The 55958-nt window shown below is 60.0% G+C and carries 54 protein-coding genes (2 of these 54 cut by a window edge); 31 read left to right on the plus strand and 23 right to left on the minus strand.

Translation table 11 applies throughout. The annotated features are described in order from the left end of the window. The 4 genes from L1P05_RS07030 to ruvB all read left to right on the plus strand — a co-directional run. A protein-coding gene (locus L1P05_RS07030) for a YebC/PmpR family DNA-binding transcriptional regulator (RefSeq protein ID WP_015461351.1) crosses the window boundary here: on the plus strand, nucleotides 1–449 show its 3' portion. Its footprint begins 298 nt before the window's first position; the window shows 449 of its 747 coding nt (coding positions 299–747); its start codon lies off the left edge, out of view; its stop codon occupies nucleotides 447–449. Next, nucleotides 446–967 carry a crossover junction endodeoxyribonuclease RuvC gene (ruvC, locus tag L1P05_RS07035; protein WP_012848291.1) on the plus strand — a complete coding sequence of 174 codons (522 nt, stop codon included), beginning with the start codon at nucleotides 446–448 and terminating at the stop codon, nucleotides 965–967. Before L1P05_RS07030 ends, ruvC begins: the two co-directional genes overlap by 4 nt. A gap of 136 nt (nucleotides 968–1103) precedes the next feature. Then, a complete protein-coding gene (ruvA, locus tag L1P05_RS07040; protein ID WP_012848292.1) occupies nucleotides 1104–1712 on the plus strand; it encodes a Holliday junction branch migration protein RuvA in 609 nt (202 codons plus the stop codon). A 19-nt stretch (nucleotides 1713–1731) separates the two neighbouring features. Next, nucleotides 1732–2736 carry a Holliday junction branch migration DNA helicase RuvB gene (gene ruvB, locus L1P05_RS07045; RefSeq protein WP_012848293.1) on the plus strand — a complete coding sequence of 335 codons (1005 nt, stop codon included), beginning with the start codon at nucleotides 1732–1734 and terminating at the stop codon, nucleotides 2734–2736. A gap of 66 nt (nucleotides 2737–2802) precedes the next feature. On the opposite strand, the gene znuB is transcribed toward ruvB, so the two are convergent. Further along, nucleotides 2803–3588 carry a zinc ABC transporter permease subunit ZnuB gene (znuB, locus tag L1P05_RS07050; RefSeq protein WP_012848294.1) on the minus strand — a complete coding sequence of 262 codons (786 nt, stop codon included), beginning with the start codon at nucleotides 3586–3588 and terminating at the stop codon, nucleotides 2803–2805. Further along, complete coding sequence (gene znuC / locus L1P05_RS07055; protein ID WP_034168280.1) at nucleotides 3581–4357, minus strand: zinc ABC transporter ATP-binding protein ZnuC; 777 nt, start codon at nucleotides 4355–4357, stop codon at nucleotides 3581–3583. The genes znuB and znuC overlap by 8 nt, the downstream gene beginning before the upstream one ends. 75 nt (nucleotides 4358–4432) lie before the next feature. Here znuC and znuA point away from each other — a divergent pair, with 75 nt between their 5' ends. The 4 genes from znuA to L1P05_RS07075 all read left to right on the plus strand — a co-directional run bounded on the left by znuA (nucleotide 4433) and on the right by L1P05_RS07075 (nucleotide 8783). Next, nucleotides 4433–5443: a zinc ABC transporter substrate-binding protein ZnuA gene (gene znuA / locus L1P05_RS07060; RefSeq protein ID WP_012848296.1), complete on the plus strand. Its 1011-nt coding sequence runs from the start codon at nucleotides 4433–4435 to the stop codon at nucleotides 5441–5443. Nucleotides 5444–5456: 13 nt separating this feature from the next. Then, complete coding sequence (mepM, locus tag L1P05_RS07065) at nucleotides 5457–6776, plus strand: murein DD-endopeptidase MepM (protein ID WP_012848297.1); 1320 nt, start codon at nucleotides 5457–5459, stop codon at nucleotides 6774–6776. Between the two features lie 191 nt (nucleotides 6777–6967). After that, on the plus strand, nucleotides 6968–7930 hold the full coding sequence (lpxM, locus tag L1P05_RS07070; protein ID WP_012848298.1) for a lauroyl-Kdo(2)-lipid IV(A) myristoyltransferase: 963 nt from the start codon (nucleotides 6968–6970) through the stop codon (nucleotides 7928–7930). Between the two features lie 52 nt (nucleotides 7931–7982). After that, nucleotides 7983–8783 (plus strand): sulfite exporter TauE/SafE family protein, encoded by an 801-nt coding sequence (locus L1P05_RS07075; protein ID WP_012848299.1) that lies wholly within the window; start codon nucleotides 7983–7985, stop codon nucleotides 8781–8783. A gap of 70 nt (nucleotides 8784–8853) precedes the next feature. Here L1P05_RS07075 and pyk read toward each other — a convergent pair whose 3' ends face one another. Together pyk and L1P05_RS07085 are read right to left on the minus strand one after the other, a co-directional pair. After that, nucleotides 8854–10296 (minus strand): pyruvate kinase, encoded by a 1443-nt coding sequence (pyk, locus tag L1P05_RS07080; protein ID WP_012848300.1) that lies wholly within the window; start codon nucleotides 10294–10296, stop codon nucleotides 8854–8856. Between the two features lie 189 nt (nucleotides 10297–10485). Beyond that, a complete protein-coding gene (locus tag L1P05_RS07085; protein ID WP_012848301.1) occupies nucleotides 10486–11355 on the minus strand; it encodes a MurR/RpiR family transcriptional regulator in 870 nt (289 codons plus the stop codon). Between the two features lie 352 nt (nucleotides 11356–11707). Here L1P05_RS07085 and zwf point away from each other — a divergent pair, with 352 nt between their 5' ends. The 6 genes from zwf to mdtI all read left to right on the plus strand — a co-directional run bounded on the left by zwf (nucleotide 11708) and on the right by mdtI (nucleotide 17844). Further along, complete coding sequence (gene zwf, locus L1P05_RS07090) at nucleotides 11708–13180, plus strand: glucose-6-phosphate dehydrogenase (RefSeq protein ID WP_012848302.1); 1473 nt, start codon at nucleotides 11708–11710, stop codon at nucleotides 13178–13180. Between the two features lie 54 nt (nucleotides 13181–13234). Next, a complete protein-coding gene (pgl, locus tag L1P05_RS07095; protein WP_012848303.1) occupies nucleotides 13235–13930 on the plus strand; it encodes a 6-phosphogluconolactonase in 696 nt (231 codons plus the stop codon). Nucleotides 13931–13937: 7 nt separating this feature from the next. Then, on the plus strand, nucleotides 13938–15758 hold the full coding sequence (gene edd / locus L1P05_RS07100; RefSeq protein WP_012848304.1) for a phosphogluconate dehydratase: 1821 nt from the start codon (nucleotides 13938–13940) through the stop codon (nucleotides 15756–15758). Nucleotides 15759–15892: 134 nt separating this feature from the next. Next, complete coding sequence (locus L1P05_RS07105; RefSeq protein ID WP_012848305.1) at nucleotides 15893–16534, plus strand: bifunctional 4-hydroxy-2-oxoglutarate aldolase/2-dehydro-3-deoxy-phosphogluconate aldolase; 642 nt, start codon at nucleotides 15893–15895, stop codon at nucleotides 16532–16534. A gap of 610 nt (nucleotides 16535–17144) precedes the next feature. Then, on the plus strand, nucleotides 17145–17528 hold the full coding sequence (gene mdtJ / locus L1P05_RS07110; protein WP_012848306.1) for a multidrug/spermidine efflux SMR transporter subunit MdtJ: 384 nt from the start codon (nucleotides 17145–17147) through the stop codon (nucleotides 17526–17528). Beyond that, nucleotides 17515–17844, plus strand: a complete 330-nt coding sequence (gene mdtI, locus L1P05_RS07115; RefSeq protein ID WP_012848307.1) for a multidrug/spermidine efflux SMR transporter subunit MdtI — start codon at nucleotides 17515–17517, stop codon at nucleotides 17842–17844. The genes mdtJ and mdtI overlap by 14 nt, the downstream gene beginning before the upstream one ends. A gap of 34 nt (nucleotides 17845–17878) precedes the next feature. Here the strand turns inward: mdtI and L1P05_RS07120 are convergent, their stop codons facing one another. Next, a complete protein-coding gene (locus L1P05_RS07120; RefSeq protein ID WP_012848308.1) occupies nucleotides 17879–18223 on the minus strand; it encodes a RidA family protein in 345 nt (114 codons plus the stop codon). A 167-nt stretch (nucleotides 18224–18390) separates the two neighbouring features. Here L1P05_RS07120 and L1P05_RS07125 point away from each other — a divergent pair, with 167 nt between their 5' ends. The 5 genes from L1P05_RS07125 to rnd all read left to right on the plus strand — a co-directional run bounded on the left by L1P05_RS07125 (nucleotide 18391) and on the right by rnd (nucleotide 25054). Next, entirely contained in the window at nucleotides 18391–20331 is a 1941-nt protein-coding gene (locus L1P05_RS07125; protein ID WP_012848309.1) for a DNA repair helicase YoaA, read from the plus strand. 73 nt (nucleotides 20332–20404) lie between these two features. Beyond that, nucleotides 20405–21106, plus strand: a complete 702-nt coding sequence (tsaB, locus tag L1P05_RS07130; protein WP_012848310.1) for a tRNA (adenosine(37)-N6)-threonylcarbamoyltransferase complex dimerization subunit type 1 TsaB — start codon at nucleotides 20405–20407, stop codon at nucleotides 21104–21106. Between the two features lie 110 nt (nucleotides 21107–21216). Then, nucleotides 21217–21819 carry a Slp family lipoprotein gene (locus L1P05_RS07135; protein WP_012848311.1) on the plus strand — a complete coding sequence of 201 codons (603 nt, stop codon included), beginning with the start codon at nucleotides 21217–21219 and terminating at the stop codon, nucleotides 21817–21819. Nucleotides 21820–22123: 304 nt separating this feature from the next. Then, a complete protein-coding gene (gene fadD / locus L1P05_RS07140) occupies nucleotides 22124–23803 on the plus strand; it encodes a long-chain-fatty-acid--CoA ligase FadD (RefSeq protein WP_012848312.1) in 1680 nt (559 codons plus the stop codon). Between the two features lie 135 nt (nucleotides 23804–23938). Further along, nucleotides 23939–25054, plus strand: coding sequence for a ribonuclease D (rnd, locus tag L1P05_RS07145; RefSeq protein WP_012848313.1), 1116 nt, complete (start codon nucleotides 23939–23941; stop codon nucleotides 25052–25054). A gap of 232 nt (nucleotides 25055–25286) precedes the next feature. Here rnd and minE read toward each other — a convergent pair whose 3' ends face one another. From minE to minC, 3 genes are read right to left on the minus strand one after another with little or no spacing between them, the layout of a single operon-like run. Then, nucleotides 25287–25556 carry a cell division topological specificity factor MinE gene (minE, locus tag L1P05_RS07150; protein WP_012848314.1) on the minus strand — a complete coding sequence of 90 codons (270 nt, stop codon included), beginning with the start codon at nucleotides 25554–25556 and terminating at the stop codon, nucleotides 25287–25289. 3 nt (nucleotides 25557–25559) lie between these two features. Continuing rightward, nucleotides 25560–26372 carry a septum site-determining protein MinD gene (gene minD, locus L1P05_RS07155; RefSeq protein ID WP_012848315.1) on the minus strand — a complete coding sequence of 271 codons (813 nt, stop codon included), beginning with the start codon at nucleotides 26370–26372 and terminating at the stop codon, nucleotides 25560–25562. A gap of 25 nt (nucleotides 26373–26397) precedes the next feature. Continuing rightward, entirely contained in the window at nucleotides 26398–27078 is a 681-nt protein-coding gene (gene minC / locus L1P05_RS07160) for a septum site-determining protein MinC (RefSeq protein ID WP_012848316.1), read from the minus strand. 136 nt (nucleotides 27079–27214) lie between these two features. On the opposite strand from minC, the gene L1P05_RS07165 reads away from it, so the two are divergent. The 4 genes from L1P05_RS07165 to L1P05_RS07180 all read left to right on the plus strand — a co-directional run bounded on the left by L1P05_RS07165 (nucleotide 27215) and on the right by L1P05_RS07180 (nucleotide 29397). Then, entirely contained in the window at nucleotides 27215–27496 is a 282-nt protein-coding gene (locus L1P05_RS07165) for a YcgL domain-containing protein (RefSeq protein WP_015461361.1), read from the plus strand. 141 nt (nucleotides 27497–27637) lie between these two features. Continuing rightward, nucleotides 27638–28294, plus strand: a complete 657-nt coding sequence (locus L1P05_RS07170) for a fumarylacetoacetate hydrolase family protein (protein ID WP_012848318.1) — start codon at nucleotides 27638–27640, stop codon at nucleotides 28292–28294. A gap of 102 nt (nucleotides 28295–28396) precedes the next feature. Continuing rightward, nucleotides 28397–28858, plus strand: coding sequence for a YcgN family cysteine cluster protein (locus L1P05_RS07175; protein WP_012848319.1), 462 nt, complete (start codon nucleotides 28397–28399; stop codon nucleotides 28856–28858). Between the two features lie 107 nt (nucleotides 28859–28965). Beyond that, nucleotides 28966–29397 (plus strand): universal stress protein, encoded by a 432-nt coding sequence (locus L1P05_RS07180; RefSeq protein WP_012848320.1) that lies wholly within the window; start codon nucleotides 28966–28968, stop codon nucleotides 29395–29397. An 84-nt stretch (nucleotides 29398–29481) separates the two neighbouring features. Here L1P05_RS07180 and dsbB read toward each other — a convergent pair whose 3' ends face one another. The 3 genes from dsbB to L1P05_RS07195 all read right to left on the minus strand — a co-directional run bounded on the left by dsbB (nucleotide 29482) and on the right by L1P05_RS07195 (nucleotide 32378). Then, nucleotides 29482–30012, minus strand: a complete 531-nt coding sequence (dsbB, locus tag L1P05_RS07185; protein WP_012848321.1) for a disulfide bond formation protein DsbB — start codon at nucleotides 30010–30012, stop codon at nucleotides 29482–29484. A 95-nt stretch (nucleotides 30013–30107) separates the two neighbouring features. Then, nucleotides 30108–31682 carry a sodium/proton antiporter NhaB gene (nhaB, locus tag L1P05_RS07190; RefSeq protein WP_012848322.1) on the minus strand — a complete coding sequence of 525 codons (1575 nt, stop codon included), beginning with the start codon at nucleotides 31680–31682 and terminating at the stop codon, nucleotides 30108–30110. A gap of 411 nt (nucleotides 31683–32093) precedes the next feature. Further along, nucleotides 32094–32378, minus strand: a complete 285-nt coding sequence (locus L1P05_RS07195; RefSeq protein WP_012848323.1) for a hypothetical protein — start codon at nucleotides 32376–32378, stop codon at nucleotides 32094–32096. 228 nt (nucleotides 32379–32606) lie between these two features. Between L1P05_RS07195 and fadR the strand changes: the two genes are divergently transcribed. Next, a complete protein-coding gene (fadR, locus tag L1P05_RS07200; protein ID WP_012848325.1) occupies nucleotides 32607–33326 on the plus strand; it encodes a fatty acid metabolism transcriptional regulator FadR in 720 nt (239 codons plus the stop codon). A 70-nt stretch (nucleotides 33327–33396) separates the two neighbouring features. Here the strand turns inward: fadR and L1P05_RS07205 are convergent, their stop codons facing one another. Next, complete coding sequence (locus L1P05_RS07205; protein ID WP_012848326.1) at nucleotides 33397–34935, minus strand: SpoVR family protein; 1539 nt, start codon at nucleotides 34933–34935, stop codon at nucleotides 33397–33399. A gap of 164 nt (nucleotides 34936–35099) precedes the next feature. On the opposite strand from L1P05_RS07205, the gene L1P05_RS07210 reads away from it, so the two are divergent. After that, a complete protein-coding gene (locus L1P05_RS07210) occupies nucleotides 35100–36353 on the plus strand; it encodes a D-amino acid dehydrogenase (protein WP_012848327.1) in 1254 nt (417 codons plus the stop codon). A 34-nt stretch (nucleotides 36354–36387) separates the two neighbouring features. Here the strand turns inward: L1P05_RS07210 and L1P05_RS07215 are convergent, their stop codons facing one another. The 5 genes from L1P05_RS07215 to L1P05_RS07235 all read right to left on the minus strand — a co-directional run bounded on the left by L1P05_RS07215 (nucleotide 36388) and on the right by L1P05_RS07235 (nucleotide 42651). Further along, a complete protein-coding gene (locus L1P05_RS07215; protein WP_012848328.1) occupies nucleotides 36388–36603 on the minus strand; it encodes a YccJ family protein in 216 nt (71 codons plus the stop codon). Nucleotides 36604–36789: 186 nt separating this feature from the next. Beyond that, nucleotides 36790–37047 (minus strand): hypothetical protein, encoded by a 258-nt coding sequence (locus L1P05_RS07220; RefSeq protein ID WP_012848329.1) that lies wholly within the window; start codon nucleotides 37045–37047, stop codon nucleotides 36790–36792. A 388-nt stretch (nucleotides 37048–37435) separates the two neighbouring features. After that, a complete protein-coding gene (locus tag L1P05_RS07225; protein WP_012848330.1) occupies nucleotides 37436–39202 on the minus strand; it encodes an ABC transporter ATP-binding protein/permease in 1767 nt (588 codons plus the stop codon). 185 nt (nucleotides 39203–39387) lie between these two features. Next, nucleotides 39388–40659 (minus strand): YeaH/YhbH family protein, encoded by a 1272-nt coding sequence (locus tag L1P05_RS07230; RefSeq protein WP_012848331.1) that lies wholly within the window; start codon nucleotides 40657–40659, stop codon nucleotides 39388–39390. Nucleotides 40660–40716: 57 nt separating this feature from the next. Beyond that, nucleotides 40717–42651 carry a PrkA family serine protein kinase gene (locus tag L1P05_RS07235; RefSeq protein WP_012848332.1) on the minus strand — a complete coding sequence of 645 codons (1935 nt, stop codon included), beginning with the start codon at nucleotides 42649–42651 and terminating at the stop codon, nucleotides 40717–40719. 369 nt (nucleotides 42652–43020) lie between these two features. Between L1P05_RS07235 and L1P05_RS07240 the strand changes: the two genes are divergently transcribed. Beyond that, on the plus strand, nucleotides 43021–43773 hold the full coding sequence (locus L1P05_RS07240; protein ID WP_476728581.1) for a MipA/OmpV family protein: 753 nt from the start codon (nucleotides 43021–43023) through the stop codon (nucleotides 43771–43773). Between the two features lie 58 nt (nucleotides 43774–43831). On the opposite strand, the gene L1P05_RS07245 is transcribed toward L1P05_RS07240, so the two are convergent. The 3 genes from L1P05_RS07245 to gapA form a co-directional block, all read right to left on the minus strand. After that, nucleotides 43832–46087, minus strand: a complete 2256-nt coding sequence (locus tag L1P05_RS07245) for a TonB-dependent hemoglobin/transferrin/lactoferrin family receptor (protein WP_012848334.1) — start codon at nucleotides 46085–46087, stop codon at nucleotides 43832–43834. Between the two features lie 409 nt (nucleotides 46088–46496). Beyond that, entirely contained in the window at nucleotides 46497–47381 is an 885-nt protein-coding gene (locus L1P05_RS07250; RefSeq protein WP_041692584.1) for a D-hexose-6-phosphate mutarotase, read from the minus strand. 105 nt (nucleotides 47382–47486) lie between these two features. Further along, nucleotides 47487–48482: a glyceraldehyde-3-phosphate dehydrogenase gene (gapA, locus tag L1P05_RS07255; RefSeq protein ID WP_012848336.1), complete on the minus strand. Its 996-nt coding sequence runs from the start codon at nucleotides 48480–48482 to the stop codon at nucleotides 47487–47489. 359 nt (nucleotides 48483–48841) lie between these two features. On the opposite strand from gapA, the gene msrB reads away from it, so the two are divergent. Together msrB and L1P05_RS07265 are read left to right on the plus strand one after the other, a co-directional pair. Continuing rightward, complete coding sequence (msrB, locus tag L1P05_RS07260; RefSeq protein WP_015683333.1) at nucleotides 48842–49252, plus strand: peptide-methionine (R)-S-oxide reductase MsrB; 411 nt, start codon at nucleotides 48842–48844, stop codon at nucleotides 49250–49252. A 69-nt stretch (nucleotides 49253–49321) separates the two neighbouring features. Then, nucleotides 49322–49579: a YeaC family protein gene (locus L1P05_RS07265; RefSeq protein WP_012848338.1), complete on the plus strand. Its 258-nt coding sequence runs from the start codon at nucleotides 49322–49324 to the stop codon at nucleotides 49577–49579. Nucleotides 49580–49612: 33 nt separating this feature from the next. Here the strand turns inward: L1P05_RS07265 and pncA are convergent, their stop codons facing one another. The 3 genes from pncA to sppA form a co-directional block, all read right to left on the minus strand. After that, the gene (pncA, locus tag L1P05_RS07270) at nucleotides 49613–50248 is read right to left on the minus strand and encodes a bifunctional nicotinamidase/pyrazinamidase (RefSeq protein WP_012848339.1); all 636 of its coding nucleotides are present in this window, start codon (nucleotides 50246–50248) and stop codon (nucleotides 49613–49615) included. Nucleotides 50249–50315: 67 nt separating this feature from the next. Next, nucleotides 50316–51332: an asparaginase gene (ansA, locus tag L1P05_RS07275; protein WP_012848340.1), complete on the minus strand. Its 1017-nt coding sequence runs from the start codon at nucleotides 51330–51332 to the stop codon at nucleotides 50316–50318. Nucleotides 51333–51463: 131 nt separating this feature from the next. Further along, a complete protein-coding gene (gene sppA, locus L1P05_RS07280) occupies nucleotides 51464–53317 on the minus strand; it encodes a signal peptide peptidase SppA (RefSeq protein ID WP_012848341.1) in 1854 nt (617 codons plus the stop codon). Between the two features lie 205 nt (nucleotides 53318–53522). Here sppA and L1P05_RS07285 point away from each other — a divergent pair, with 205 nt between their 5' ends. The 3 genes from L1P05_RS07285 to mnmH all read left to right on the plus strand — a co-directional run. Continuing rightward, the gene (locus L1P05_RS07285) at nucleotides 53523–54071 is read left to right on the plus strand and encodes an NAD(P)H nitroreductase (protein WP_012848342.1); all 549 of its coding nucleotides are present in this window, start codon (nucleotides 53523–53525) and stop codon (nucleotides 54069–54071) included. Nucleotides 54072–54275: 204 nt separating this feature from the next. Beyond that, entirely contained in the window at nucleotides 54276–55322 is a 1047-nt protein-coding gene (selD, locus tag L1P05_RS07290; RefSeq protein ID WP_012848344.1) for a selenide, water dikinase SelD, read from the plus strand. Continuing rightward, nucleotides 55319–55958, plus strand: partial view of a tRNA 2-selenouridine(34) synthase MnmH gene (gene mnmH / locus L1P05_RS07295; protein WP_012848345.1) — the 5' portion only. It continues 473 nt past the right edge of the window; only the first 640 of its 1113 coding nucleotides appear in the window; the start codon lies at nucleotides 55319–55321; its stop codon lies beyond the right edge, outside the window. Before selD ends, mnmH begins: the two co-directional genes overlap by 4 nt.

The following is a 55958-nucleotide window of genomic DNA, read 5'->3' on the forward strand; positions in this document are numbered from 1 at the left end:
AGTGCCTGAGCGACAACCGTAACCGTACGGTATCTGAAGTGCGTCACGCCTTTACCAAGTGCGGCGGCAACCTGGGTACCGATGGCTCCGTGGCCTATCTGTTCACCAAGAAAGGGGTGATCTCCTATGCGCCGGGTCTGGATGAAGATGCGGTGATGGATGCAGCGCTGGAAGCCGGCGCCGATGACGTGGTGACCTATGACGACGGCGCCATCGATGTATACACCCCGTGGGAAACCTTCGGCCAGGTGAAGGATGCGCTGGATGCCGCCGGTCTGGTCGCCGAGTCGGCAGAGGTCTCCATGATCCCGTCGACCCAGGCCGACATGGATGCGGATACCGCGCCGAAGCTGCTGCGCCTGATCGATATGCTGGAAGACTGCGATGACGTGCAGGAAGTGTATCACAACGGTGAAATCTCCGATGAGGTTGCGGCTACTCTGGAATGAGTATCATCCTCGGGATTGACCCCGGCTCGCGGATCACCGGCTACGGCGTGATCCGCCAGCAGGGACGGCAGCTCGAGTATATCGGCAGCGGCTGCATTCGCACTGGCGTCGACGATCTGCCTACCCGTCTTAAGCTGGTGTACGCCGGCGTCAGTGAAATCATCACGCAGTTCAATCCCGACTGCTTCGCCATTGAGCAGGTTTTTATGGCCAAGAACGCCGATTCGGCGCTGAAGCTGGGGCAGGCGCGCGGCGCCGCCATCGTGGCGGCGGTGAACCGTGACCTGCCGGTATTTGAATACGCGGCGCGGCAGATCAAGCAGACGGTGGTGGGCAACGGCGGGGCGGAAAAGGCTCAGGTGCAGCATATGGTTCGCTCGCTGCTGAAGCTGCCGGCGAACCCACAGGCGGATGCCGCCGATGCGCTGGCCGTGGCGATCACCCACTGCCACGTCAGCCAGAACGCGCTGCGCATCAGCAGCGGCCGGCTGAATCTGGCGCGGGGACGTTTGCGCTGAGCGCACCGCGCGGCAATGTGCGCCGTGTGGAGAGGGCGGGAGATACCCGACGCTTTATTACAGGCTGGATATTCATCCAGCCTTTTTTATGGTATAAGCGGAGGGATTATTTGACTGAGACAGAGAGGGTGTGCGCGTGATTGGTCGCCTCAGAGGAACTATTCTGGAAAAGCAGCCGCCGCAGGTGGTGCTGGAAACCCACGGCGTCGGCTATGAGGTGCAGATGCCGATGACCTGCTTTTATGAGCTGCCGCAGGTTGGCAGTGAAGCGGTGATCTTTACCCACTTCGTGGTACGCGAAGACGCCCAGCTGCTGTACGGGTTCAACAATAAGCAGGAGCGCGCGCTGTTCCGCGAACTGATCAAGGTCAACGGCGTCGGGCCCAAGCTGGCGCTGGCGATCCTGTCCGGGATGTCGGCGCAGCAGTTTGTCGCGGCGGTTGAGCGTGAAGAGGTCGCGGCGCTGGTCAAGCTGCCGGGCGTGGGCAAGAAAACCGCCGAGCGGCTGGTGGTCGAGATGAAGGACCGCTTCAAGGGGCTGAGCGGCGATCTGTTTACCCCGACGGATGACCTGCCGCCGAGCACCCAACCGCAGGCCCAGGCGGATGCCGAGGGCGAGGCGGTTGCCGCGCTGATCGCGCTGGGCTACAAGCCACAGGAGGCCAGCCGCCTGGTGAACCGGGTGACGGTGGCCGGCGCTGACAGTGAAACCCTGATCCGCGACGCGCTGCGCGCGGCGCTGTAATAACCCTGGAGAGCACGGGATGATAGAAGCCGATCGTCTGATTGCCGCTGGCGCCCAGAGCGAAGAGGAGTTCCTCGATCGCGCCATTCGACCGAAGACCCTGGCCGACTACGTTGGTCAGCCGCAGGTGCGCGGGCAGATGGAGATTTTCATCAAGGCGGCCAAGCTGCGCGGCGATGCGCTGGATCACCTGTTGATTTTCGGGCCGCCGGGGCTGGGAAAAACCACGCTGGCTAACATCGTCGCCAATGAGATGGGCGTTAATCTGCGCACCACCTCGGGGCCCGTGCTGGAGAAAGCGGGCGATCTGGCGGCCATGCTGACCAATCTGGAGCCGCACGATGTCCTGTTCATCGATGAGATCCATCGCCTGTCGCCGGTGGTGGAAGAGGTGCTCTATCCGGCAATGGAAGACTACCAGCTGGATATTATGATCGGCGAGGGGCCGGCGGCGCGCTCGATCAAGATCGATCTGCCGCCCTTTACGCTGGTCGGCGCGACCACGCGCGCCGGATCGCTCACCTCGCCGCTGCGCGACCGCTTTGGCATCGTGCAGCGCCTGGAGTTTTATCAGGTGGCCGATCTGCAGCATATCGTCGGGCGTAGCGCGCAGTGTCTGGGGCTGACGCTGACGGAGGAGGGGGCGCTGGAGGTGGCGCGCCGCTCGCGCGGTACGCCGCGTATCGCCAACCGTCTACTGCGTCGGGTGCGCGACTTTGCCGAGGTGTGCGCCGATGGACATATTGACGGTAAGGTCGCGGCGCAGGCGCTGAATATGCTGGATGTGGATGCGGCGGGCTTTGACTATATGGATCGCAAGCTGCTGTTGGCGGTGATCGATAAGTTTATGGGCGGGCCGGTCGGGCTGGATAACCTGGCGGCGGCGATCGGCGAGGAGCGCGAGACTATTGAGGACGTGCTGGAGCCGTATCTGATCCAGCAGGGGTTCATACAGCGTACCCCGCGCGGGCGCATCGCGACCGCCCATGCCTACCAGCACTTCGGTATCGATCGCGCAGAATAAGCGCGGTTATAAAAAATCCCGTTACCCGCGACGCGGGAACGGGATTTTTTTGTGCCGACGCCAGGCTCAGGCGCTCTGGCGACGCCCAAGGCTGAGGATAAACAGCAGGGCGGCGCACAGCACCACCGACGGTCCCGCCGGGGTATCATACCAGGCGGAGAACGCCAGACCGCCGCTGATGGCCAACAGGCCGGCCAGCACGGCACCGGCCGCCATTTGCTCCGGGGTGCGGGCAAAGCGACGGGCGGTCGCCGCCGGAATGATCAGCAGCGAGGTGATGATCAGCGCGCCGACAAACTTCATCGCCAGGCCGATGGTCAGGGCGGTGGTCAGCATCAGCAGCAGCTTCACTCGCCCCAGGGCGACACCGTCAACGTGGGCAAGCTCCGGGCTGATGGTCATCGACAGCAGGGCGCGCCATTGCCACAGCAGCAGCGCCAGCACCAGCGCGACGCCAAGCGCTATCATCACGACATCCTGGTAGGTTACCGCCAGCAGATCGCCGAACAGGTAGGCCATCAGATCGACGCGGACGTTGGACATCAGCGCCACCACGACCAGCCCCAGCGAAAGCGCGCTGTGCGCCATGATGCCCAGCAGGGTGTCAATGCCCAGCTGGGGGCGGCGCTCCAGCCAGACCAGCATACAGGCCAGCAGCAGCGTGACGGCGATCACCGCATAGAACGGGTTTACATCCAGTAATAGGCCGAAGGCAACGCCGAGCAGCGAGGCGTGGGCGAGGGTATCGCCAAAGTAGGACATGCGTCGCCATACCACGAACGATCCCAAGGGGCCCGCCGCCAGCGCCAGCAGCGCGCCGGCTAGCCAGCCGGGCAGCAACAGTTCAATCATCGGCCTCTCCGCTGCGTGTCTTGAGAATAATTTTACCGCACAGATCGTGGCGGTGGTTGTGGTGGTGGCGATAGACCGCCAGCTGCTGGGCGCCGTGAGCGCCGAACATGGCGATAAACTGCGGGTGGCTGGCGACCGCCTCAGGGGTGCCGGAGCAGCAGATATGCTGGTTCAGGCACAGGACGTCATCGGTTTTCGCCATCACCAGATGCAGATCGTGCGACACCATCAGCACCGCGCAGTTAAGCTCATGGCGCAGGCGGTCGATCAGATCATACAGCGCCAGCTGACCGTTGACGTCTACCCCGGCGGTCGGCTCATCCAGCACCAGCAGATCCGGGGTGTTGAGCAGGGCCCGCGCCAGCAGTACACGCTGATTTTCGCCGCCGGAGAGCTTCTGCATCGGCTGCTTGAGCAGGTGCCCGGCCTGCACTCGCTGCAGCGCCGGCAGCACGTCCTGGCGCTTTACGCCGGGGCGCAGACGCATGAAACGCTCGACCGTCAGCGGCAGGGTGGCGTCCAGATACAGCTTCTGGGGAACATAGCCAATCGTCAGCCCCGAGCGGGTGGTGCGTTCGCCACGCGTGGGCGTGACCAGCCCCAGAACGACGCGCACCAGGGTGGATTTACCGGCGCCGTTGGGGCCCAGTAGGGTCAGGATTCGCCCGCGCCGCAGCGTGAGGGAGACGTTGTCCAGTACATCGCGGCTCCCGAAGCGCACGGCGACGTGCTGCAGGGTGATCAACGGTAGATTATCTTGCTGTGACATGGTTACGGCATATTGCACTATGAGTGGAATGTTATAATATAACGTTTCATCAAACGTTACGCAGGGAATTTTGTCATGATACCGCAAAAAAATATAATTAAACGCACGCTTATTGCTTCCGCGCTGTCGCTGTGTGCGCTGGCGGGCAGCGCGCAGGCTGACGTGGTGACTTCGGTTCGACCGCTGGGTTTCATCGCGGCGGCGATTGCCGACGGCGTGATGCCGACGCAGGTTCTGCTGCCTGACGGCGCTTCGCCCCACGATTATGCGCTGCGTCCCTCGGATATCAAACGATTGCGTGACGCTGACCTGGTGGTATGGATAGGTCCGGAAATGGAGAGTTTTCTTGAAAAACCGACTCAACAGCTAGAAAATAACAAAAATCTTATTCTCAGCACCCTGCCGGGCGTGCGTAGTCAACTCATTGCGGGGGATGATGATGATGATCACGATCATCATACTTCGCAGCGCGAAAATCATGCGGAAAATTCCGATTCTTCCGGGTCACATATTGTTACAAATGGCGCCGGCGCTGGCTTGGAGAGCGATCACGATCACGATCACGGTCAATATAATATGCATATTTGGCTCTCTCCGGCGATAGCGAAACAGGTGGCGATTGCGATTCATGACCGATTAGTGCAACGAAGCCCACAAAATAAAGACAAACTGGATGTCAACCTACGTAAATTCGAGCAACAACTTGAGCAGACAGAAAAGAAAGTTGGTATCATGCTGCGGCCTGTGCAGGATAAAGGGTATTTTGTCTTTCACGATGCCTATGGTTACTTCGAGAAAACCTTTGGCCTGACTCCGTTGGGGCATTTCACGGTCAATCCCGAGATACAGCCTGGCGCACGGCGCTTACACCAAATTCGAACACAGCTGGTTGAGCAAAAAGCGGTTTGCGTTTTTGCTGAGCCACAGTTCAGGCCAGCCGTTATCTCGGCGATTGCGCAGGGGACCCCTGTTCGGCAGGGTACGCTAGATCCCCTGGGAAGCGCGATCCCACTGAGTGCGGACAGCTATATGGTCTTTTTGACCACGCTGGCGCACCAGTATTCAAGCTGCCTGAAGGGAGATTAAGAGGAAAATCCGAGTGCAGCAGATAGCGCGTTCTATCGCTCAGGCATACAGTAACTTGCCCCGCCCCCACCGGGTGATGCTGGGATCCCTGAGCGTTGTCACCCTGGCTGTCGCCATCTGGCAGCCTTTTGTCTACCACCCTCGCGCGGTGGAGGTCGACACCTCGAAAAGCGTTTTGCTGGAGACGCCGCCGCTCAGCGCGCTGGCGCCTGAGGCCAGCGAGCCCCTCGATCAGCCTGCGCCGGAAGACGAGGTGCCCAAGGATGAGATCGACGACGGCAGCGATGATGCCAGCAGCCACGACTACGTGGTCTCCAGCGGCGATACCCTGGGCAGCATCCTGACCCAGTATGGCGTCGATATGTCCAATGTCTCGGCGCTGGCCAAGCAGTACCCCGCGCTGCGGAACCTGAACGTCGGGCAGACCCTGACCTGGCAGGTTAACGATGCCGGTACGCTGCAGAAGCTGACCTGGGAGGTCTCTCGTCGCGAGAGCCGGGTATATGAGCTGGGCAGCAACGGGTATAAAGAGACGGTAGAAAACCAGCAGGGCGAGTGGAAAAACCGGGTGATCACCGGTACGCTCAACGGCAGCTTTGTGGCCAGTGCTCAGGCGGCGGGGCTGAACCGTAGTGAGATTAATACGGTTATCAAGGCGCTGCAGTGGCAGATGGATTTCCGCAAGCTGCAGAAGGGCGATCGTTTCTCGGTGCTGCTGTCGCGTGAGATGCTGGACGGCAAGAGCGCGCAGAGCCAGATCTTAGGGGTGCGCCTGCGCAGCGGCGATAAAGACTATTATGCTATTCGCGCCGAAGACGGTAAGTATTATGACCGTCAGGGCGCTGGGCTGGCCAAAGGCTTCATGCGCTACCCGACCAGCAAACATTTCCGCGTCAGCTCCAACTTTAATCCACATCGCCTGAACCCGGTGACGGGTCGCGTTGCGCCCCATAAAGGGGTCGACTTCGCCATGCCGGTCGGCACGCCGGTGCTGGCGGTCGGAGACGGCGAGGTGGTGATCGCCAAGCGCAGCGGCGCCGCGGGGAACTACGTGGTGATCCGCCACGGTCGTCAGTACACGACCCGCTTTATGCACCTGAAGACGATCCTGGTGAAGCCGGGTCAGAAAGTGAAGCGCGGCGATCGCGTTGCGCTCTCCGGTAACACCGGTCGTTCGACCGGGCCGCATCTGCACTATGAGTTTTGGGTGAATAACCAGGCGGTCAACCCGCTGACGGTGAAGCTGCCGCGCTCCGACGCCCTGACCGGCAAAGAACGCAGCGGGTTCCTCGCCCAGATGCGTGATGTCGTGCCTCAGCTGCAGCTGGACTGAGCCTCGACGCAGGATAGCGCGTCACCGTAAGCCCGCCTCGGCGGGCTTTTTACATGTGCCGCTCGTCGTCGCCCAGGGTTTCACCGGTCGTCCCGTTCGGGGCGGGGGCAGTTTTTTTTTGTCTGCCAAATGGCTACAATTTCCAGCCATCCCACGCGTCATTCGCATGGGGATCATAAAAGAGTCCACTGATGCAACAAGAGACCAAATCAAACGCTGAGTTTATTCCGCGCTTTCGCGCCGCTTTCCTCTCGCCCCGTTATTGGGGCGTCTGGCTGGGGATCGCGCTGATGGCGGCGATGGCCTTCCTGCCGCTGCGCCTGCGCGATCGAATGATCGGCGCCGTAGGCCGCCTGGCCGGCCGCCTGGCCAGCGGCGCGCGCCGCCGCGCGCGCATCAATCTGATGCTCTGCTTTCCGCAGATGGATGCGCATCGGCGTGAGGAGATTATCGATACGATGTTCGCCCGCGCGGGGCAGTCCATGTTCCTGATGGCTGAGCTGACCCTGCGCGGTCCGCGGCGTCTGCTGCGTCATACCCACTGGCACGGCGGCGAGATCATTGAGCAGGCGCGCCAGCAGGGGGAGAACGTGATTTTCTTGGTGCCCCATGGCTGGGCCGTCGATATTCCCGCCATGCTGTTGGCCGCCGGTGGGCAGCCGATGGCCGCTATGTTCCATAATCAGAAGAACCCGCTGGTTGACTATCTGTGGAACCGTGCGCGCCGCCGTTTTGGCGGGCGCCTGCACGCGCGTAACGATGGCATCAAACCGTTTATCAGCTCGGTGCGTAAAGGCTACTGGGGATATTATCTACCCGATCAGGATCACGGCGCAGAGCACAGCGAGTTTGTGGACTTTTTCGCCACCTATAAGGCCACATTACCTGCCATCGGGCGGCTGATGAAGCTGTGCCGGGCGCGCATCATTCCGCTGTTTCCGGTGTATGATGGCGATCAGGGGCGGCTGGACATCTATCTTCGCCCGCCGATGGATGACATCGCAGGACAGGATGACGCCTATATTGCCTGGCGGATGAATCAGGAGGTGGAGCTGCTGATGGGGGAACACCCGGAGCAGTACACCTGGATCCTGAAGCTGTTGAAGACGCGCAGGCCGGGGGAGATAGAGCCCTATTGCCGCCAGGATTTATGATGCGGTGCGGCCTGCTCCGCTGAGCACAGGCCGCGGAATTGAAGGGAATAACATGAGTCTTGGCGTTCTTGCGCTGCTCTGCGTGTGCGGGGCGGCGACCAGTTTGCTTTCCGCGCTGTTTGGACTGGGGGGCGGTATCGTCCTGGTGCCGGTGCTGCACGTCTTGTTTCCCCACTGTGAGGTGCAGCTGCTGGCGGCCACGTCCCTCAGCGTGGTAATGCTGACGGCGTTTATCAACGTGCTGGCGTTTTGGCGTCAGCAGGCCCGCCCCGATACCCGTCTGCTGATCTGGTGGGCACTGGGCGTCAGCGCCGGTATGCAGCTGGGGGTACACATCAGTTTCCTGCTGCCGGGGAAAGCGATTCTGCTGATCTTTGCCGCCATTCTGCTGCTGATGGCGCTGCGTAACCTGCGCCGCCCGCGCCAGGTCGCCGCGACGGCGATGTCGCCCCGCTGTACGCGCAACCGCGGACTGGGGCTCTGCTTCGCGGGGGGAACCGTGGCCGGGATCACCGGGCTGGGCGGCGGCTCGGTGCTGGCGCCGCTCCTCTCCCTGCTACCCGCCATACCGCGGCGGCAGGTGGCGGTCTACTGTAACTGGCTGCTGCTGTTGGGCAGCGCGGTGACGGTGACGACCTACCTGCTGCGCACCCCGCCGACGGGGGCCGTCTTGCCCGGCGACTGGCAGTTTGGCTATGTCAATCTGAGCGTGGTGCTGCCGGTGTTTAGCTGTGCGCTGCTGACGCAGCCGTTGGCGATGCGCCTGCGCCGTCAGATGAGCGAGGCGCGGCAGCGTCAGGCGTTTTCGGCGGTGCTATCGGGTATGGCGCTGTTTATTGTGCTGACACTGTAGGGCGCCGCGCGGCGAAGTCAGGATGAAAAACGGGGGCGCTAGGCGCCCCCGCTGCGTACGACGTAGCCGATTACTCTACGCGCAGGGTACGGCAGGTGTTGGTGCTGCCGATGGTGTCCATCTGATCGCCCTGTGTGACGATCACCAGATCGCCGGAGACCAGGAAGCCTTTATCCCGCAGCAGATTCGCCGCCGCCTGGGCCGCGGCCACGCCGTCGGTGTGGCTGTCAAAGTGCACCGGCGTGACGCCGCGGTACAGGGCCGTCAGGTTCAGGGTGCGCTCATGGCGGGACATGGCGAAGATCGGCAGGCCAGAGCTGATCCGGGACATCATCAGCGCGGTGCGTCCGGACTCCGTCATCGCAATGATGGCCGTTACCCCCTTGAGGTGGTTGGCGGCGTACATGGCGGACATGGCGACCGCTTCTTCCGTATTGTCGAACTGGGCATCAAGGCGGTGCTTGGAGATATTGATGCTGGGGATCTTCTCGGCGCCCAGGCAGACGCGCGCCATGGCGGCCACGGTTTCGGCCGGGTACTGGCCCGCGGCGGTCTCGGCAGACAGCATCACGGCATCGGTACCGTCCAGTACGGCGTTGGCCACGTCCATGACCTCCGCACGGGTCGGCATCGGGTTGGTGATCATGGACTCCATCATCTGGGTCGCGGTGATCACGACGCGGTTCAGCTTGCGGGCGCGGCGGATCAGCTTTTTCTGGATCCCGACCAGCTCCGGATCGCCGATTTCAACCCCCAGATCGCCGCGGGCGACCATCACGACGTCGGCGGCCAGGATCACATCATCCATCGCTTCGTCGCTGGCAACGGCCTCGGCACGCTCGACCTTAGCGACGATCTTGGCTTCGCAGCCGGCATCGCGCGCCAGACGACGGGCATAGTTGAGATCTTCCCCGCAGCGCGGGAAGGAGACGGCCAGATAGTCGACACCGATCTTGGCGGCGGTCAGGATATCGGCCTTGTCCTTTTCCGTCAGGGCATCGGCAGAGAGCCCGCCGCCCAGCTTGTTGATCCCTTTATTGTTGGACAGCGGGCCGCCGACGGTGACCTCGGTGAACACCTTATCTTCCTGTACGGAGAGCACCTTCAGCTGAACACGGCCATCGTCGAGCAGCAGAATATCGCCCGGCACCACATCTTCCGGCAGCCGCTTATAGTCGATGCCCACTTTCTCTTTATCGCCTTCGCCCTTGTCCAGCGTGGCATCCAGCAGGAATTTATCCCCAACGTTGAGGAAAACTTTACCTTCCTTAAAGGTGGATACCCGGATTTTAGGACCCTGCAGGTCCCCGAGAATGGCGACATGACGACCGAGTTTGGCGGCGATTTCACGGACTTTGTTGGCGCGCAGCTGGTGATCTTCCGGCGTGCCGTGTGAAAAGTTAAGACGCATCACGTTGGCGCCGGCGGAGATAATCTTTTCCAGATTATTGTCGCGATCGGTAGCCGGGCCAAGCGTGGTAACGATTTTGGTTCTTCTGAGCCGTCTGGACATGCATAACTCCATTGACATGTGAAGCATTGGTATTGCCAATACAACGGTGGGTAAATGCACCGGCCCAAGGCCGCCGCGGTTACCCGGATAGCCCCACTGGCAGCGGCGCCGGTGGGAGGGACGCCGGTTGGCTAAACTGCAGGCGACCGGCGTGTATTATTCAGTCTGTTGGCGAGGAAGCCGCCCCCGTCACTCAAAATGTGCGGGCAGGGCGAGACCTTTATCAAAGCGCGATTCCTTCAAGGCTTCCTTGACCCGCTTCAAGTTATCTCGGAATTTCGCTCCGCGGCGTAGGGTAAAGCCGGTTGCCAGCGCATCCACCAGGGTCAGCTGCGCCAGGCGTGAGACCATGGGCATATAAACATCGGTATCCTCCGGCACATCCAGCAGCAGGGCCAGAGAGGCCTCCAGAGCCAGCGGCGTGTCGCGCGAGGTGATGGCGATTACCGTCGCATCGTTCTCCCGCGCCAGGTGCGCCATTTCCACCAGGCTTTTGGTGCGCCCGGTGTGGGAGATCAGCACCACCACGTCGCCCTCATTGGAGTTCATGCAGCTCATGCGCTGCATGACGATGTCGTCAAAGTAGACCACCGGAATGTTGAAACGGAAAAATTTGTTCATGGCGTCATGAGCCACGGCGGCGGAGGCGCCCAGGCCGAAGAAAGAAATTTTCTTCGCCTGGGTCAGCAGATCGACCGCGCGGTTGATGGTGGCCATGTCCAGATGGTTTTTGGCCATCTCCAGACCCGCCATCGCCGATTCGAAGATCTTGCTGGTATAGGCGTCGACGCTGTCGCTCTCTTCAACGTTGCGGTTAACGTAGGGGGTGCCGTTGGCAAGGCTCTGTGCCAGATGCAGTTTAAAATCTGGAAACCCTTTAGTTTCCAGCCGACGGCAGAAACGGTTTACCGTAGGTTCGCTGACGTCGGCCATCTTGGCCAGGGTGGCGATACTGGAGTGGATGGCGGTCTGCGGTGCCGCGAGGATCACCTCGGCGACTTTGCGTTCGGATTTACTCAGCTGATCCAGATTCGCCTGGATTTTTTCCAGCGTATTCATAGGAGAGGGCCACTCATGGGGTTGGGCGATTTCATATAGAGGAGAAATCTATGAACGTTTGTTGAAAATATACAACGACAGATAACGGCTTGGCAGCCCATCAGAGGCGTATTGTCGGCTTTTTTTGTAATGTATGAGCTGTGTCTAACTTTCGGCATGGTAATTTTTCTACAAATTTGGTAGAAAATTACACGAAGAGACGGTCGCACGGTGCGATGGCACGCTAGCGCTACGCCTTTACGCACTAACTGTGTATGAAAGCGCAACGAAAAAGTCGTTTTTCTCGCTACAATCAGGATCATCAGAACGATTCTGTAAAAAAATTACAAGTAACCTGCACGAGGAGAGAGATATGGCGGTAACGTCAACGGCACAGGCTTGCGACCTGATTATTTTTGGCGCCAAGGGCGATTTGGCTCGGCGCAAACTGCTGCCTTCCCTGTATCAGTTGGAAAAGGCCGGCCACATTCACCCCGAGACGCGCATTATCGGCGTCGGCCGCGCCGAGTGGGATGCCGCGGCCTACCGTAAGGTGGTTCATGAGGCGCTGGATACCTTTTTGAAAGAGCCGCTGGACGATGCGCTGTGGCAGCGTCTGAGCGACCGCCTCGACTTTTGTAACTTGGACGTCAACGATACCGAGCAATTTCAGCGTCTGGCGGAGAGGGTGACACCGCAGCAGCGGGTGACCATTAACTATTTTGCCATGCCGCCGAGCACCTTTGGCGCGATTTGCCAGGGGCTGGGGCATGCGGGGATGAACCTTCAGCCCAGCCGTATCGTCATGGAGAAGCCGCTGGGAACCGATCTGGCCTCATCGCGGGCGATCAACGATCAGGTGGCGCGCTATTTTGATGAGGACCAGGTGTACCGCATCGACCACTACCTGGGGAAGGAGACGGTGCTGAACCTGCTGGCGCTGCGCTTTGCCAACGCGCTGTTTGCCAACAACTGGGACAACAGCATGATCGACCACGTGCAGATCACCGTGGCGGAAGAGGTCGGCATTGAAGGGCGCTGGGGATACTTTGATCAGGCCGGGCAGATGCGCGACATGGTGCAGAACCATCTGCTGCAGATCCTGACCATGATCGCCATGGATCCGCCGGCGGATCTCTCCACCGACCGTATTCGTGATGAAAAGGTCAAGGTGCTGCGCTCCCTGCGTCGTATCAACCATAGCAACGTGCGTGAGACGACGGTGCGCGGTCAGTACACCGCCGGCTTCGTGCAGGGGAAAAAGGTACCGGGATACCTGGAAGAAGAGGGCGCGAACAAGTGCAGCAATACGGAAACCTTTATCGCCATTCGCGTCGATATCGACAACTGGCGCTGGGCAGGGGTGCCGTTTTATCTGCGCACCGGTAAGCGCCTGCCGAGCAAGTGCTCTGAGGTGGTTATCTATTTCAAAAATCCGCCGCTGAACCTGTTCAGCGACTCCTATCAGGCGCTGCCGCAGAATAAGCTGACCATTCGCCTGCAGCCGGACGAAGGGGTGCAGATCGATATCCTGAATAAGGTGCCGGGGCTGGAGCATAAACACCGACTGCAGACCACCAAGCTGGATCTGAGCTTCTCCGATACCTTCCACCAGGAGCATTTGGCGGATGCCTATGAACGCCTGCTGCTGGAGGCGATGCGCGGTATTCAGGCGCTGTTTGTCCGCCGCGATGAGGTGGAAGAGGCCTGGAAGTGGGTCGACTCCATCATGATGGCCTGGGCCGACGACAACGACGCGCCGAAGCCTTATCAGGCGGGCACCTGGGGGCCGGTGTCATCGGTGGCGCTGATCACCCGTGACGGTCGTTGCTGGAACGAATTCTGAGCGGACTGCGCGGGGCGTAGGTCGCCCCGCGTAGCGCGAGAGGAGCAGAGATAAATGGCACACTTTATCGAATTTGGCAGCGCGGACGCGCTGAACACGCAGCTGGCACAGGCTATCGCCGAGCGTTTGCGCCAGGGGATCGCCGCCCGCGGGCAGGCTAGCCTGGTGGTATCCGGTGGACGCACTCCGCTGGGCCTGTTTGCGGTGCTGCGTGAGCAGACGCTCGATTGGTCACGGGTCTGGGTGACCCTGGCGGACGAACGCTGGGTCGGGGCCGACGATGAGGCCAGCAACGAGACGCTGGTACGGGCGAACCTGTTACAGGGGCCGGCGGCGGCGGCGCACTTTATTGGCCTGAAGAATGACGCGGCGACCCCTTTTGACGGCGCAAAAGCCGCAGAGGCGGCGCTGGCGGCAATGGCGCGTCCCTTTGACGCGCTGATCCTGGGTATGGGGGACGACGGCCATACCGCATCACTTTTCCCCGGGGCAGAGAATCTGTTCCCGGCTCTCGCGATGGACTCCGGACGCGTGTGTATGGGGATGACCCCGCTCACGGCGCCGCTCGATCGCATCACCCTCACACTCCCGGCCCTGCTGGACAGCCGTCATATTTACCTGCATCTGGTGGGCAACGCCAAACGCAGGGTGTATGAGCAGGCCGCCGGCGGAGCGGAGGTGAATGAGATGCCGATCCGCGCCGTGCTCCAGCAGAGCATGACGCCGGTCGACGTCTACTGGACGGCATGAGGCTGTAATGAATCCAATCGTAGAACGTGTTACCCAACGCATTATTGAACGCTCTCGCGCTACCCGCGCGGCGTATCTGGCCAAGATTGAGCGAGCGCGCAGCACACGCGTGCAGCGCGCCCAGCTGGCGTGTGGCAACCTGGCGCACGGCTTTGCCGCCTGTACTCAGCAGGATAAGGCATCGCTGAAGAGCATGACCAAAAGTGATATCGCGATTATCACCTCGTATAACGATATGCTGTCCGCCCACCAGCCCTATGAGAGCTATCCGGAGCAGATTAAGCAGGCGCTGCATCAGGTGGGGGCTGTCGGTCAGGTAGCCGGCGGCGTGCCGGCGATGTGTGACGGGGTGACTCAGGGTCAGGACGGCATGGAGCTGTCGCTGATGAGTCGCGAAGTGATAGCCATGTCCGCCGCGGTCGGGCTGTCGCATAACATGTTCGACGGCGCGCTGTACCTGGGCGTCTGTGACAAGATCGTGCCGGGGTTGTTCATGGCGGCGATGTCCTTTGGCCATCTGCCGACCCTGTTCGTACCGGCCGGGCCGATGGCCAGCGGTCTGCCGAACAAGGAGAAGGTGCGCATCCGTCAGCTGTTTGCTGAGGGTAAGGTCGGGCGCGATGCCCTGCTGGAGTCAGAGGCTGCCTCCTACCATGCGCCGGGCACCTGTACATTCTATGGCACGGCCAACTCCAACCAGATGGTGATGGAGGTGATGGGGATGCACCTGCCTGGAGCCTCCTTCGTTCAGCCGGACTGTGCGCTGCGCCATGCGCTGACCGACGCGGCGGCGCGTCAGGTGACGCGAATGACGGAGAGCAGCGGCAGCTATCTGCCGGTCGGGCGGATGGTGGATGAAAAGGTCGTGGTAAACGGCATTGTCGCCCTGCTGGCGACCGGCGGCTCGACCAACCTCACCATGCACCTGGTGGCGATGGCGCGCGCCGCGGGCATCCTGATCAACTGGGATGACTTCTCTGAGCTGTCAGAGGCGGTGCCGCTGCTGTGCCGTATTTACCCCAACGGTCCGGCGGATATCAACCACTTCCAGGCGGCCGGCGGCGTGGCGCTGCTGGTGCGCGAACTGCTGAAGGGCGGGCTGCTGCATGACGACGTTGACACCGTGGCGGGTCACGGCCTGCGCCGTTACACCCAGGAGCCGTTCCTGGAGAACGGGCAGCTGGTTTACCGCGAAGGCGCCGAGCGCTCCTACGATACGGCGGTGATCGCCAGCGTTGAGGCGCCGTTCGCCCACCACGGGGGGACTAAAGTGCTGTCCGGTAACCTGGGGCGCGCGGTGATGAAGACCTCGGCGGTACCGGAAGAGAACCAGATTATTGAGGCGCCGGCGGTGGTGTTTAACAGTCAGCATGACGTGCTGCCGGCCTTTGAAGCGGGTGCGCTGGATCGCGACTGCGTGGTGGTCGTGCGCTATCAGGGGCCGCGGGCCATCGGGATGCCGGAGCTGCACAAGCTGATGCCGCCGCTGGGGGTGCTGATGGATCGCGGGCTGAAGGTGGCGCTGGTGACGGATGGCCGTCTGTCCGGCGCCTCGGGTAAAGTGCCGTCGGCGATTCACGTGACGCCGGAGGCCTGCGCCGGTGGTCTGTTGGCCAAGGTGCGCAACGGCGACATGATCCGGGTCGATGGACGCAGCGGCGAGCTGACCCTGCTGGTGGATGAGGCGGAGCTGGCGACGCGCGATGCATTCCAGCCGGATCTCTCCGCGCTGCACGACGGCTGTGGCCGCGAGCTGTTCAACGCGCTGCGTGAACAGCTGTCCGGCGCCGAAGAGGGCGCCAGCTGCATCCCGTTTTACCGTTCCTAATACGCGAGGCGGCGTAGGCCGCCTCAATAGCTGTGATCGATCCCGGGCGCAGGCCCAGGCGTCAGACCGGCAGGGAATGCCGGTGCTCGGGGTCACTTATTAATCCGCCGTAAGGCATCTGGAGAGAAGCGACAATGAACAACTGGAAAGTGAGTGCGGAATCCATTCTGACAACAGGCCCGGTCGTACCGGTTATCGTTATCAATACGCTGGAGCAGGCCGTGCCTTTGGCCAAGGCGCTGGTTGCCGGTGGGGTTCGGGTACTGGAAGTGACCCTGCGTACCGACTGTGCGCTGGAGGCTATCCGCCTGATTGCCCAGGAGGTGCCAGAGGCTATCGTCGGCGCCGGTACCGTGACCAATGCGGAGCAGCTGCGCCAGGTGACCGAGGCCGGCGCCCAGTTCGCCATCAGCCCGGGGCTGACCGAGGGTCTGCTGCAGGCCGCGGTGGCCGGCAGCATCCCGCTGATCCCGGGTATCAGCACCGTTTCTGAGCTGATGCAGGGGATGGACTACGGTCTGAAAGAGTTTAAATTCTTCCCCGCGGAGGCCAACGGCGGCGTGAAAGCGCTGCAGGCTATCGCCGGGCCGTTCTCCCATATCCGCTTCTGCCCGACCGGCGGTATTTCACCGAGCAACTACCGCAGCTACCTGGCGCTGAAGAGCGTGCTGTGCATCGGCGGCTCTTGGCTTATCCCGGCGGACGCCCTGGAAAACGGGGACTATGCGCGGATCACCGCGTTGGCGAAAGAGGCCGTTGCCGGCGCTCAAGCGTAACTTTTTTGCGCGCTGCATGGTTAGTCATCGCGCGAGCGGGGCTATTCAGCCGTTGGCGCGGCGTCCGTGTTCGGGGCGCACGCCTAATGCGTTGAGCCGGCAGGGGAACAAGGCCGTCCTTTTAGGACGGCCTTGTTTTTTCATGGATGATAACTTATTTATTTTTAGTGATTTTATTTAAAGAAAGTAGTAAAAGGCGGTTTGCTATAAAAAATAGCCTGTGCTACAACTAATATAACAATTAATAACCGGAGGACACTGCGCAAACCGTACACCCAGATTCAGGTACGGGGGAAGAGGGTAAACCACTATGAAAACGCATAATCGTTTAATGATTAAAACCTCTGCCTATCTGTTATTCATTTCCTCCACGATTGCCAGTGAGTATCACTGGTGCAGTGAGCTATAGCGTCTTTTTCTCCAGGGATATCCCGCGGGATGCGCTCAGTACGCCCGCGCTGGCGGTGTCATCGCACGCTTTCCACTCTACGTAAACCGCGTCGCGTGTTTGCGATGGACTCCTATATCTAACGCGTTGTTAAGCCGGTTGTCAGCGCGGTGGAATAAAGCAAAACGCCAATAAATAAAATTAAATAAGTGGAGAAATAATATGATTTACTGGATTTTTCTGGCATGTGCCATCGTGGCCGAAATTATTGGCACCCTTTCGATGAAATGGGCCAGCGTCAGCGGGACGATGAGCGGTAATGTCGTCATGCTGCTGATGGTGACCCTCTCTTATATCCTATTAGCCTTTGCGGTTAAGCGGGTCGCGCTGGGGGTGGCCTATGCCCTGTGGGAGGGGATTGGCATCCTGTTTATTACGCTGTTCAGCGTGCTGTGGTTTGACGAGCCGATATCCGCACTCAAGCTGAGTGGCCTGGGGCTGCTGGTGGGGGGGATCATCCTGCTGAAGTCCGGTACGGTGAAAAAGGGACGCACGCCCTCCAGCCCGGTGACGGGACCGACGGGGAGGAAACATGTCGTCGCTTGAATGGGTATACGGCGCCTGGCTGGCGCTGGCCGTGGCACTGGAGATCGCGGCCAATATTCTGCTCAAATGGTCTGACGGTTTTCGCCGCCCGCTGCCGGGAGTGCTGTCGCTGCTGGCCGTGCTGGCCGCCTTTGGCGCGCTGAGTCAGGCGGTAAAGGGGATTGAGCTGTCCGTCGCCTACGCCCTGTGGGGCGGCTTTGGCATTATGGCGACGATCGCGGCGGGCTGGGTACTGTTTGGTCAGCGGTTAAACCGCAAGGGGTGGTGTGGGCTGCTACTGCTGTTGGTCGGTATGGCGGTGATTAAGCTGGCCTGAGTGGCGGAGAACGGCCCGCGTGCGGGCCGTTTGCTTAGCGGGCGGCGACGATCTTGATCTCTACCCGATACTGCGGGTGCATCAGCTTGGCCTGGACGGTACAGCGCACCGGTGCTTTACCGGGAACGACCCAGGCATCCCAAGCGGCGTTCATGGCCGCAAAGTCCGCGCCGTCTGCCAGGAAAATGGTGGCATCAAGAATTCGGGTCTTATCGCTGCCCAGCTGGCTGAGCAGCATGTCGATGGCGGCCAGCGCGTTGGCGGTCTGCGCCGTCGCGTCGGCGTCCAGGTTTTCCGGTACGCTGGTAAAGTAGATGGTGTCGTTGAAGACGGTGGCATCAGACCAGCGCTGCTCCGGATTGATACGTTCGATAGACATAAATCTCGCCCTTAATAAGTGGTGGTGTCTGCGGCGTCAGTATACTCAAAAGCGTCGGGGCTGTATCCCCCGCGCTCCCCGCGCCGTGTGCGATATGCGCAGGAGGATGGAGCTTGCGCCGCGGAGTTGGCATAATCCCCCCTTTACTCCTCCAGATGAGAGATGCCGTGGCCGATGATTTTGCCCCCGACGGGCTATTAACCCAGAGTATTCCCGGCTTCACCCCCCGAGAGGCCCAGCGTCAGATGGCGCAGGCGGTCAGCGCTGTGATTGCGGCGCGGGGATCGCTGGTGGTGGAGGCCGGTACCGGTACCGGCAAGACCTTTGCCTATCTAGTGCCGGCGCTGCGCTGTGGCCATAAGGTGATCATTTCGACCGGCTCCAAGGCGCTGCAGGATCAGCTGTATAACCGCGATCTGCCGCTGATGAAGCGGGTGCTGAACTTTCAGGGGGCGACCGCGCTGCTGAAAGGGCGGGCCAACTACCTGTGCCCAGAGCGTTTGGAGCAGCAGTCGTTGGCCGGCGGCGATATCGCCCCGGCGCTGCTGGCGGAGCTGATGCGGGTGCGCAGCTGGTCGTCGCAGACCGAGGATGGCGATATCAGCCACTGCCACGGGGTGGCGGAAGACAGCGCCGTCTGGCCGCTGGTGACCAGCAATAACGATAACTGCCTGGGCGGAGATTGCCCCCATTATAAAGCGTGCTACGTGGTCAAGGCGCGTCGGCGCGCCATGGATGCCCAGGTTGTGGTGGTGAACCACCATCTGTTTTTGGCCGATCTGGTGGTCAAAGAGGGGGGCTTTGGCGAGCTGATCCCGGAGGCTGAGGTGACCATTTTTGATGAGGCGCACCAGGTACCGGACATCGCCAGTCAATATTTTGGCCAACAGCTCTCCAGCCGCCAGCTGCTGGATCTGGCGCGCGACATGATCATGGCCTACCGCACCGAGCTGCGTGACGTCGCCCAGCTGCAGAAAAGCGCCGATCTGCTGACCCAGCGCAGCCTCGATCTGCGTATCGTGCTGGGCGATCCCGGCTTTCGCGGCAACCTGCGCGATATTTTGGCGCAGGCCGAGGTACGCCGCTCTCTGGTGCTGGTGGATGATGCGCTGGAGCTATGCTACGACGTGATGAAGATGTCGCTGGGCCGCTCGGCGCTGCTCGATGCTGCCTTTGAGCGCGCGACGCTGTACCGCAACCGCCTGAAGCGTCTTTCCGACGTCATGCAGCCCGGCTACTCATACTGGTATGAGTGTACGCCGCGTCATTTCGTGCTGGCGCTGACGCCGCTGACGGTGGCGGAGAAATTCAGTGAGCTGATGCGCAGTAAGCCCGGCGCCTGGATTTTTACCTCGGCAACGCTGGCGGTGGAGGATGACGTCTCGCACTTCAGCGCGCGATTGGGGCTGACGGCGGCGCAGAGCCTGCTGCTGCCCAGCCCCTTCGACTACGCTCACCAGGCGCTGCTGTGCGTGCCGCGCTTCCTGCCGTCGCCTAACCAGCGCGGCGCCGCCGCGCAGCTGGCGCAGATGCTGACGCCGCTGATTGAGGCCAACAATGGCCGCTGTTTCTTCCTGTGCACCTCACACGCCATGATGCGCGAGCTGGCGCAGGCCTTCCGCGCGAGCCTTGCGCTGCCGGTGCTGGTGCAGGGGGAGAGCGGAAAGTCCCGCCTGCTGGCCGACTTTATTGCGGCCGGCAACGCGCTGCTGGTGGCGACCGGGAGCTTCTGGGAGGGGGTGGACGTACGCGGCGATACCCTGAGCTGCGTGATTATCGACAAGCTGCCCTTTACCGCGCCGGACGATCCGCTGCTCAAGGCCCGCATGGAGGATTGCCGTCTGCGCGGCGGCGATCCCTTTACCCAGGTGCAATTGCCCGATGCGGTGATCACCCTGAAGCAGGGGGTCGGGCGTCTGATCCGCGACAGCCGCGATCGCGGAGCCATCATTATCTGCGATAACCGTCTGGTGATGCGCCCCTATGGCGAGGTGTTTCTGCGCAGCCTGCCACCTGCGCCGCGTACCCGCGATCTATCGCGGGTCATCGACTTTCTCCGCGCCGCGCCGAGCACGGCGTCGGCAGAGGATGAGGGTGAGGCGAATTGAGAAATACAGGGTTAAGGGGCTGTGTTATTATTCTATTCATTGATAATTCATTTCTTTTCTTGCCGAGGTTGGCATGTCCACGCGAATTTTAGCGATTGATACCGCAACGGAAGCCTGTTCCGTTGCCCTGTGGAATAACGGTGAGTCTCTGGCGCTGTTTGAGATCTGTCCACGCGAACACACCCAGCGTATTCTGCCGATGGTGCAGCAGATCCTGGCCGAGGCGGGAGTGACGCTGGCCGAGCTGGATGCGCTGGCCTTTGGCCGCGGGCCGGGCAGCTTTACCGGCGTGCGTATCGGCGTGGGGATCGCTCAGGGGCTGGCGCTGGGCGCCGGGCTGCCGATGATCGGCGTCTCCACGCTGGCGACGATGGCGCAGGGCGCCTGGCGCTGTACGGCGGCGAGCCGGGTCTTGAGCGCGATCGATGCGCGTATGGGCGAGGTTTACTGGGGCGAGTACTGCCGCGATAGCGACGGCGTCTGGCACGGTAGCGCGACCGAGGCGGTGTTTAACCCGCAGCAGGTGGGCGTCCGTCTGGCCGCGCTGCAGGGGGAATGGGCGACGGTCGGTACCGGCTGGCAGACCTATCCTGACCTGGCGCAGGGCGCCCCCCTAACGCTGCGCGACGGGCAAATGCTGCTGCCTCACGCCGAAGATATGCTGCCGCTGGCGCTGCACGCCTGGCAGTCGGGGGAGACGGTGGCGGTGGAGCAGGCGCAGCCGATCTATCTGCGCAATGAAGTGACCTGGAAGAAACTGCCGGGGCGCGGCTAGCGTCCGCAGGGAACCCGACGCTGAACGACGGGTCAAAGAGAGTAGGCACCGCCAACGGCCAACGACGAGGTCATCTCGCTGTCGCCTTGGCGCGGTATAGGGGGAGCGTAATGATGCGGATAAAGATGAAGTGCATCGCCGGGGTAGCCGCCGCGCTGCTGCTGGCCGGGTGTGTGAGCGTGCCGGCGTCCGTGCGTGGCACCTCGCCGACGCCGCAGCAGAACTTTGTGGCGGTGCATAATGCGCCGGATTTATACGTCGGTCAGGAGTCCCGCTTCGGCGGTACGGTGGTCAGCGTCACCAACAAGAAAGAGGCCAGCTATCTGGAGATCGCCGTGATGCCGCTGGACAGCGGCGCCCGACCGATTCTGGGGCAGCCGGTGCTGGGGCGCATTCTGGCCAAAAGCAGCGTCTTTCTCGACCCGATCAACTTTAATCGCCAGCTGGTGACGGTGGTCGGACCGCTGACCGGCAGCGTAGAGGGAAAGATCGGCCAGACACCCTATAACTTTGTCACCATGGACATCAACGGCTATCAGCGCTGGCAGGTCGATCAGCAGGTGATTATGCCGCCGCAGCCGATCGGCCCCGGTCCCTGGGGCTATGATCCCTATTGGCGACGTCCTTACTGGGGGCCGGGCTTTGGTCCGGGCTGGGGCTGGTATGCTCCAATGCCGGCGCGGATTGAAAACGTCGTGGTGCCGCAGCCCTAGCGGTGCGTAGATTGCGCAAAGCCTGCGCGTTCACGCGCTAAAATCGGACAAAGTCGGGGTCTGCGGGCAGATTTTGGTGTCATTGACGCTCGTCAGGTATAAAATGGCGCGCTGCCTGCCGTCTGCGCGCTGCGTGTGGATGCGCCGGCTGCGAACAAAGAAACCCCGCTTTGCGGGGTTATTTGTTTTTAATGCCAGGAGGGCATATTCGACAGCGCTATCGCCCGTTCGATACGCGCGGCACCGCCCGCGCGGGGCGATATTCGTACCCCCTCATACAGATAAGAAACACGGGAGAAGCGCCTTGGAAAAGGTTTGGCTTAAACGCTATCCGGTAGATGTGCCGGCGGAAATCAATCCGGATCATTACGCCTCGCTGGTGGACATGTTTGAACACGCCGTAGCACGCTACGCGGATCAGCCTGCGTTCATCAATATGGGACAGGTAATGACCTTCCGCAAACTGGAGGAGCGCAGCCGCGCCTTTGCCGCCTACCTGCAAAACGGTCTTGGGCTGCAGAAGGGGGATCGCGTCGCGCTGATGATGCCCAACCTGCTGCAGTATCCGATCGCGCTGTTCGGCATTCTGCGCGCCGGGATGGTGGCGGTCAACGTCAACCCGCTGTATACCCCGCGCGAGCTGGAGCACCAGCTGAATGACAGCGGCGCCAGCGCGATTGTCATCGTCTCGAACTTTGCCCATACCCTGGAAAAGGTGGTGTTCTCGACTCAGGTTCGCCACGTGATCCTGACGCGGATGGGCGATCAGCTGCCGGCGGCGAAAGGCACGCTGGTTAACTTTGTGGTCAAGTACATCAAGCGCCTGGTGCCTAAATATAATCTGCCGGACGCGATCTCGTTCCGCCGTGCGCTGCAGCGCGGGCGACGCATGCAGTATGTTAAGCCGGATATCGTCAACGATGATTTGGCCTTTCTGCAATATACCGGCGGTACGACCGGCGTCGCCAAGGGGGCGATGCTGACCCACCGCAATATGCAGGCGAACCTGGAGCAGGCCAAGGCGGCCTATAGTCCGCTGCTGAAGGTGGGCCATGAAATGGTGGTGACGGCGCTGCCGCTCTACCACGTCTTTGCGCTGACGGTAAACTGCCTGCTGTTTATTGAGCTGGGCGGACGCAATCTGCTGATCACTAACCCGCGCGATATTCCGGGCATGGTCCGTGAGCTGAGCCGTTACCCGTTCACGGCGTTGACCGGGGTGAATACGCTGTTTAACGCGCTGCTGCACAATGAAGACTTCCGCGAGCTGGACTTTTCGTCGCTGCGGCTGTCGGTGGGCGGCGGGATGCCGGTGCAAAAGGCGGTTGCCGAACGCTGGGAGCAGCTGACCGGTCACCATTTACTGGAGGGCTACGGGCTGACCGAGTGCTCACCGCTGGTGGCGGGGAACCCCTACGATCTGAAGCGCTACAGCGGCAGCATCGGGTTGCCGGTGCCGTCGACGGATGTCCGCTTAGTGGATGACGAAGGCCGTGAGGTCGCGTTGGGGGAGGCGGGAGAGCTGCAGGTGCGCGGCCCGCAGGTGATGCGTGGCTACTGGCAGCGACCAGAGGCAACAGAAGAGATCATGCGCGACGGTTGGCTGGCCACCGGCGATGTCTGCACCATGGATGAGCAGGGCTTTTTACGTATCGTCGATCGCAAGAAGGATATGATCCTGGTCTCCGGCTTTAACGTGTATCCCAATGAGATCGAAGAGGTGGTGGCGCTGCATCCCAAAGTGTTGGAGTGCGCGGCCATCGGTGTTCCCAGCGAAAGCTCGGGTGAGATGGTCAAGGTGTGCGTGGTCAAGCGCGACCCTAGCCTGACCCGCGATGAGCTGGTGAGCCACTGCCGCCGCCATCTGACCGGCTATAAGGTACCGAAGCAGGTGGTGTTTTATACGGAGCTGCCCAAGAGCAACGTGGGTAAGATTTTACGCCGGACGCTGCGCGAAGCACAGGCGGCGGATGACAAACGGTAACCTCGACGCGTACCCTGTTGCTGGTTGTTGATAGCGGGGCGCCGGCGTTGCTGTCGGCGCACTGTTTTTTTGGGCGGGGTGATGCGAGACCGCCCGTTCACGTCCTGCCGCGGCAGGCGTTTTAATGAGATTATAATGCTAAAGTATCAGTTAATTACCTCCAGCAGTGCGCTGAAAGAGGTCTGTGAACGCGCCAGCGCCTGCCCCTATATCGCGCTGGATACGGAGTTTGTCCGCACCCGTACCTACTATCCCCAGCTGGGGCTGGTGCAGCTGTATGACGGTGAGACGCTGTCACTCATCGATCCGCTGCCGATCTCCGACTGGCAGCCGTTTGTCGATCTGCTGCGTAACCCGCAGGTCGTCAAACTGCTGCACGCCGGCAGCGAAGATCTGGAGGTCTTCCTGCATGACTTCCAGACTCTGCCTCAGCCGCTGATCGACACCCAGATCCTGGCTGCCTTTACCGGTCGCCCGCTCTCCAGCGGCTTTGCCGCCATGGTCAGCGCTTATCTGCAGGTGGACCTGGATAAGAGCGAGTCGCGCACCGACTGGCTGGCCCGTCCGCTAAGCGAGCGTCAGTGCGACTATGCCGCGGCAGACGTCTATTACCTGCTGCCGATGGCGCACAAGCTGCTGGCCGAGGTTGAGGCCTGCGGCTGGCTGCCGGCGGCGCTCGACGAGTGCCAGGCTCTGTGCCGCCGTCGCGCCGAAACGGTGGATCCGACGCTGGCCTACCGGGATATGACCAATGCCTGGCAGCTGCGTCCGCGTCAGCTGGCCTGCCTGCAGCTGCTGGGCGAGTGGCGCCTGAATCAGGCCCGCACCCGCGATATGGCGGTGAACTTCGTGGTGCGTGAGGAGAGCCTGTGGCTGGTGGCACGCTACATGCCGGGCTCGATGGCCGAGCTGAGCGAAATCGGCGTCAGCGGGCCGGAGATCCGCTATCACGGTAAGGCGCTGCTGGAGATCGTCGAGCGCAGCGCCGCGCTGGAAGAGGCGCAGCTGCCGCCCGCCGTCGAGCGTCTGATCGACCACCCGGGCTATAAGCAGGCGTTTAAGCACATTAAGACGCTGGTGCAGCAGGTGGCAGAGCAGAAGGGGCTGACGGCGGAGCTGCTGGCGTCTCGGCGCCAGATCAATCAGCTGCTGAGCGTACACTGGCAGCTGAAGACGGAGCAGCCGGAGCTGCTGAGCGGCTGGCGCGGTCAGCTGCTGGCCGATGGGCTGAATGGCGTACTGACAAAATAGCGTGTGCAGGCGATAAATAATAAAGGCAGCCTTAGCGCTGCCTTTATTGTATTGGTGAGCTGGGGTGTAGGATAAAACAAAATTTATTCATTTTATCGAGCAGATAATCTGCGCCGTAGCATAATAATCAGATTATTCTGTAAAGATGTCCTAATAATAAACAGATGATGGTAATTCATCTGTTTATTTATACAGTCGTTTCCTTAATAAATAAGGGAACGCCGCCTCTTGCTCATTTCGGTGCTTCTTCGTTTTCCGGTAATGTGACATTTAGCTCGAGAACCGAAATATCATCCCCTTTCTGCTCCAGCTGTACGCTGACCATTTCTGGATCGATCTGTACATATTTACAGATGACCGCCAGCAGGTCGCGCTTCAGCTGAGGGAGATAGTGGGGCTCACTGTCTCCCCGGCGCCGCTCCGCGACGATGATCTGCAGCCGTTCCTTGGCGATATTGGCTGTCGTTTTTTTACGCGACAGAAAGAAATCAAGTAATGCCATGTCTTATCCCCCGAACAGGCGTTTCAGGAAGCCTTTTTTCTCTTCTTCAACAAAACGGAACTGACGCTCTTCGCCCATCAGACGCTCGACCGTATCACGGTAGGCCTGACCCGCATCGGACTCATTGTCCAGGATCACCGGCTCGCCCTGGTTAGAGGCGCGCAGCACCGACGGGCTCTCCGGGATGACGCCGACCAGCGGAATGCGCAGAATTTCCAGCACGTCCTCCATGCTCAGCATGTCGCCGCGGCTGACTCGGCCCGGATTGTAGCGCGTCAGCAGCAGGTGCTCCTTGATAGGATCGTCACCGTTTTCGGCCCGGCGAGACTTGGAGGAGAGGATGCCCAGGATACGGTCAGAGTCACGTACCGAGGAGACCTCTGGGTTGGTAGTGATGATGGCCTCATCGGCGAAGTAGAGCGCCATTAGCGCCCCGGTTTCGATACCGGCCGGAGAGTCACAGATAATGAAGTCAAAGCCCATCTCCTGCAGATCGTCGAGCACTTTCTCTACGCCTTCACGGGTCAGCGCGTCTTTATCGCGGGTCTGAGAGGCGGGCAGGATGAATAGATTCTCGGTGCGCTTGTCTTTGATCAGCGCCTGATTTAGGGTCGCGTCACCCTGGATGACATTGACAAAGTCATACACGACGCGGCGTTCACAGCCCATGATCAGGTCAAGGTTACGCAGGCCAATGTCAAAGTCGATAACAACGGTTTTTTTGCCTTTCTGTGCCAGTCCGGTTGCGATGGCCGCGCTTGATGTAGTCTTGCCAACGCCCCCTTTACCCGATGTAACAACAATAATGCGTGCCATGAAAATATCCTTTTTGAAGAAGGGCCTAGAATAAAGGTTGAATGGTAAGGGCGCCGTCGCTCAGGGTGAGGCGGGCGGCTTGCCCATAATAGTTTTCCGGGATCTGATCGCTTAGCCAGTACTGACCGGCGATGGATACCAGTTCGGCGGAGAGATGGCTGCAGAAGATCTGGCTGCCGCTGTCGCCAGCGGCGCCGGCCAACGCTCGCCCACGCATCATGCCGTAGACATGTATATTGCCGTCGGCGATCAGCTCTGCGCCGGCGCTGACGTGGCTGGTGACGATCAGATCGCAGCTACGCGCATAGATCTGCTGGCCTGAGCGCACCGGGGTACTGACGATTTTGGTTTTCGCCGCGACGGGGACCGCCGGGGCGATGGGCGCCTTCTTCACCGCGCCTTTACCTTCGCTGAGCAGCGGCAAACCCGCATGCAGTACCGCCTGTTTTTGGGCTTCGTCGCGACAGCCGCTGACGCCGATGACGTGCAGCCCTGCGGCGCTGAACACGCGCAGCATTTCACGCCATTCCACACTGCCATTCACATCAGTAATATTAATAACAACAGGCGCATTTTTCAAAAACGCGGGCGCTTGACCGACTTTGGCGATTAATGCCGGGCGAATTACCTCTGGTTGAGAATTATGCAAATGAACAACCGAGAGTGTAAAACTGCTGCCTTTCAGTTCTATTGGCGCTTGTGACATCTATCCTGACTCAGCTCAGCAACTTGGAAATCTCCGAAATAACCACGGCGCGCGTGATATTCCGATGTATCTAAGCATGTTATAGTCAGCAGTATATCTAGGCAAGTCGCCGTCAGAATTAAATAGAGTGGAAAAAATGCTTTGTGTGATCTACAGAAGCTCAAAACGCGATCAAACATATCTGTATGTGGAAAAGAAAGACGATTTTTCCCGGGTTCCACCCGATTTACTGAAGAGCTTCGGCCTGCCGCAGCTGGCTATGGTGCTTAATTTGGCCACTCGCACGCGCCTGGCCGGGGCGGATCTCGCGACGGTGAAAGCGGCGCTGGCCGAGCAAGGGTATTATCTACAGCTGCCGCCGCCGCCGGAAAACCTGTTGAAGGGGCACCTATATGCTCAGGGGAAAATGACCGCCTGAGGCGTATTTCTGGCGCCGCGTACGCTAATGCTGTGAACGATATCACGCTCTGGTCGGGCGGGCGCTTCCGTCGCTGCGGATAATCGATAGACTGATGATCCGGGGTGCCGGCGGCGGCACCCGCCTGAGGGGAGGTGAAGGATGTATCAGCATCGTGATTGGCAGGGTGCTCTGCTGGAGCTACCGGTCAGTAAGGTGGTCTGCGTCGGTAATAATTACCGTGAGCATGTCCGTGAGATGGGCAGCCAGGTGGCGCCGCAGCCCGTGCTGTTCCTTAAGCCGGAGAGTGCGCTGTGCGATCTGCGCCAGCCGATCGTGATCCCCCACGGGCTGGGCGAGGTGCACCACGAGGTCGAGCTGGCGGTGCTGATCGGCATGCCGCTGAGTCAGGCGAATGAGGATCGGGTGGCGCGCGCTATCGCCGGCTATGGCGTGGCGCTGGATCTCACCCTGCGCGACGTGCAGCGCGAATGCAAAAAGCACGGCTATCCCTGGGAGAAGGCCAAGGCGTTTGACGGCGCCTGTCCCATCTCTGGTTTTATTCCCGAGAGCGAATTCGGCGACGCGCAAAACGCCGGCCTTACGCTGAGCGTCAACGGCGCGCTGCGCCAGTCTGGCAATACGCGCGATATGCTGACCCCCATCCTGCCGTTGATTAGCTATATGAGCCGCTTCTTTACCCTGCGCGCCGGGGACGTTGTGCTGACGGGAACACCGGCCGGCGTCGGTCCGCTGCTCTCCGGCGACATGCTGACCATCGGCCTGAACGCGCGTACGCTGACGACCCGGATCATTTGAGGCCGGCGCGGAGATACCCGCTATCGCGAAAGGGACTTGCATCTGTCGCCCAAAGCGTCTATACAGGGCGCCTTTGATAGCACAGCTGCGGGTAACGTGAACATGGGTACAACGCCTTTTTGGCAGGAAAAAACGCTGGAACAGATGAGTGACGCCGAATGGGAGGCGCTGTGTGACGGCTGCGGTCAGTGCTGCCTGCATAAGCTGCAGGACGAAGATACTGATGAGATCTATTTCACTAACGTGGCCTGCAACCTGCTCAATATCAAGACGTGTCAGTGCCGCCACTATGCGCGGCGCTTTGAGTATGAAGAGGACTGCATCAAACTGACTCGGGAGAATCTGCCGACCTTTGAATGGCTGCCGCCGACCTGCGCCTATCGCCTGCTGAGCGAGGGCGCACCGCTGCCGACGTGGCACCCGCTGCGCACCGGCTCTAAGTCGGCGATGCATGCGGCGCGCATCTCCGTGCGCTATATCGCGGTGCGCGAAAGCGAAGTCAGCGACTGGGAGCAGCATATTATGCGCCAGCCGCTGTGGCAGCAGGGAGAAGGGCAGGAGTAAATCGGTTGTGGTCCTACGGCTGGCTTTGTATGATGAATTAGCCCGCCGCAGCGCCGTCACGCTACGCATGCCGCGGGAATACCATCACAGAACAGGAGAGGGAAAAGATGTATCAGAACATTTTACTACCGCTGGATCTGGGAGAGGAGGCGCTGACGGCGATGGCGTTGGAGCAGGTGAAGGCCGTGATCCGCAGCCCAGATACCCGGGTGCGCCTGATGTACGTCGTCGCCCAGATCCCCGATTTTATCCTTAACCGCTTTAACCCGCAGACCAATCAGTTCGATGATGTGATGAGCGGTGAGCTGCGCTCGCGTCTGCAGGCGCTGGCGGATACGCTGCCGCTGCCGGCGGAAAACATCAGCGTGGTGGTGCGCCAGGGCGGTATCTATGACGAAATCCTGAAAGAGGCGCAGTGCATCGATGCCGACCTGATCCTGATCGGATCGCGGCGCCCCAGCATGAAAACCTATCTGCTGGGCTCCAACGCGGCGGCGATCGTTCGCCACGCTCGCACCTCGGTGCTAGTCGCTCGCTAAAGTATTCCGTCACCCAGCAACGAGAAAAGCAAAAGGCACCCTCGGGTGCCTTTTGACGTTGGTCGCGCGGTGTGAGCGGCGAGTCTAGCGATTAAACAGCGAGCGACGCTTCTCTTTGACCATCTGAGCCAGCAGCACCAGCAGACCGATCAGCAGATAGGCGGCAAAGATCCCGACCAGCCACTGCGGCATTTCCATGTTCAGAAACTGCCACTGGCGTTCAGCGCAGTCCCCATTGGCGAAAAAGACGGACGGAAGCCATTTGTCCAGCGGCAGCCACGCGGGGAAGGAGACAAAGAAGTCACAGGTATTGAACGGCGAGGGGTGCAGCTGGATCATCGTGTGCTGCCAGGCCAGCTCCAGCCCGCGATAGGCGCTGTACAGCCACAGCAGCAGCGCGGCCCAGCGCAGCGGGGTTTTCGGCGCCGCGGCGCCCAGCAGCCCGGCTCCCAGAATCCCGAACAGGGCACAGCGTTCATAGATGCACATGACACAGGGTTTTAACAGCATCACATGCTGAAAGTAGAGCGCGGTCGACTCAAGCAGCAGCGCGGTAAACGCCAACAGTAGCCAGGCGCCGCGCCCTTGCGAACAACGCTTCAAAAATTGCAACATAACCTGATTTCCATGTCACAAAAAGGTGCAGCCAGTGTAAACCATTGACTGCACACTGCCAGAAAAAATTATCTGAAATGCGCGACGGACGGGAGTTATAGCCCGCCGCTGAGCACGTCCTGCGCCGGTGGCAGGGTCAGCAGATGCCACTGAGACAGGAGCTGCGTTGCCGGCTCCAGCGCGAAGGTCACGCACAGCAGGCCCACCAGCGTCATCACCACCGTGTAGGGCAGCGCCATCCAGACCATGCGGCCATAGGAGAGACGGATCAGCGGCGCCAGCGCAGAGGTCAGCAGGAACAGGAACGCGGCCTGACCGTTGGGGGTGGCGACCGACGGTAGGTTGGTGCCGGTGTTAATGGCAACGGCCAGCAGCTCAAACTGCTTCAGGGAGATTGCGCCGGACTCCAGCGCCGCCTTCGCCTCGTGAATGTAGACCGTACCGACAAAGACGTTATCGGAGATCGACGAGAGCAGCCCGTTGAACAGATAGAACAGCGTCAGCTGACGATCCGGCGGCGACTGCAGCACAAACTGGATCACCGGGGTAAACAGATGCTGATCGATGATCACGGCCACGACGGAGAAGAAGACGGTGAGCAGCGCGGTGAAGGGCAGAGACTCCTGAAACGCCTTACCGATCAGGTGCTCGTCGGTGACCCCACACAGTGACGTGACCAGTACGATCACGCTCAGCCCGATCAGCCCGACCTCTGCCAGGTGGAAGGCCAACGCGCTCACCAGCCAGACGCCGACCAGGGCCTGTATCATCAGGCGCAGCTTATCCTGACGGCTGCGGCTGTTGGTACTCTCCCGATCGAAGTTGAGCAGGATTTGGCGCACGCGATCCGGCAGCTGGGCGCCGTAGCCGAACAGGGAGAATCGCTCGACCAGGTAGCAGGTGAAGATACCGCAGAAGAAGACCGGCACGGTAACCGGCGCCATGCGCAGCAGAAACGAGACGAAATGCCAGTCGGCGTTTTTGGCGATGATCAGGTTCTGCGGTTCACCGACCATGGTCATGACGCCGCCGAGGGCGGTACCGACGCCGGCATGCATCAGCAGGCTACGCAGAAAGGCGCGGAACTGATCGAGGGCATCGCGCTTGGCGCTGTCGGTCAAGAGGCTGTCGTCGCTGAGCGCCACGTTGCTGCCGCCGCCGGAGGCGACCTGATGGTAGATGCCATAGAACCCCACCGCGACGCTGATGACAACGGCGATCACCGTCAGGGCATCGAGGAAGGCGGACAGGAACGCCGCCGCCAGACAAAAGGCCAGCGATAGGGCTATCTTCGAGCGAATGTTAAGCAGTAGCTTGGTGAAGACAAACAGCAGCAGCTGCTTCATAAAATAGATACCGGCCACCATGAAGATCAGCAGCAGCAGCACTTCCAGATTGGCGGCTATCTCATGGGCGATCTTCTCCGGGCTGGTCATTCCGATAAAGACGGCCTCAAGCGCCAGCAGGCCGCCGGGCTGCAGGGGGTAGCACTTCAGCGCCATGGCCAGGGTGAAGATAAACTCGATCACCAGCAGCCAGCCGGCGTAGAACGGGCTGAGGGCAAAAACCAGTGGATTGATGATTAAAAAGACCAGAATGGCGATTTTGTACCAGCCCGGCGCATTACCGAGGAAGTTCTTCGCGAAGGCCTGGGTATATGTGATTGTCATAACGTCGTTAAACCTGATTTCTTATGTGATTTTGCCGGTATCGGCGCGATCCCAGAAAGCGGAACGGAGAATATCTTTGCCGGGAAATAATTAGACTATACTACTTTCACGGCGGGCGGCAAAGTGGCGCCTTGATATAACCTCTTATAAATCATTTAATTATTGTCGAGTTTCCTAATATAAGCGTCTTACCACGGCACCATCCACGGCCGATGCGGGCGCCGCGCGGGGCGGCGTACCGATGAGGGCAAATCTTGCCGATTTTGACGCAGGGCTGCAATGGGGCACGCTGGAAAGGGGGAGTAACGCGGTTCAGCGCCCAGAGTGTGGAATAAAAAACTGTGAGCGCATTATTTATCGATATGACATGCGGAGGTCGAGGGACGGCATGCGATAGAAGGGGAGAACCCGTTACCGGAGAGAGCCCAGATTGCCCAGCGCGATGCGCGGCGCGGGTAAGGGAAACTCCAGCGAGCCCAGGCGAGGCTGTGCCGTCGGGTGTAGCGTCAGGTTGCCCAGGATGGGGGGGAGCGTCTCCTCCTGCGCAGGCAGTTGGGCGCGGTCGCAGCGCGGCTCTGCGCGGGGAGAAGGCGTGCGCAGGAAACGCGGTGCTCCGCCGTCGGCAAACAGAGTGATGAGCAGCGCGACGCTGCTCAGTGCGGCGGCGCTGACGATAAGGATACCCGTGACGTCCATGATCTCTCTCCGCATTATTGATAATGAGTCTTATTATATATCTACTGCTGCCGCAGGCTCAATAGAAAATGAATTTTATTCGCATTTCGCATTCGCACGTGGCTTTTGCCGCCGTGGGCACAGTTTGTATGTTTAAGCGCTATCGGCGCTATATCAGCGGGTTGCCATCTGGTATGATGAGCAATCTTGTTTTGCTTATTCTTATTGTCGTGACGGAACGTTAACAACATGGTTATTAAGGCGCAGAGTCCAGCTGGTTTTGCGGAAGAGTATTTAATTGAAAGTATTTGGAATAACCGTTTCCCACCCGGTTCTATCCTGCCCGCAGAGCGAGAGTTGTCTGAGCTGATTGGCGTTACCCGTACTACCCTGCGTGAGGTACTGCAGCGTTTAGCGCGCGATGGATGGCTGACGATCCGGCATGGTAAGCCGACGCAGGTGAACAACTTTTGGGAAACCTCCGGCTTGAATATTCTGGAGACGCTGGCGCGTTTAGATCACGATAGCGTCCCGCAGCTGATCGACAATGTGCTGGCCGTACGTACCAATATTGCCGCTATCTTTATTCGCGCCGCGGTGCGTCAGCACCCGGATAAGGTTGAGACTATCGTAGCCGACGCCCCGACGGTAGAGGATAGCGCCGATGCCTTTGCCGACTTGGACTACCGTATTTTTCGCGCGCTGGCCTTCGCCTGCGGCAATCCGATCTACGGCCTGATCCTCAATGGGTTGAAGGGGCTGTATACCCGGGTCGGTCGCTACTATTTTTCCAATCCGCAGGCGCGCCGCCTGGCGCTGGCGTTCTATTCGCGTCTCGGCGAGCTGGCGGCGACCCGTCAGCATGATCAGGTGATGGAGTTTGTCCGCAGCTACGGCAAAGAGAGCGGCGCTATTTGGCACGGAATGCAGAGCGGGATCCCGCGCGACTTGGCCGATGGGCGCGCCTGAGCCGGCGGCATATCCAGCCGATCTCCCTTTCTTCCGTTAATCGGGGGCGCTTGGCGCCCCCGGTTTTTATTTAGATCCCGTCAGGATGTGGAGGGCAGCGCTCCAGCAGCTCTACGCCACCGTCTTCATTTACCTGCTCCAGATAAACGTCAAAGCCCCACAGCCGCTGCAGATGTTTGATGACCGCCCGGCGGCTGGCGGTATCCAGCGGGATCCGGTTATGGGGAATATAGCGTAGGGTCAGCGAGCGATCGCCGCGCAGCGCGACGTTCCAGACCTGAATATTCGGCTCAAGGTTGCTCAGATTATACTGGGATGACAGCCGCTCTCGCAGGAGCCGGTAGCCCTCCTGGTTATGGATAGCCTCAATCTCCAGATAGCTATTACGCTCGTCGTCCAGGACGCTGAACAGGTGAAACTCGCGCATCAGGCGCGGCGACAGAAACTGGCTGATGAAGCTTTCATCCTTGAAGTCGCGCATGGCGAAGTGCAGCGTCTCCAGCCAGTCACGCCCGGCGATGGTGGGGAACCACTCCCGATCTTCGGGGGTCGGCTGCTGGCAGATGCGCCGAATATCTTGATACATGGCGAATCCCAAGGCATAGGGGTTGATGCCGCTGTAATAGGGACTGTTATAGGATGGCTGGGCGATCACATTGGTGTGGCTGTGCAGAAATTCCAGCATAAAGCGGTCGCTGACGCGCCCCTCGTCGTAGAGATGGTTGAGCAGGGTGTAGTGCCAGAAAGTGGCCCAGCCTTCATTCATGACCTGTGTCTGCTTCTGCGGGTAAAAGTATTGGCTGATCTTGCGCACGATACGCACGATCTCCCGCTGCCATGGCTCCAGCAGCGGGGCATTTTTTTCCAGGAAATAGAGAATGTTCTCCTGGGGTTCGCTGGGGAAGCGCTGATCCTGCCTTGCCAGCACCTCGGCCTCTCGGCGCGGCAGGGTGCGCCAGAGATCGTTGACTTGGCTCTGCAGATAGGCCTCGCGTGCCTTCTGGCGCGCACGCTCCTCATCCAGCGAGATCTTCTGCGGCCGTTTGTAGCGATCGACGCCGTAGTTCATCAGCGCATGGCTGGAGTCCAGTATTTTCTCGACCTCTTCAACGCCGTAGCGCTCCTCGCACTGGCGGATATAGTTACGGGCAAACAGTAGGTAATCGATGATGGATCCCGCGTCGGTCCAGGTGCGGAACAGATAGTTATTCTTAAAGAAGGAGTTATGGCCGTAGCAGGCGTGGGCCATCACCAGCGCCTGCAGGGTAATGGTGTTCTCCTCCATCAGGTAGGCGATGCAGGGGTTCGCGTTTATCACGATCTCATAGGCCAATCCCTGCTGACCATGTTTATAGCGCCGCTCGGTCTCGATAAACTTTTTACCGAAGGACCAGTGGGCGTAGTTGATCGGCATGCCGACGCTGGAGTAGGCGTCCATCATCTGTTCGGCGGTAATGATTTCTATCTGGTGCGGATAGGTATCCAGCCGGTAGTGCCGGGCGACCCGATCGATCTCATTCAGATACGCCTGAAGCAGCGGAAACGTCCAGTCCGGGCCATCGCTCAGGCACGGCGTGGAGTTACGGGTTGCAGCGTTTGACCTGGCCATGCACACACCTCCCTCAAGCCATTATACGGACCGCGGCATGCCGTCCTGATACAAGCGTAGCCTACGTGCTGAAAACTGCCGGATTGCCACAGCGCGCGCTCCGGTTATCGCATATGCTTGATGTACAGCGTATCGGGCATGCGCGTGGCAGCGGAGGAGCGGAGATGCGGGTAGTGATATTGGGCAGCGGCGTGATCGGCGTGACCAGCGCGTGGTATCTGGCGCAGGCCGGACATCAGGTAACGGTGGTCGATCGTCAGGAGGGGCCTGCGCTGGAGACCAGCGCGGCCAACGCCGGACAGATCTCGCCGGGCTATGCGGCGCCCTGGGCGGCGCCGGGGATCCCGCTCAAGGCGCTTAAATGGCTGTTTCAGCGTCATGCGCCGCTGGCGATGAGCCTGGACGGTTCGCTGTTTCAGCTGCGCTGGCTGTGGCAGATGCTACGTAACTGCGACAGCGCCCGCTATGGCCAAAATAAAGCACGGATGGTTCGGCTGGCCGAATACAGTCGCGACTGCCTGGTGCAGCTGCGCCAGACGACTCCCATCGATTACGAGGGGCGGCAGCTGGGAACCCTGCAGCTGTTTCGCACGCCGCAGCAGTATGAGAACGCCGCGCGTGATATTGCCGTTCTACGCGAGGCCGGGGTGCCTTATCAACTGCTGCCGGCGGCGCAGCTGTCGACGGTAGAGCCGGCGCTGGCGGCGGCGCGTGCGCGCCTGAGCGGCGGCCTGCATCTGCCCCATGATGAAACCGGGGACTGCCAGCTGTTTACCCGTCAGCTGGCGCAGCGGGCGGCGCAGGCCGGAGTGCGCTTTATCTTTAATACCCAGGCCCTGCGACTACTGCGCAGCGGGGCGCGGATACAGGGCGTACAGTGTGGCCACGATACGCTGGTGGCGGATGCCTATGTGGTCGCGCTGGGCGCCTACTCTACCGGGCTGCTGCAGGATATCGTGGCGATCCCGGTCTATCCACTGAAAGGTTATTCCCTGACGCTGCCCATCGACGACCCTGACGCCGCGCCGCGCTCGACGGTGCTGGATGAGAGCTATAAGGTGGCGATCACCCGCTTCGATCGGCGTATCCGGGTTGGCGGTATGGCGGAGGTAGTCGGCTTTGACATGTCGCTGCCGCGGGCTCGGCGCCGCACCCTAGAGAAAGTGGTACGCGATCTCTATCCGCGCGGTGGTTTTTTGCCGCAGGCGAACTTTTGGAGCGGGCTGCGTCCGGCGACGCCGGACGGTACGCCGCTGGTGGGGGCGACACCGCTGGAGAATTTGTATCTCAATACCGGCCACGGTACGCTGGGATGGACCATGGCCTGCGGATCCGGCCAGCTGCTGGCGGATATCATCTCCGGTGTGACGCCGGCGATCCGCGCCGATGATTTATCGGTTGCCCGCTATACCGCGTAATGCGGCGGACACGGCGGGCAGGGGATAATACGGGTTAGACGTCTGCGCGGGAGATGGTCTCATCTCCCCAGTAGAGCTGATCCTGATCCGTTTTGGCGAAGGCCCGCGGCAGGACATCATCGTTTCCTTCTTCCCAAATCTGTTGCGCCAGGGCTTCGTCACCGTGCGCCAGTTCGAAGATGGCTTCGGCAATTTCTAAAGAGGTTTCACGCACGCGTGCCCATTCGGCGATGTGATGCGGCTTGGTCATAAAAAGTCTCCTTGAAAATGATCGCGGTTACGGATGTACCGATCCAGCGGAAAGGGGCCGATGACAGAGGCAATCTGCCCTCTAATCACCATAACGCAGCATAGGCTGCTGCGCCAGCCCCTTGTGTTGCCACATGTTGTGGAAGGAATAAAGCGAGGACGGGGGCCGAGGCCCCCGCGGCGGCGATCAGGAGCGGAGTCCCTGTGCCGGCTGATCGCCCAGCAGGCGGTCGAGGGCGCAGAGCAGCAGCGCGCGGCGCTGTTGACTGGCTTCCACGCGGGCGGATCGCGCCAAGGCGTGAATTAAATCGCCGTAAATAATATCGCCATCGCGATGAATTAAATCGCTGACGGTTTCGCCGATGACGCGTGAAACTTCATTATCGAAATGGGTGCGTTCATTGGATATAACGCTATCGCCGGGCAGATCGAGGAGTGTGCTCATAGTGAAATTCCCCTGGGTATGGCAGAAAGGGCTCAGGGACTGTCCAACGGGAGCAGTATCAGCACCGAGACGCATGCAGACGATGTAAATGGTTTAATTATTCGTCCGTGATAATAATTTACTTACGTTAGCATTCTTTTCCTTACTATTCCTATTGTGTTCGGTGAGTCGCGCCGTGCGCTGTGTCTGAACTCACAGTTAGCTAAATTAATAGCGCCTTTTATTACATAAATGCCTTGGCTTTCACGCCTCATGCCGCGCGATACCTCTCCGTTCACGCCACGCTTTACGAGGGCGCGGGCGCGATCGTCTGCGCACCCGCTCCTCGATTAAGCATATACGATATCGCCGCGCTTGCTCGGCGGCGCTATCGCGGGGCCGGCGCGCGTCAGGCGTTCAGCGCGGAGATCTCGACCTGCGACGGGGCAAATTCACGCCCTTGGTCATCCTCCGTCTCGCGGCGAAAGCGCCAGCGCAGGGTATGGAACGGCGCGACGCTGCTGCGGTGAGCGACGCTGATCAGCGTCACGCCCGGCAGGTATGCCTCCAGCAGGCGGTAAACGTGCTGCTCAGTATCTTCATCCAGCGCGCTGGTGGCCTCATCCAGATACAGAATATCCGGGCGCAGCGCCAGCGCACGCGCAAAGGCGATGCGCTGCTGCTCCCCGGGGGAGAGCTGCTGTGACCAGTTGGCGCGGCTGCCCAGCGCATCGCACAGGTGGCTTAGGCGGCAGGCTTGCAGGATAGACTTCAGTTCGTCATCGCTATAGGTGGTCGCGCTGTAGGGGTAGCAGATGGCCTCACGCAGGCTGCCTATCGGCAGGTAGCTGCGCTGCGGCAGGAACAGGGTGCGCAGCGTCGTTTCATCCGGACGTAGGATCTCGCCGTGGCCGTAGGGCCAGACGCCGGCGATGGCGCGCAGCAGAGTCGACTTACCGCAGCCGGAGGGGCCGGTGATCAGCACGCGATCGCCGCGCTGCACTTGCAGACTGACATCGTTAAACAGCGTACGTCCTTGGTGAAGCTGCAGGGTCAGCGCCTTGATCGTGAGCGCCTCGTCGGCGCCCGCGGTTTGTCCATGGCGGATGCCGCCGGGGTGGGCGTTAATCTCTTCCACCGCCTTATTGAATCCGGCCAGACGGTTTACGCAGGCTTTCCAGGAGGCCAGATCGTCAAACGCGTTGATAAACCAGGATAGCGCCCCCTGCACCTGGCCGAAGGCCGAGGAGATCTGCATCAGGGTGCCCAGCTGGATAGCGTTGGCAAAATAGCGCGGCGCGGCCACCAGAATCGGGAAGATGATGGCGAACTGGCCGTAAAAGTTGCTGGCGAAGTTGAGGCGTCGGGTCAGACGCATGATGCTCCACCAGTTACGGCGGATATTCTGAAACTGGCCGTCCAGCTGCTGGCGCTCCTGCGGTTCACCGTGATACAGCGCGATGGGGTCGGCGTTATGGCGGATCCGGATCAGACCAAAGCGGAAGTTTGCCTCAAAGCGCTCCTGATCGAAGGAGAGATCGACCAGCGGGCGGCCCACCAGCCAGATCATCATGGAGCCGAGCCCGGCATACAGCAGGGCAAACCACACCATGTAACCGGGGATCTCCAGCGCATGGCCGGCGATCATCAGTGAAAGCGAGCCGGAGACCGACCACAGGATCGCGACGAAGGAGAACAGGGTCACCAGGCTGGAGAGCAGCCCCAGCGTCAGGGAGAGCGTGCCGCTGGTCAACGCGTTGAGATCCTGAGCGATACGCTGGTCGGGGTTATCGATCGACTGCTGCATTTCCGTGTGATAATAGGCTTGGTGTCCCAGCCATTTATCCATATAGCGCCGGGTCATCCATTGGCGCCACAGCATCTGCAGCCCCTGGGTCAGGTAAATGCGGAAGATGGCGATCGCGATGTAGATAAACGCCAGATAGCTAAAGCGGATCAGCTGCGCCTTGAATACCGCATAGTTCCGGTTTTGCAGGGCATCGTAGAATACCCGGTTCCACTCGTTAAACAGGACATTGAGGTACACCGCGGCCAGGGTCAGGACGACGATGGCGAGCAGACGGGTCCAGGCGCTGACTTTTTCTTCTGAAACCCAGTAGGGCCTGATCAGCTGCCACACTTCCCGCCAGTGGGTGGCTTTTTGGGTGAAATGCATGCGATGACTTTCCTACAGCATGAAAATAATAAAAAGGGGTGTCCGTTTAGGCCACGGGACATGACAAACGTTCTGTGGCCAATTGTAAAGTAATTTAATGATATGCCGAACGTTTAGGATACCCCGTCGTCGAATGGCGGGCGATTATCGGGACGGTTCCCGCCGCCCTGTGCGGCGGCGGGGGATCAGCGGGAGGCGACCTGACGGGCGAACAGCTCCCGAAAGACCGGGTAGATGTCCTGCGGCTCCCGGATATGCTGCATGGCAAAGTTGTCGCAGCGCTGGCTCAGCCCCTCATACTCTCGCCATAGGGTCTGGTGGGCGCGGCGGGTGATTTCGATATAGCAATAGTAGCGTACCAGCGGCAGCAGCCGGGTGGTGAGCAGCTGCTGGCACAGGGGGGAGTCATCGGCCCAGTTGTCGCCGTCGGAGGCCTGGGCGGCATAGATGTTCCACTGAGCGGGATCGTAACGGGCGCGGACGATCTCATCCATCAGCTTCAGCGCGCTGGAGACGATGGTGCCGCCGGTCTCCTGAGAGTAGAAAAACTCTTGCTCGTCGACCTCTTTGGCCTGGGTGTGGTGACGAATATAGACCACCTCGATATTCTTGTAGTTGCGGCTCAGGAACAGGTACAGCAGTAAATAGAAGCGCTTGGCCATCTCTTTGGTGGCCTGATCCATGGAGCCGGAGACGTCCATCAGGCAGAACATGACCGCTTGGCTGGAGGGCTCGGGGCGCCGCTCGTAGTTTTTGTAGCGCAGATCGATACTGTCGATAAACGGCACCCGAGCAATACGCTGGCGCAGCGTCTCGATCTCGTTGCGTAGCCGCAGGGTCTCCAGCGGCTGCGCCGGTTCGCTGTGCTGCAGCGCGTCGAGCTGCTGTTCCAGCTGATGCAGCGCGCGCCGCTTGGCGGCGCTCATGGCGGTACGCCGCGCCAGCGAGTTTCGCAGGGAGCGCACGACGCTGATGTTGGCCGGAACGCCGCTGGCGGTGTAGCCGGCGCGGTGGGTTTTGAATTCGGTCAGCTGCTGATAGTGACTGTGGCGCAGGTTGGGCAGGGCCAGGTCCTCAAACAGCAGATCCAGATACTCGTCCTTGGAGATCTGGAAAACAAAGTCATCCTGCCCCCCCTCGCCGTTGCCGGCATCACCGCTGCCGCCGCCGGCGCCGCCGCCCTGCTGGCGCTCGATGTGGTCATGGGGGACAAAGTGGTCGTTGCCGGGGTGAACCCGGTGGCGTTCGCCGCCGCTCCCCTGCTGAAACAGCGGTTCGCTGATATCGTCGCGTGGAATCGTGACCGATTCGCCGCTCTCTACGTCAGAGACCGAGCGGCGGTGGATGGCATCCGCGACCGATTGTTTGATCTGCGATTTGTAGCGGCGCAGGAACCGCTGGCGGTTTACCGCGCTCTTATTCTTGCCGTTCAGGCGGCGATCGATGAAGTAGGCCATGGCGCCTCCCAGTCTGCCAAGTGGAAAGGGCGGCGAAGCGCCGCCCGGAGCGGGTCATCAGGATGATTTACGAACCCGCAGATACCACTCGCACAGCAGGCGGACCTGCTTGCGGGTATAGCCCTTCTCCATCATGCGGTGCACGAAGTCATCGTGCTTCTTCTGCTCCTCGCTGGACGTTTTGGCGTTGAACGAGATCACCGGCAGCAGCTCTTCGGTGTTGGAGAACATCTTCTTCTCGATAACGGTACGCAGCTTCTCATAGCTGGTCCAGTTAGGATTGTGGCCGCTGTGGTGCGCGCGGGCGCGCAGTACGAAGTTGACGATTTCGTTACGGAAATCTTTTGGATTGCTGATCCCAGCCGGCTTTTCGATTTTCTCCAGTTCGGCGTTGAGCGACTCGCGGTCAAATAGCTGTCCGGTATCCGGGTCGCGGTACTCCTGATCCTGGATCCAGAAGTCGGCATAGGTGATGTAGCGGTCAAAGATATTCTGACCATACTCGGAATAGGATTCCAGATAGGCCGTCTGGATCTCTTTGCCGATAAACTCGACGTATTTGGGGATCAGGTAGCCTTTCAGGTACTCAAGGTATTTTTCCCCAGTTTCCTGGGGGAACTGCTCGCGCTCAATCTGCTGTTCCAGGACGTAGAACAGGTGTACCGGGTTGGCGGCGACCTCGGCATGATCAAAGTTGAAGACCTTGGAGAGGATCTTAAAGGCGAAGCGGGTGGAGAGGCCGTTCATCCCCTCATCGACTCCGGCATAGTCGCGATACTCCTGGTAGGACTTGGCCTTGGGATCGGTGTCCTTCAGACTTTCGCCATCATAGACGCGCATCTTGGAGAACAGGCTGGAGTTTTCTGGCGTTTTCAGACGCGACAGCACGCTGAAGCTGGCCAGTGTCTCCAGGGTACCCGGAGCGCAGGGTGCCAGCGCCAGTTCGCTGTTGCGCAGCAGCTTGTCATAGATCTTAATCTCTTCCGATACCCGCAGGCAGTAGGGGACCTTCACGATATAGACGCGGTCGAGAAAGGCCTCATTGTTCTTGTTATTACGGAACTGCACCCACTCCGATTCGTTGGAGTGCGCCAGAATGATGCCGCTGAAGGGCAGGGCCGAGATCCCTTCGGTGCCGTTATAGTTCCCCTCCTGGGTGGCGGTCAGCAGCGGATGTAGCACCTTGATCGGCGCCTTGAACATCTCCACAAACTCCATGATCCCCTGGTTGGCCCGGCACAGCGCGCCGGAATAGCCATAGGCATCGGGATCGTTCTGGGCGTAGTGTTCCAGCTTGCGAATGTCCACCTTACCGACCAGCGCGGAGATATCTTGGTTGTTTTCGTCGCCCGGCTCGGTCTTGGCGATCGCAATTTGCTGCAGGATCGACGGCCACACTTTGACGACCCGGAACTGGGTGATGTCACCGCCGAACTCACGCAGACGCTTGGCGGCCCACGGCGACATGATGGTTCCCAGATAGCGCGGCGGGATGCCGTACTCCTGGCTGAGGATAGCGCCATCCTCATGGGTATCGAACAGGCACAGGGGATGGTCGTTGACCGGGCTCCGCTCACCGTTGGCGCTCAGAACGTAGATGGGAACGTACTGCATCAGCGCCTTCAGTCGCTCGGCTAAAGAGGACTTGCCGCCGCCGACCGGCCCCAGCAGATAGAGGATCTGTTTCTTCTCCTCCAGCCCCTGCGCCGCGTGGCGCAGGTAGGCCACGATTTGCTCAATGGCCTCCTCCATGCCATAGAATTCGGCAAAGGCGGGGTAGCGGGCGATGACGCGGTTGGAGAACAGGCGGGAGAGGCAGGGGTCCTGCGCCGTATCGATCATGTCGGGCTGGCCGATGGCCTGCAGCAGACGCTCTGCCGCATTGGCATAGGCGCTGCGATCCTGGCGACAGAGGGTGAGGAATGCCTGTAGCGTGAACTCCTCATCCTTGGCCGCTTCATAGCGCTGGCGATATTGGTCAAATATGTTCATAGCGATGCCCGTCCTTTTTTTCAGCACAGGTTAAGGAGAATGCCGCGTCGCTGCGGTCGCGCGAAAACGCGTTGTTGCGCCGGGGCATCCGCACATGGCAGGCCGACCGTAGTCTCCCCCTGAGATCAAGCTTAGTTGGCATCCTGGAATTTGCCCGCCGCTCATGGCTTTTTTCCCATGGCATTTCAAGCACTCAGTTTAGACACGGTGATGCGGCGGCGCAGGATATCCGCGTTCGGCGGTCGCGCGGGGAGTGGGGAGTAGAATAGGATGAAAAGTGGCATGTTAACTGTTTTTCAGGTAAAAGATGATGCGATTAACCACTTGCTGAGTATAATCATCCGACATATTTTTATTCTGTATTGGAAGATGTTAACGGTGAAAAAACGTACGCTCTCTGCGCTGGGCTCACTGGCCCTGCTGGTTACTGCCGCGGCCCACGCGGGCACATGGTCTATCGGTGCCTCCGCTCTGGTCGCCCCGGATCCCTACCGTGGTGATAACGACCGCGTTTATCCTGTGCCGATGGTGAACTATGACAGCGACAGCTTCTATTTTCACAGTCTGACCGCCGGCTACTATCTGTGGAAGGATCAGCAGGATCAGCTGAGCGCCACCGCGTTCTATTCGCCATGGCGCTTTCGCGCCAGCGACAGCGATGACTGGCGGATGAAGCGCCTGAATAACCGCTACGCGACCGTGATGGCCGGCTTGAGCTATAGCCACCACGAAGCGTGGGGAACGCTGCGCGCCTCCTTCGTTGGCGATATTCTGGATAACAGCAATGGCCTGGTGGGCGATCTGGCCTACCTGTACACCCTGCACCACGGGGACTGGAGCTTTACCCCCGGCGTCGGCGTGACCTGGAACAGCGCTAATCAGAACAGCTACTACTTTGGCGTGTCCGACAGCGAGGCGCGTCGCAGCAGCCTGCAGCAGTACAGCCCGGAAAACAGCTGGTCACCCTATCTGGAGCTGACCACGTACTATCGCATCAATGCCGACTGGAATGCATTCTTCGCCGGCCGCTTCGTGCAGCTGAGCAGCCAAATCAAGGACAGCCCGATGATCGCGAAGAGCTATACCGGCATGCTGTGGTCTGGCGTGACCTACCGTTTCTAATCGCTGCCGTGCATCGCGTTACTATCAGCAGGGTCGCTTTGGCGACCCTGCTCTCGCGTTAGAAGTAGAATGAAATATCAGCGGCGACGTTTCGCCCCGGTGCAGTGAAGCGCCGTAGGCCAGCTCTATCGCTATCTATCTGATTGGTCGTGCCGAACTCCGGTAGGCTGCGCAGAGTATCCCAAGTGCTATATTTTCTATTTAACATATTAAACACGCCGGCGCGCAGTGAGATATTTTCACTGACGTTATAATAGGCGGTGGTATCAAAGACAACATAGCTCGCGCTCAGGTATGGCCAGGCGCGTCCATTGTGAATAGCCTGGCTCTCCGTCTTTTTCGCCGCATAGGTCATAAAGAGCTCCGCACCATATCGCTCGGAGGGATGCCGATAGGCTAACGAAGAAACCCATTTAAAAGGTTGAATAGATAGCAATGCGTTTCCGCTGGCATCTTTCCCTCGGGCGTAGCTCAGGCTATTGCGTAAGCTGTAGTTATCCTGCCCACCGAGCGCTTTGGCGAAGTGGAATTCGTTTGTCAGCTCAAGCCCCCAGACATAGGCCGAGGCGACGTTTGTATATTGCAGGTGGTTTTGTGGAAGGGTCGGTTTGTTCCAGCGTGATGGATTTGAGGGATTGAACCAAGGATTGGGAACCTGTTTCTCCGTCTGCTTGAGATCGATAAAGTCCGTGTATTTGGTGTAATAGGCGTTGATCTTATTCTGTACGATATCGCCCTGATAGCTGAGCGCGATTTCGTTACTCAGGCCTTGCTCCTGTTTTAAATTGGGATTCGGCTCAACGCGGTTAGCCGCGATGCTATCGCCATAATCGAAATAAAGCTCCTGTGCCGTAGGAATGCGGAAGCCCTTGCCTATTTTATACTGCAACGTATAGCGGGGGGTTATTGCGTAGTTGGCGGTCAGCGCCCATGAAAGGGCAGAGTAGCGGTTGGGCTGAGGGTCGCTGTCTTTCGCCAGGGATAACGGGCCTGCGTCGGGCTTATGTGCGACGCTATCATAGCGGGCTCCGGCGATGAGGCTGAGCTGACTGCCGGGCAGCGCGATTTCATCGACGACGGTGGCATTGATATCGCGGCTAGAGACCGGTCGGATGATCTTTTGATCGTCCCGGTAGGGTTGCTTGGGGTTGCCCAGCCAGGTCGTGTCCGCATTGACATTATCAAAGCGCTTCGTGGCATACTGGGTACGCAGGGTCATATGATGGCGCGTAGCCAGTAACGACCAGTTGTTGAACGAGATTTCGTTATTCAAGTAGCGGCCATATTGGGTCAGCCTACGGTTTTTCTCTTCAAAAATATCGCCATAATATCCCTGATCAAAGTCTTCATAGATCGTGCTAAAGGCGGTCTGCGCGATTTTTTGCCAGTTAAATTCGGTTTTGACCGTGTCGATATAGGCGCCGGGCTGCCAGGTATCAGAAATGCTGTAGCGCCTTTTTTCCGAGAGGTCGTTACCGGTACGGTGATATGCAGAGAAGAGGTGCCACGACTTCTCATCGGTATAGGTCTTTTCCTTGGCATATTCGACGGTGGCGCTGAGGGTGTGCGCGTCGCCTAGCATGAGGTTGACCTTTGAGAGGAGCGAGTGGCGCTTTTTATCCTGCGGATCGGGCGTTCCACGAGCGCGGCCAAACACATCGTTTTCATGGCGGAAGTTGTCGGTTTCATGACCGCTGCGGTAGGTGTAAAGCAACATGCCTTCGATAATATCCGTGCTGAACGCGCCCCCGAGGGTCTGCATTTTTTCATCATTTTTGGAGCTATAGGCGCTGCGGGAAACCAAGCCGCTATTGCCCGACCTAATCAGATCGCCGGGATCTTTGCTGACATACTGCACGCTGCCGCCCAAGGCGCCGCTGCCCATAAATAACGAGTCGGCCCCCTTGGCGATCAGTACGGTTTTCAGATGGTCAGTTTCGATATTGTTGATGCTGCCGTTAAAATAGCCGTACCCCTTGTAAATGAGGTTATCGAAGGTTTCGCCCTGTGGGATACCATCGACGGCGATGGCCACGCGATCCTTATCAACGCCTCGCATGCTATATCCATTATTGCCAAAGCGTCCATCGCTGGAGACGCCGACGCCGGGAAGATGGCGAACAATATCCTGCATATCGAAAATCAGCTGATTCTCTATCTCATTTTGTGAGAGCGTCGTCTCATTAATTTTCTCCTCCTGCTTTTCGATGACATAGACGATATCCTCGGCATCTTTTTTCTCCGATCCCGCCGTCTGTGCGATGAGGGGCGCGCTGAGGGGGAGCAGCGTAGTAAAAAGTATTTTCTTTATCATATACATAACCCAGAAGCATCTAAAAGGTCATACATATTAATTGATAATGATAATTATTTTCAAGCAATGCGTGTTTACGCGACATGCGTGCGGCGTGGACGCGGCGTGGAGATGACCGGGCATAGCGCGCCGTTGGTGCGGCGTTGAGCGCATCGCCACGGTGACGCAGGGCCGCCCATGCGCGTATAGCGTCGGATAGGACCGCCGTGAGGCTGGGCGGTGTCGTCGTCGGCAAGTCAAGAGGATGTCGGCCGCGATGAGAGGGATGTCGGTGGATAAGGTGACTACCAGAGCGGGTGAGCGGGGAGGGGAAGGCGCTACGGCTGCGCCGCGTGCGCTGGCACCAATACGATTGACGCGGCCTAGGGAAATCCCGGCTCCCGTGCAGCGGAGAGCCGGTTGATGCGTATCAGCGCTGCGGGCGCAGGCGCAGCGTGGCGGCCAGGCGGGCAGGGCAGCCGCTGCTGACCTGCAGCGGTTGACTGACGCGGGCGGTCTCAACGCACACCATAGTGTGATAGCCGTCATTGGGCATATCGGCCATGGCAGCGGCAATCTCACGCCACGGGTTCCAGGCGACGACGTCGCTGTGATGGTGGTGGTGGATCTCGATGCTGCGCTGGAAGCCGCGATCGTGAATGACGCTGAATGGCTCCGGCGCGGTATAGACGCGGTCGGTACGCGCGCTGAAGGTCAGCGCTCCCTGCTGGATAGCCTCGGCGCCGCCGTTGACTTTATCCAGATAGGGTTCCCCCAGCCCAGAGACGGAGACGGCGTTAATATCGGCGATATTGAAGTAGGTGTGCAGCGCGGCCTGGCAGCGGTAGTCGCCATAGGCTTCGAGCTCCATACTGCAGTGGTCGCTGAGGCGATAGCGGGCCGTCAGGCTAAAGTCATGAGGCCAGTATTTACGCGAGGCGTCGCTCTCTTTCAGGGTGAGGGTCAGGGTTACGCCCTGCGCGTCTTCATCATGCGCGCTGAGGGTCCAGGGCAGGTTGCGGGCGAAGCCGTGTGCCGGATAGCCCTCCTGCTGGGCCGGGCCAAACCAGGGCCAGCAGATGGGCACACCGCCGCGGATCGGTTCGCCCGGTTGAAAGGCGGAGTCCGGCGAGAGCCACAGCGTCGGTTTTTCGCCGCTGGGCTGCCACAGCAGCAGGTGGGCGCCCTGCAGGGCGACGGCGGCCCGCAGCCGCGGGTGGTTGACCACCACGATGGGCAACGCATCCAGCTGGCGCAGGCTGATGTAAGGGGTGATCTGTCGTTCGACCGGTAAGGAAAAAATCTTTTCGGACATGCTCTGGGACATGGTAAGGCTCCTCGGTGAAGGCGCTGCCGCAGACACAAAATAAAAAGGGCGACACCGAGTGTCGCCCTTTTATCACGGGATCACAATGCGCACTTACTTAGAGATGTGTGCGATCAGATCCAGAACTTTGTTGGAGTAGCCAGTTTCGTTGTCATACCAAGAAACCAGTTTCACGAAGTTGTCGTTCAGAGAGATACCGGCGTCGGCATCAAACACGGAGGTGCATACTTCGCCGTTGAAGTCGGTAGAAACGACGGCTTCGTCGGTGTAGCCCAGAACGCCTTTCATTTCGCCTTCAGAAGCGGCCTTCATCACGTCACAGATCTGCTGATAGGTCGCCGGCTTGGCCAGGCGAGCAGTCAGGTCAACAACGGAGACGTTCGGGGTCGGAACGCGGAAAGCCATACCGGTCAGTTTGCCGTTCAGCTCCGGGATGACCTTGCCAACGGCCTTGGCTGCACCGGTAGAGGACGGGATGATGTTCTGGCTAGCGCCGCGGCCGCCGCGCCAATCTTTCATGGACGGGCCGTCGACAGTTTTCTGGGTCGCGGTGGTAGCGTGAACGGTGGTCATCAGCGCTTCAACGATGCCGAAGTTGTCGTTCAGGACTTTAGCCAGCGGAGCCAGGCAGTTGGTGGTGCAGGATGCGTTGGAAACGATCTCCTGGCCAGCGTAGTTCTTGTGGTTTACGCCCATAACGAACATCGGGGTAGCATCTTTAGACGGGCCAGTCATGACGACTTTCTTGGCACCGGCGGCGATGTGCTTACGCGCGGTTTCGTCGGTCAGGAACAGACCGGTCGCTTCGGCAACAACGTCAACGCCGATTTCGTTCCACTTCAGGTTAGCCGGATCTCTTTCAGCGGTAACACGGATTTTTTTACCGTTAACGATCAGGTGGCCATCTTTCACTTCAACAGTGCCGTTGAAACGACCGTGAGTAGAGTCGTACTTCAGCATGTATGCCATGTAGTTGGCATCCAGCAGATCGTTGATGCCAACGATTTCGATGTCAGAACGTTCCTGAGCAGCACGGAAAACAATACGGCCGATACGGCCAAAACCGTTGATACCTACTTTGATAGTCATATATTCCACCAGCTATTGGTTAGTGAATAAAAGGTTGCCTGTAAAATTACAAAAACCTTATGGAGCGTCAAGCGGAATCGTGTCAATTGTTGCTATACGTCAAAGCCGCCGCGGCGACTGTGCAGATAGCATCCACGATGCCAAACTCACCGTATTCCATCATACATGGGGGCGGCGGCGAGAGTCTCAAACCTGCGTGCTGTCTGTTTGTGATGCTCATCACAAAAGTCATTCCCGCCGCGTTCCAGCCACACAGTTTAGACCAAATGATGCTGATCTATTGTTAACTGTTTGTTATGTTTGATGGCATTCTATTTCTGCCCAATCCTATCCATTCGACGCAGGCCGCGGAACATAACATGGCTAAAGAAAACCTCTCCCAATCCCCACATCAATTAACCGAAATGCAACGCTATGTCACTCAGGAGCGTGGCACCGAGCCGCCGTTTAGCGGCCGACTGCTGCATAACCGCCAGGAGGGGATATACCACTGCCTGTGCTGCAACAGCCCCTTGTTCTATTCCGACAGTAAATACGATTCCGGCTGCGGCTGGCCGAGCTTCTTTCGCCCCTATAGCGCCGACGCCATTCGCTGTCTGGATGATGATTCGCACCATATGCATCGCATCGAAATTCGCTGCGCGCAGTGCGATGCGCATCTGGGACATCTGTTTCCCGACGGCCCCCAACCCAGCGGCGAGCGCTATTGCGTGAACTCCGCTGCGCTGCATTTCTGCGCCGGAGAGGATGGCCGCTGGACCCTGGGTTAACCCCTTGATGTCTTGAAATGATAGTACCATGGTGAAGCGATTCAGCAAAGCGGATATTAGCGAGGACATATGGATATTGAGCGCTTGATCTCAATAATGAATGAAGATGTCTACCAGCGTTTGGTGACCGCCGTTGAGCTGGGCAAGTGGCCGGACGGCTCTCGGCTGAGTGAGTCGCAGCGCGGCGAGGCGCTGCAAATGGTGATGCTGTACCAGTCGCGCCATAATCACCGTGCGGCGCATTTAACGGTGAATACCCGCGGGGAGATAGAAATGAAAAGCAAGCAGGCGCTGAAGGCGCTGTTTAGCGCGCCGTTGGCGAAGTAGGGCACCGCGCGGAGCGGTGCCGCGGGTGTGCGCTCAGCGCAGGTGGCTGAGCGTGGTGAGCGGGGTTAGGCTAGCCCCGGCGCGGACCATTTCGGCCAGCGCGCGTTCGCTATCGCCGGGCGTGAGATCCACGCCGCGGCAGCCGTCGCGAATGATATTGACCTGATAGCCCAGGCGCAGGGCGTCCAGCACCGAAAACTTCACGCAGTAATCCGTCGCCAGACCCAGCAGCCACAGGCGGGTGATGCCGTGCTGGCGCAGCCAGGCATCCAGCGCGGTGGCGCAGCGCCGACCGTTGTCGAAAAAGGCGCTGTAGCTATCCACTGCGGCGTCAGTTCCCTTATGCACCACAAAATCGAAGGCGGTATCGCGCAGGGCCGGGTGAAACGCGGCGCCGATGGTGTTTTGCACGCAGTGGTCAGGCCACCAGACCTGGGGCAGGCCATTGAGCTCGCCGACCTCGCCCAGCTGCCCGCCGCTGCGGCTGGCGAAGCTGCCGTGCTCCGCCGGATGCCAATCCTGGGTCGCGATCACCGGGATGCCGTCCCGACGCGCCATGGCGACCGCCTGCAGGGCGACGGGGATGACCTCATCGCCCTGGGGAACCGCCAGCGCGCCCTGAGGGCAAAAATCATTCTGTAGATCGATCAGCAAAAGTGCAGCGGACATCCGTCGTTCTCCCGTGGTTGTATGGCTAGGCTGTCTCTCCCGGCGCTGCCGCGGCGAGATAGGATGCCTAGGGGTTCTCACTCAGCTCACCGCGCAGATCCTGCTGCATCAGGCGGCGGATTTGGTCTGCGGCCAGCGATTGGCTCAGTAGATAATGCAGTTTAGTCAGCGCTGCCTCAACCGTCATGTCAAAACCGCTGATCACCCCGGCGTGGGCCAGGGCGTTACCGGTGGCGTAGCCCTCCATGTTGACCCGGCCGGAGAAGCACTGGGTCAGGTTGACAACGACGATACCGCGCTGTGAGGCGTGGATCAGCTCATCGAGCAGCTCCGGGTTCTGCGGCGCGTTGCCGACGCCATAGGAGCGCAGGATCAGCGCCCGTACCGGTTGACGTAGGAAGTTGCGCACCACATCGGCCGAGAGTCCGGGATAGAGGGTCACTACCCCGATCGGCTGCGGCGTGATGGGGTGAACCCGGAACGGCGCCTGATGCAGCGGCGTTACCAGCGGCGCGATGCGGCGAATGTTGATCCCGGCCTCCAGCAGGATGGGATAGTTGGGCGAGGCGAAGGCGTCAAAGCCGTCGGCGTGCGCCTTGGTCGTCCGGTTGCCGCGGAACATTTTATTATTGAAGAACAGCGAGACTTCATTGATCGGGTAGTTGGCCGCCAGATAGAGGGCGTTTAACAGGTTGGTCTGCCCGTCAGATCGCAGCTCGGCGAGCGGGATCTGTGAGCCGGTGACGATCACCGGTTTCGCCAGGTTCTCGAACATAAACGAGAGCGCCGAGGCGGTAAACGCCATGGTATCGGTGCCATGCAGGATCACAAAGCCATCATAGTTGGCGTAGTTGGCCTGAATATCGTCGGCGATGTGCTGCCAGTCGGCGGGCGTGGTGTCGGACGAGTCGATCAGCGGCTGATACTCATGGATGGTAAAGTCCGGCATCTCTGGGCGGTGAAACTCCGGCATCAGCGCCAGCTGACGCTGCAGGTGCCCGGAGACGGGGATGTAGCCCTGTGCGGAGCGTTGCATGCCGATGGTGCCGCCGGTGTAGGCCACATAGATAGATTTTTTTTGCATGACAGAAAGTTCGCCGTAGCTGGGGCGCTGATGCGCAAATATGCGTGGATTATAGGGATAATACGGAAGAAAAAAAGCCCGCCGGGCCAGCAGCCATGAATAATGGCCTGCTCGCCCGACGGGAGGCAGGATTAACGGATCTCGCTACAGCTCAGGCACAGCGCGTAGCGCTGCTGCGGATCGTTGAGAGAGGCGACCCAATCGCTCTGCGCCGAAATCTGGCGTGAGAGCTGGAGCAGTGAGGCGGGGATCATGCCCTGCAGCGCCTGCGGTAGGGATGCCTGTACGGAGCTGGTCAGCTGGCTGAACACCATTTCGCTAAAGCTCGGATTATCGACATACCACCGCAGCTGAGGCTGCTTGATGCCGGCCAGCGTCGCCGCCTGGCTGACGGCATCGTCAAAGTCGCCCAATCGATCGACCAACCCATTGGCTTTGGCATCGACGCCCAGCCAGACGCGCCCCTGCGCGATGCTATCGATCTGCGCCGGCGTTTTATGACGGGCGGTGGCCACCAGGCTGATAAAGCGCTGATAGCCGTTCTCTATCGTCAGCTGCATCAGATCGCTGACGCTCTGCGGCAGCGCTTTGGTCAGGGCGGTGTCGGCCAGCGGCGAGGTAGCGACGCCGTCCGTATAGACACCCAGCTGGCTCAGCGGTTTTTCAAAGGTATTGATTACCCCAAAGATCCCGATCGAGCCGGTGAGGGTGCTGGGGCTGGCGATAATGGCGTTGGCGGGCGTCGAGATCCAGTAACCGCCGGATGCCGCCAGTCCTCCCATGGAGACCACCACCGGCTTACCGGCGTCGCGCGCCGCCGCCAGCGCCGACCGGATCTCTTCAGAGGCGGTGACGCTGCCGCCGGGGCTGTTGACCCGTAGGATGATCGCGCGGATAGCCGGATCGAGACGCGCCTGGCGAATCTGGGCCGCGGTCGTATCACCGCCGACGCTGCCCGGCGTCGCCTCGCCATCGATGATCGGCCCGCTGGCAAAAATAACGGCGATCTGGCCATTGCCCGTAGGCTTCGGCTTCAGGGGATAGTCATAGAGACTGATGTGGCGGTAGTCGCGCGCGCGCGTATCCCAGCCAAACTGTTTGGACAGAATACCCTCGACCTCGCTGCGCGATGCCAGCCCGTCGACCAGCCGATGCAGTACGGCGTACTGTGCCATATCACCGCCGGTGGCCTGCAGTCCTTTCAGCATCTGCTCGGCGCCGGGGAAAACCTGCTCCGGCGTAAGGTGGCGGTTGGCGGCAACGGTGGCCAAATAGTTATTCCACATACCGTTGAGCCACTGGCTGTCAGCGCTGCGCGCCTGCGGCGACATCTGGTCGCGCATCAGCGGTTCGACGGCGGACTTATAGGTGCCGACGCGGAAGATGTGGGTGCTGACATCCAGTTTATCCAGCAGGCTCTTATAGTAGAGGTTATTGGTCGCCATCCCCTGCAGGCCGACGCTGCCCTGGGGGGAGAGGTAGATCTTATTCGCATAGCTGGCCAGGAAATACTGCGCCTGGGTGTAGCTTTCACCGACCGCCAGGATCGGCTTACCGCTGGCGCGGAACTCGGCCAGCGCCTTGCCAATGTACTGCAGCGACGGCTGATCCGCGCCGGCAAAGTTATTCAGCGATAACACCAGCCCGGTAATATTGGGATCGCTTTTGGCCTGGCGCAGGGTCTCCACCAGATCGAACAGGGAGTTCTCCTGTAGCGCCGCGCCGCGGATGCCCAGTAGCTCTCGGCCCAGCTGCCCGAATTTGCTGTTCAGCGCGGGGTTATCGACCACCACGCCGTTGAGATCCACCAGCAGAGCGCCTTTGGTGGCAGGATCGACGGGCGTATCCTGAAACTGAAGGTAGATACCGACGCCGATCAGGATCAGCAGGACTAAAAACAGGTTAAGGATAAACTCGCGAATAAAATTGAGTATTCGCCAGCACCAGCGGAACGCGCCGGCGATAGAGCGCCATAGCATGCGCATGTTAACTCCAGGTCAATGATTGCAATTCCGCTATCCTAGCGGCGTCGCCGGGAAAAGTCAGCGTCGATATGCGCCCGGCAGCGCTGGTCCGCCCTCTGTGCGTATGTCGGGGCTGGCATCTTACGGCGCGCGGGGGGATAATTGTCGTAACCTCTCTGTAACATCATTACAGACTATGTGTTTGACTTATCACTTGGAGAGTCCCATGGATGCATTAGAGCTCCTGCTGCAGCGTCGTTCCGCTTCCCGCCTGAGCGAGCCCGCCCCGTCCGATCAGGCGCTGGAAAACATTTTTCAGGCCGGGCTGCGCGCGCCGGACCACGGCGGCCTGCAGCCGTGGCGCTTCGTAACCGTGCAGGGCGACGGGCGTGAGCGTCTGAGCGCGCTGCTGCACGATATCGCGCTGGCCGAGGGGCGCGATGAGAAAGGCGTTGAGAAGGCCCGCAGCGCGCCCTTTCGCGCGCCGCTGATCGTCACGGTGATCGCCCACTGTAATCGCGACAGTCGGGTGCCTCAGTGGGAGCAGATCGCCTCCGCCGGGTGTGCCGTGATGGCGATGCAGATGGCGGCGCAGGCGCAGGGATTTAACGGTATCTGGCGCAGCGGCCACTGGACCGAGGCACCCCGGGTGCGCCAGGCGTTTGGCTGCCGCGAACAGGATGTCATCGTCGGTTTTCTCTATCTGGGCACACCCACCCTGAAGGCCGCCAGAGTACAGCCGCTGGATAGCAGCGCCTTTGTCCGCCCATTCTGATCCTCTCCTCTTTCTCATTCAGTATGCGTATCACGTGCCCCGGCGTCAGCGGTCTCGCCGGGGCACGTTGAATGACCATTTCCTGTGCGCGTAACCGTTTGCCTTTGTGCGATCGCGCGGCTTATTGATCGCGTGACTTATCAATTCCCCGCGCTGGCGCTACTATTGCGTGATTTTATTTTTCTTGATGGAGAGGAGTAGGGTATGACTGCGCCGGCCATTCGTTTGACACAGTACAGCCATGGGGCGGGATGTGGCTGCAAAATCTCGCCGAAAGTATTGGAGTCCATCCTGCACAGTGAGCAGGCCAAGTTTGTCGATCCCCACCTGCTGGTGGGAAATGAGACGCGCGACGACGCGGCGGTTTACGATATCGGCAACGGGGTTGGCATTATCAGTACCACCGACTTCTTTATGCCCATCGTGGACGATCCGTATGATTTTGGCCGTATCGCGGCCACCAATGCCATCAGTGATATCTACGCCATGGGCGGTAAACCGATCATGGCGATCGCTATTCTGGGCTGGCCGCTGGAGAAACTGGCGCCGGAGATTGCCCGCCAGGTCATCGAAGGGGGGCGTCAGGTGTGTCGCGAGGCCGGGATTTCCCTGGCCGGGGGCCACTCCATTGACGCGCCGGAGCCGATTTTTGGCCTGGCGGTCACCGGGACGGTCAGCACCGAACGAGTGAAGAAGAACAGCGCGGCGCAGGCTGGCTGCCGTCTCTATCTGACCAAGCCGCTGGGGATCGGCGTGCTGACGACCGCAGAGAAGAAGAGCGCGCTGCGCCCTGAGCACCGCGGGCTGGCGCGCGATACCATGTGTCAGCTGAACAGCCCGGGCGCCGACTTTGCCGATATTCAGGGCGTGACGGCGATGACCGACGTGACCGGGTTTGGCCTGCTGGGGCACCTGAGCGAGATTTGTCAGGGCTCCGGTCTGCAGGCGACGCTGTGGTTTGATCAGATCCCGCGCCTCCCCGGCGTCGAGGCGTATATCGCACAGGGCTGCGTGCCGGGGGGAACCGGGCGTAACTTTGACAGCTATGGACATCTGGTCGGGGCGATGGACCCGCTGCAGCGTCAGCTGCTGTGCGATCCGCAAACTTCCGGCGGTCTGCTGCTGGCGGTAACGCCGGAGGCCGAGGCGGCGGTACGCGACGTCGCGCTGCGCCATGGTCTGACGCTGAGCGCCATCGGTGAGCTGCACGCGCCGCGTGCGGGTGAACCGCTGATCGAGGTTCAGGAATGACAGGCAAGGCTGTAACCCGCCCGGATGGCACGGACTACCTCGCCATCCTGGCCAATGACGTTCCGTTAATCGATGTGCGCGCCCCGGTAGAGTTTCAGTCCGGGGCGTTTCCCAGCGCCTGTAACCTGCCGCTGATGCTGGACAGCGAACGCGAGGCGGTCGGTATCTGCTACAAGCAGCAGGGGCAAGACGCCGCCATCGCGCTGGGTAATCGCCTGGTCTACGGCGAGGTGCGCGCCGCGCGCATCGCGGCCTGGCGTGAGCAGTGCCAGCGTCACCCCGAGGGCTATCTCTACTGTTTCCGCGGCGGCCTGCGCTCCCATATCGTACAGCAGTGGCTGCGCGAGTCGGGACTGGACTATCCGCTGATCGAGGGGGGCTATAAGGCGCTGCGCCATGCCATCCTGCAGTTTACCGAGCAGGCGTCGACGCTGCCGATGGTGCTGATCGGCGGCAATACCGGCTGTGGCAAAACGCGGATGCTGCGTGAGCTGCGCGCCGGTATCGATCTGGAGGGCGCCGCCCACCACCGCGGCTCCTCCTTTGGACGTACCGTGGTCGCGCAGGGCACGCAGATCGACTTTGAAAATCAGCTCGGCATCGCCCTGCTGAAGAAGCACCGCGCCGGTATCCGCC

This window comes from Edwardsiella piscicida (assembly GCF_021733145.1).
GTDB classification, from domain to species: domain Bacteria; phylum Pseudomonadota; class Gammaproteobacteria; order Enterobacterales; family Enterobacteriaceae; genus Edwardsiella; species Edwardsiella piscicida.

What these genes read in the sequence shown, in the direction of transcription:
- minD (WP_012848315.1), bottom strand. Translation starts at nt 26,372, where the DNA reads ATGGCACGCATTATTGTTGTTACATCGGGTAAAGGGGGCGTTGGCAAG.
- nhaB (WP_012848322.1), bottom strand. Translation starts at nt 31,682, where the DNA reads ATGACAATCACATATACCCAGGCCTTCGCGAAGAACTTCCTCGGTAAT.
- pyk (WP_012848300.1), bottom strand. Translation starts at nt 10,296, where the DNA reads ATGTCCAGACGGCTCAGAAGAACCAAAATCGTTACCACGCTTGGCCCG.
- pncA (WP_012848339.1), bottom strand. Translation starts at nt 50,248, where the DNA reads ATGTCCGCTGCACTTTTGCTGATCGATCTACAGAATGATTTTTGCCCT.
- L1P05_RS07285 (WP_012848342.1), top strand. Translation starts at nt 53,523, where the DNA reads ATGGATGCATTAGAGCTCCTGCTGCAGCGTCGTTCCGCTTCCCGCCTG.
- L1P05_RS07075 (WP_012848299.1), top strand. Translation starts at nt 7,983, where the DNA reads ATGAGTCTTGGCGTTCTTGCGCTGCTCTGCGTGTGCGGGGCGGCGACC.
- L1P05_RS07105 (WP_012848305.1), top strand. Translation starts at nt 15,893, where the DNA reads ATGAACAACTGGAAAGTGAGTGCGGAATCCATTCTGACAACAGGCCCG.
- L1P05_RS07085 (WP_012848301.1), bottom strand. Translation starts at nt 11,355, where the DNA reads ATGAATACGCTGGAAAAAATCCAGGCGAATCTGGATCAGCTGAGTAAA.
- pgl (WP_012848303.1), top strand. Translation starts at nt 13,235, where the DNA reads ATGGCACACTTTATCGAATTTGGCAGCGCGGACGCGCTGAACACGCAG.
- mdtI (WP_012848307.1), top strand. Translation starts at nt 17,515, where the DNA reads ATGTCGTCGCTTGAATGGGTATACGGCGCCTGGCTGGCGCTGGCCGTG.
- mdtJ (WP_012848306.1), top strand. Translation starts at nt 17,145, where the DNA reads ATGATTTACTGGATTTTTCTGGCATGTGCCATCGTGGCCGAAATTATT.
- dsbB (WP_012848321.1), bottom strand. Translation starts at nt 30,012, where the DNA reads ATGTTGCAATTTTTGAAGCGTTGTTCGCAAGGGCGCGGCGCCTGGCTA.
- fadR (WP_012848325.1), top strand. Translation starts at nt 32,607, where the DNA reads ATGGTTATTAAGGCGCAGAGTCCAGCTGGTTTTGCGGAAGAGTATTTA.
- msrB (WP_015683333.1), top strand. Translation starts at nt 48,842, where the DNA reads ATGGCTAAAGAAAACCTCTCCCAATCCCCACATCAATTAACCGAAATG.
- L1P05_RS07220 (WP_012848329.1), bottom strand. Translation starts at nt 37,047, where the DNA reads ATGAGCACACTCCTCGATCTGCCCGGCGATAGCGTTATATCCAATGAA.
- L1P05_RS07175 (WP_012848319.1), top strand. Translation starts at nt 28,397, where the DNA reads ATGGGTACAACGCCTTTTTGGCAGGAAAAAACGCTGGAACAGATGAGT.
- znuC (WP_034168280.1), bottom strand. Translation starts at nt 4,357, where the DNA reads ATGTCACAGCAAGATAATCTACCGTTGATCACCCTGCAGCACGTCGCC.
- L1P05_RS07205 (WP_012848326.1), bottom strand. Translation starts at nt 34,935, where the DNA reads ATGGCCAGGTCAAACGCTGCAACCCGTAACTCCACGCCGTGCCTGAGC.
- sppA (WP_012848341.1), bottom strand. Translation starts at nt 53,317, where the DNA reads ATGCGCATGCTATGGCGCTCTATCGCCGGCGCGTTCCGCTGGTGCTGG.
- L1P05_RS07250 (WP_041692584.1), bottom strand. Translation starts at nt 47,381, where the DNA reads ATGTCCGAAAAGATTTTTTCCTTACCGGTCGAACGACAGATCACCCCT.
- L1P05_RS07165 (WP_015461361.1), top strand. Translation starts at nt 27,215, where the DNA reads ATGCTTTGTGTGATCTACAGAAGCTCAAAACGCGATCAAACATATCTG.
- L1P05_RS07235 (WP_012848332.1), bottom strand. Translation starts at nt 42,651, where the DNA reads ATGAACATATTTGACCAATATCGCCAGCGCTATGAAGCGGCCAAGGAT.
- L1P05_RS07170 (WP_012848318.1), top strand. Translation starts at nt 27,638, where the DNA reads ATGTATCAGCATCGTGATTGGCAGGGTGCTCTGCTGGAGCTACCGGTC.
- L1P05_RS07120 (WP_012848308.1), bottom strand. Translation starts at nt 18,223, where the DNA reads ATGTCTATCGAACGTATCAATCCGGAGCAGCGCTGGTCTGATGCCACC.
- L1P05_RS07230 (WP_012848331.1), bottom strand. Translation starts at nt 40,659, where the DNA reads ATGGCCTACTTCATCGATCGCCGCCTGAACGGCAAGAATAAGAGCGCG.
- znuB (WP_012848294.1), bottom strand. Translation starts at nt 3,588, where the DNA reads ATGATTGAACTGTTGCTGCCCGGCTGGCTAGCCGGCGCGCTGCTGGCG.
- rnd (WP_012848313.1), top strand. Translation starts at nt 23,939, where the DNA reads ATGCTAAAGTATCAGTTAATTACCTCCAGCAGTGCGCTGAAAGAGGTC.
- gapA (WP_012848336.1), bottom strand. Translation starts at nt 48,482, where the DNA reads ATGACTATCAAAGTAGGTATCAACGGTTTTGGCCGTATCGGCCGTATT.
- L1P05_RS07225 (WP_012848330.1), bottom strand. Translation starts at nt 39,202, where the DNA reads ATGCATTTCACCCAAAAAGCCACCCACTGGCGGGAAGTGTGGCAGCTG.
- L1P05_RS07135 (WP_012848311.1), top strand. Translation starts at nt 21,217, where the DNA reads ATGATGCGGATAAAGATGAAGTGCATCGCCGGGGTAGCCGCCGCGCTG.
- selD (WP_012848344.1), top strand. Translation starts at nt 54,276, where the DNA reads ATGACTGCGCCGGCCATTCGTTTGACACAGTACAGCCATGGGGCGGGA.
- zwf (WP_012848302.1), top strand. Translation starts at nt 11,708, where the DNA reads ATGGCGGTAACGTCAACGGCACAGGCTTGCGACCTGATTATTTTTGGC.
- ansA (WP_012848340.1), bottom strand. Translation starts at nt 51,332, where the DNA reads ATGCAAAAAAAATCTATCTATGTGGCCTACACCGGCGGCACCATCGGC.
- minE (WP_012848314.1), bottom strand. Translation starts at nt 25,556, where the DNA reads ATGGCATTACTTGATTTCTTTCTGTCGCGTAAAAAAACGACAGCCAAT.
- L1P05_RS07245 (WP_012848334.1), bottom strand. Translation starts at nt 46,087, where the DNA reads ATGATAAAGAAAATACTTTTTACTACGCTGCTCCCCCTCAGCGCGCCC.
- L1P05_RS07240 (WP_476728581.1), top strand. Translation starts at nt 43,021, where the DNA reads ATGTTAACGGTGAAAAAACGTACGCTCTCTGCGCTGGGCTCACTGGCC.
- L1P05_RS07210 (WP_012848327.1), top strand. Translation starts at nt 35,100, where the DNA reads ATGCGGGTAGTGATATTGGGCAGCGGCGTGATCGGCGTGACCAGCGCG.
- znuA (WP_012848296.1), top strand. Translation starts at nt 4,433, where the DNA reads ATGATACCGCAAAAAAATATAATTAAACGCACGCTTATTGCTTCCGCG.
- minC (WP_012848316.1), bottom strand. Translation starts at nt 27,078, where the DNA reads ATGTCACAAGCGCCAATAGAACTGAAAGGCAGCAGTTTTACACTCTCG.
- ruvB (WP_012848293.1), top strand. Translation starts at nt 1,732, where the DNA reads ATGATAGAAGCCGATCGTCTGATTGCCGCTGGCGCCCAGAGCGAAGAG.
- L1P05_RS07265 (WP_012848338.1), top strand. Translation starts at nt 49,322, where the DNA reads ATGGATATTGAGCGCTTGATCTCAATAATGAATGAAGATGTCTACCAG.
- L1P05_RS07215 (WP_012848328.1), bottom strand. Translation starts at nt 36,603, where the DNA reads ATGACCAAGCCGCATCACATCGCCGAATGGGCACGCGTGCGTGAAACC.
- tsaB (WP_012848310.1), top strand. Translation starts at nt 20,405, where the DNA reads ATGTCCACGCGAATTTTAGCGATTGATACCGCAACGGAAGCCTGTTCC.
- L1P05_RS07180 (WP_012848320.1), top strand. Translation starts at nt 28,966, where the DNA reads ATGTATCAGAACATTTTACTACCGCTGGATCTGGGAGAGGAGGCGCTG.
- L1P05_RS07195 (WP_012848323.1), bottom strand. Translation starts at nt 32,378, where the DNA reads ATGGACGTCACGGGTATCCTTATCGTCAGCGCCGCCGCACTGAGCAGC.
- edd (WP_012848304.1), top strand. Translation starts at nt 13,938, where the DNA reads ATGAATCCAATCGTAGAACGTGTTACCCAACGCATTATTGAACGCTCT.
- lpxM (WP_012848298.1), top strand. Translation starts at nt 6,968, where the DNA reads ATGCAACAAGAGACCAAATCAAACGCTGAGTTTATTCCGCGCTTTCGC.
- ruvC (WP_012848291.1), top strand. Translation starts at nt 446, where the DNA reads ATGAGTATCATCCTCGGGATTGACCCCGGCTCGCGGATCACCGGCTAC.